Source organism: Micromonospora sp. WMMA1363 (assembly GCF_030345795.1).
In the GTDB taxonomy this organism is placed as follows: Bacteria; Actinomycetota; Actinomycetes; order Mycobacteriales; family Micromonosporaceae; genus Micromonospora.
The window spans coordinates 672,672-730,342 of record NZ_JAUALB010000001.1; the positions used below are offsets into that span (position 1 = coordinate 672,672).

Here is a 57,671-nt window from a genome sequence, read left to right on the forward strand (position 1 = left end):
GCGAAGCCGTCCTCGTCGACGGCGGTCACGTCGGTCAGGTCGAGCTCGACACGCTCGAGCCCTGATTCGACGTGGCCGAGCATGTAGTCCGCGACCAGGGTTACGTAGCCAGCGGTTCTTCGGGTACAGCTACCGCTGACCGAAATCGCGACGACGGTGCTGCTCACTCTCCGGGCCTTGACCATCGGCAACACAAATTCCCCCTCCTGTTGGTGCTACACCCTAGAGCGGACGAACGCGGTGTGGGAATATCCGATCGGACCAATCATTGAGCATCCATGTTCGATCCCGACCGACACATTGAAGTGATCTCGGAAGGAATGGTGGCCGATTCGGTATGACACGGGCGGAGTGGTTCGTACCCTGGCATTTCGATCGATGATCTATGGAGGTGGGCGGTCGGTGGTGACGTGCGACATCTCGGACACGGTGACAGTGTGTCGCCTGTAGAGTGATACCTGCTGGACGCCTGGTGCGATGCCGTCGCCGTGGCCTGGCCATGCTCCACGTCGAGCACGGTGAGCTACCCGAAGCGGCACTACGCACAGCTACATACCGCTAGTTGGAATGTTCACCTACGTGCGCTTCCAGCAGTTGGTCGCCGACTCGGGAACACGGGCACGGCAAAGTCGGCGGGTGGGGTGTTTAGGCTGGTAGAAGGTCCAGGAGTTTGAGGATCCGGCGGTTCGTGCGGGCGTTGTATCGCAGCGCGGCGGCGATGTTGGTGGTGTCGTGGATTCTGAGCAGGCTGACCACTACGTTTCGTAGGGTTGCCATGACGCGTGGCGTGTTACCGGTCCGGACCCGGGAGGCGTCCTCGCCGAGGGTCACATCCCTCACCCAGTGCAGAACCTCGATTCCCCAGTGTTGGCGCACGTACGCGAGCAGGTCAGCGGGGTCGGCCTGCTCGGCGGTGAGGCTGGTGACATACAGCATCGCCTGGTAGCTGGTCTTGCCTTTGACGGTGACGGTCCGTTCGATCAGGAACACCTGCGCGACGTGCGGGAAGTTCACCTCGGGCGGAGCGGGTATGACCTGGATGGTGCGTCGCTCGTGCCGGCCCCGGTCGTCGTCCACGCTCCACGCGGTGACCGGCACCCCGGCCCAGTCCAGAGCGTCGAGCCGGTCGAACAGGGTGGGCTGGTTGTCCAGCACCGGGAAGATGAAGTGCGCGTCCTTGACCTGGCGCAGCCATCGGGCATGCTTACGCTGCGTCTGCATCGCGTCGGCCGTCACCACCTGGCCGGCCAGCTCGAGGGGCGTCAACAGCGGTACGAACGCGGTGATCTCATTGCTTTTGCCGTCGACCTGGCGCTGGGCGAGTACCACCCCCACGCATGACAACGCGGCGAGCAGGTGCGGCGCCGGGTTGCCGGCGCTCTTCGCACCGCGGCTGGTCTTGCCGTCCACCGCGACCTGGATCAGCCGCGGCCGGTGCCGACCGCGTGTACTGGCCCGCCAGCGGCGCTGGCCAGCGGCCTTGGCCCGGCGACGGGCCTTACGACCTCGCGGGGGCCGTACCCCGGTCCGCGCCTTCGCCCGCTGCGCCGCCAGGGCACGCCGCTGCAGCCACCGACCCATCACCGCGTCCAGCACGTCACCGTCGAGCCGGGCGCACAACCCGCGCACCGTCTTCTCATCCGGACCGACATACCGGCCGGTCGCCGGAGCCACCCGGGCGCCGAACACCTTCAGGGTCTTCTGTGAACACCCGGCGATCCACTGCCCGATCGCGTACACCGACGTATTGCCGGCCAGCACCGCCGCCAGGGCCAACCCGACCACCGTCGGCAACCGATGCCGGATCCCTCGCGCGTCCCGCGGATCAGAAACCTCCGACAGCGCCGCGACCAGGCTTTCCTGCCTGTTACGGCCCAACAGGACCGGTCGTGTCTGCTCGTCCGGCTGGTCTTGGACAGCGTTGATCAGCAATGATGCAGGCGCGGGCACGGTACTCCACAGGGTGATCCGAAGGCGTAGACAACCTCAAGATCACCGGAGCCGTGCCCGCCCCGTCAAATCCACTCTGGACCACAACACAAAGTCCTCACACGAGCACTCTCCGACTTTGCCGTGCCCGTGGACTCGGGAACCGGTCTAGTACTGCAACGGCGGGTCGTGGCTTCGGGTGCTGATCATTCGTTGGTTGGTTGTGGTGGATGCGCGGGTGGTCGGGTCGTGGGATGCCGGGTTGGAGGAGTTGTTCTTCCGGTTCGCGCATCGGTTTGAGCGGGTGGAGCCGCGGCGGCGGGCATGGGCGTATGTGCGGGGGCTACTGGCACCGTTGGAGCGGCGTAACGGCTGGACCCTCGCGGAGCAGGCTGGGCATGTGTCGCCGGATGGGTTGCAGGGCATGCTGTGCAGCGCGGCGTGGGATCGGGACGCGGTCCGCGATGACGTGCGCGATTACGTGGTGGACCAGATCGGCGATGCGGCCGGGGTGCTCATCGCTGACGAGACGGGGTTCGTCAAGAAGGGCCGTGCGTCGGCGGGGGTCCAACGGCAGTATTCGGGTACGGCGGGCAAGACCGAGAACTGCCAGATCGGCACGTTCCTGTGCTACGCCACGCCGCGGGGTCGGGCGTTGATCGATCGGGAGTTGTACCTGCCGAAGTCGTGGACCGGTGATCGGGACCGGTGCCGGCGCTCGGCGATCCCGGACGCCGTCGGGTTCGCGACCAAGCCGCAGCAGGCGCAGGCCATGCTGGAGCGGGCGGTCACCGCGGGGGTGCCGTTTTCGTGGTTCACGGCCGATGAGGCCTACGGGCAGAACCCTGGCCTGCGGGGCTGGTTGGAGGATCGGGACATCGCGTACGTGATGGCCACCCGACGCGACGATCGGGTGCCCTCCGGGCTGCACACCACCACCGGTGTCGACGAGCTGATCGGCAGGGTGCGTGCGGGCGCGTGGCAACGACTGTCGTGTGGTGACGGCGCGCACGGGCCGCGCCGCTACGACTGGGCTCGGCTGCCGATCCGCCGCACCTTTGCCCACGGCCGCCGCGGCTGGGTCCTGGCCCGACGCTCGATCACGGATCCCGGCGACATCGCCTACTACGTCTGCTTCGGCCCCCGCGGCACCCGACTACGCGACCTGGTGCGGGTCGCCGGTAGCCGTTGGTCGGTGGAGGAATCGTTCCAGACCGCGAAGAACGAGGTCGGCCTGGACCAGTACCAGGTCCGCCGCTACGACGCCTGGTACGCCCACATCACCCTCGCGATGGCCGCCGCCGCGTTCCTCGTCGTCACCCGCGCCCTCGAAGCCGCAAAGGGGGCACCACCGCAAACGAGCGCAGCCAGATCCCGCTGAGCAGCAACGAAATCCGCCGCCTGTTCGCCCACCTCGTCCTGACCACCCGCCGTCGAGCCGACCACATCCTGCGCTGGTCCGACTTCCGCCGTCGCCGCCAGGAACAAGCCCGAGCCGCCCACTACCGCAAACGACTCAAACCGCCATAAGTCACGACCCGCCGTTGCAGTACTAGTCCGGATCGTCGCCGTGCTGCGCGTCGAAGGCGGCCACCAGACGTCGAGGCGCGCGTAGCCGCCACGCCTCGGTGAGCAATTCGCCGAGGTGGACCGGGTCGACCCGGTCCAGGCGCACGCTCGTCCAGCCCTGCCGCCCCCAGTGGTTGTCCGGCGCGGAGAAGGTCGCCGGATCCTCGGCCAGCAGCTCCGCCTGATCCTGCGGACTGAGCCGCAGCATGACGGCGCCGGCGCCGGCGGGGAAGGATGCGAAGATCTTGTTGCGTACCCTCAGGTCGGCGTTGTCGAAGTGAGCGCTCGCGTGCGCCTCCGGGAGGGTCAGGGCCCGCTGCCGTACGTCGTCTTCGCTGATCATGCTTCCTCGGCTCGCCGGCCTGACAGTTCGCTTCGGTTCACTGGTCGACTCAGGCCACCGGTACGCCGCGCAACTCGGCCAGGGTTGCGTCGGTGGTCGCGACGGCGGCCCGGACCAACGCGACATAGCCCCGTACGAAGGCGTCCGCCCATCCCGGGTCGAACTCCGCGCGGGAACAGAGCAGCAACACCGAGAGCACGTCGCCCTGCGGTACGACGACGAACTCCAGTGCGAAACGCCGCCGTTCCAACTGGGCCGCCATGTCGTCGAGCTCCTCGCCGGCCATGTCGGCCCGGGTCAGCAGACTCCCCAGCAACTGGAACAGCACGTCGTCGGTGCGGCCCGTCCCGCCGACGACGGTGTCCGGGGGAAGGAGCTGGTGCGGCAGATCCTGATGGCGCATGGCCTCCATCACGGTGGTGCGGGTCTGCGCGATCAGCCCACCAAGGGTGGTGTCCGCGCCGAACCGCTCTCGTAGCAGCACCATGCTGGCGAAGAAACCCACCGTCTCGCGGACCTCGGGCCGGCTCCGGTTCGCGAACAGCGAGGCGACGGTGAGGTCGGACGCTCCGGTCTCGTGGTAGAGCAGGGCGTAGAACACCGCCAGGGTGACCGGGAACAGCGTGGTGCGGTGCCGGCGTGCGAGCTGTCGGAGACCAGCCGTGGAGTCCGCGTCGATGTAGCGTTCGATGGAGATCCACGGGGGTTCGCCGTCGGGCACCGGTCGCCGCCGTCGGGCCGGCAACTCCACCAGCCGCGCGCCGGCGAGCTTACCCGTCCAGTATCCGGCGAGGCGGTCCAGGTTGTCTCCGGAAAGCTGCTCGTGTTGCCAGTTGGCCCACTGCGCGTACTGCCACCGTGGGTCGGGCAGGTCGATCTCCTCGCCGGTCTCGCGTGCGTACAGGGCCCGCAGATCCCGCGCGAGCAGAGCATTGGAGTAGTCGTCCGAGCAGTAGTGGTGCAGGGTCAGTAGCACCAGGTGATGCTCGGGTGCGATCCGCAGCACGAGCGGGCGCAGCGGCCACACCGACACCTCGACAGGGGTGGCGACCTCGGTGGCGATCACCCGCCGCGCGGCGGCCGCGGAGTCCGGCTCGCCGGAGACGTCGGTCAGCGGCACCACAAGTGGCCGTGGCTCGTGGACGAGCTGGCGCAGCCGGCGACCGGGCGGGTAGGTGGTCCGCAGCGGCTCGTGCCGCGCCGACAGAGCGACCACCGCCCGGGTCATGGCGTCGTGGTCGTAGGGGCCGCGTAGGCGCCACAGGACCTGTTCGTTGAGGGCGCTGTCCTGACCCCGGTAGTGGTCCATGAGAGCCAGTAGGCGTTGACCGACGGAAGCGGGTTCCTCGCGCACAGGACGAGCCTATAGCGGCGACCCGACGGGTGTCGACATCCTCCACCGCTCGTGTCGTCTGTCGACGTATGTTGGGTCTTGCCGATCGGGGTGGACTCGCGGATAGTCTTCTCATGCGAGCCGACACCGCGCGTCCCCATCTGTCCGCGGCGTTCCTGGCGACCAAGGACGACCCGTATCCGGCCTACGCCGACCTGCGTGCGCGGGGCCCCCTGACCCGGGCGGAGCTCGGCCAGTGGCTGGTCACCGGCCACGGCGCGGTGTCGGCCCTGCTGCGCGACGGTCGGCTGGAGAGCCGGATGCCGGCGGAATACACCCGGCTGACCCTGGGCGACAGCCCGGGGGTCGACTTCCTCAACCGGATCGTGCTCACCCGGACCCCGCCGGACCACACCCGGCTCCGCCGGTTCATCGGCCGGGCCCTGGGCACACCGGTGGTGCGTCGGCTGCACGACCGTATCGCCGCCGCAACGGACGCGCTGCTCGAGCCCGCCCTCGACCGGGGGCGGCTGGACGTGGTGACCGAGCTGGCCGTGCCGTTGCCGGTCGGCGTGGTGTGCGACCTGATCGGCATTCCGACCGGTGACCGCCCCGACGTGCTGACCAGGGTCGTCGCCCTGGCAAAGGTGTTCGACGCGGCCAACCTCAACCCGGCGGATCTGACCGACATCAACGCCGCGCTGCCCTGGCTGCACGACTACCTCGGGGACCTGCTCGCCATGCGCCGGGACAGCCCGGGCGGCCCCACCCTGGCCGGGATGTACTGGGAGGAGTCCGCGTCGGACCGGCTGGCGGTGGCCGACTTCGTGGACAACATGCTCTTTCTGTTCCACGCCGGCTTCGAGACCACGATGGGCCTGGTGTCCAACGGCTTCGCCGCCCTGCTCGACCACCCGGAGCAGCTGCGCCGGCTGCGGGCCGACCCCGCGCTGGTGCCCTCGGCCGTGGAGGAGTTTCTGCGCTACGACGCGCCGATCCAGAACGTCATCCGGGTGGCCCGGGAACCGGTCGAGGTGGCGGGGCAGAAGATCCGCGCCGGCCGGACGGTGCTGTTGCTGCTCGGGGCTGCCAACCGGGACGAGGAGGTCTTCACCGACGCGACGCGGCTGGACGTCGGTCGCGATCCCAACCCGCACCTCGGGTTCGGCGGCGGGCTGCACCACTGCGTCGGCACCGCCCTGGCCCGGTTGATGTCGGTGGTCGTCTTCGAGCGTCTGGTCGGCCGGGTCGCCGTGCTCGGGCCCGCCGCGCTGGCGGTTCGGCGCCGGCACGCCAGCCTCCGGTCGTACGACCACCTGCCCCTGGCCGTGGCGGCACGCTGATGCCGCGTCCACCGGGGCCGCGCGGCACGGCAGGTAGGGTGTGCTGTCGCGTGTTGCCAGTGCCCCGGGAGAACCGGCCCGGGACAGTGCGGGCGCCAGGGGCATCGGCCGACGGCCCCGAAGACCTGGCGGCGGTGATCTGTTCGTCGCGTCGTGTCGGAGAGGACACGACGGACGCATAGAGTAGTTTTGTCCTGCGTCAATCCGTAGCACCGAGTCCGAGGAGAGCCTCATGGCCGATGCCTCCGTCGCGCCCACCGTCGCCCCGTACATCGCCTACGAAAACCCGGCGAAGGCCATCGAGTGGCTGATCGACACGTTCGGTTTCACCAAACTGGCCGTCTTCGACGACGGGCAGGGCAACGTCTACCACGCCGAGCTCCAGGTCGGCGACCACGGTCTGATCATGATCAACGGCGCCAACTCGACCCTGCGCATCGGCGAGCCGCTGGCGCTCGGCGCCGCGTCGGCTGGCACCTTCGTCCGTCGGGAGACCGAGACGGAGGTGAACGAACTCCACCGTAAGGCGGTGGCCGCCGGTGCGGAGATCCTGCTCGAACCGGAGGCGAAGCCGCACGACTCCTACGAGTTCACCTGCCGTGACCCGCAGGGGCACGTGTGGACCTTCGCGACCTACCGGACCAGCCTCGGCTGATTCCCACCTGCGCCGCCTGCGGTCTCGGTCCCGCCCTCGGGCGGGACCGAGACCGCGTGGCGTTCGGGGGCGGAGTCAACGGCGGGGCAGCAGGAAGCTCCCCACCAAGGCCAGCACGAAGCTGATCACGCTGTACCAGAGCGTGCCCACCATGGCCCGCTGGAAGCCGATCTGGCTCGCCTCGAACGACCGCTGCTCGATCACCGCGGTGGTACCGCTGCCCGCGGCCAGCCCGGTGCTGTCGCAGCCCTCGGGCGGCAGGGTCGGGTCGGCCGCGCCGAGCTGGTTCTCGAGGCAGTCGCGGAACCGGTCACCGATCTGCGTTGCCTGCGCGTCGGCCACGCCCGCGGCCACCAGGTCCGCGCGGAGCTCGGGCACGACGGTGTCGGTGGCGTGGGGCGTCTGCGCGGCCAGCAGACTGAAGAACAGCGTGCCGCAGGCGGCGATGCCGAGGGTCACACCGATCTGGTAGTTGGCGTTGACCACCCCGGAGGCGGATCCGGCCTGGTTGCCCGGGACGTCGGCGAGCGAGTAGCCCATCAGTGGCGGGAACGTCATACCCATGCCGGCGCCACCGATGAACATCGGCGCCAGCAGCTGCCAGACGGTCACCTGCGAGGTGCTGTCGATCACCCACATGAACCAGAACATGCTCCCGATCAGCAGCACCAGGCCGACCTGGAGGCCAGTCCGGCCGAGTTTGGGCGTGATCGCCCGGGCGGACAGCCAGCCGAGCAACGGCACGGCGATGTCCCAGGGCAGACCGGACAGACCGGCCCGGAGGATGCTGTAGCCCACGCCGATCTGCAGGTAGATCGTGATGACCAGGAAGAACGACATCACCGCGCCCTGGAAGAGGAAGACCACCACCAGACCCGCGTTGAACGAACGGTGCCGGAACAGCGACATCGGTACCAGCGGTGAGTCGGTACGGGTTCGCTGGTGCTGCACGAACACCGCGAACACCAGCAGGCCGGCGACCATGCTGGCGTACGTCCACACCGGCCAGTCCTGCTCCCGGCCCTGCACCAGCGGGTAGACGAGCAGCAGCACCGCCAGTGTGATCAGAACGGCTCCGACCAGGTCGAGCCGCTCCCGGCGACTGGTTTCCGACTCCGGCAGCAGTGCCCGCGCGGCGATGAACGCGGCGATCCCGATCGGCACGTTGACCAGGAAGATCGCCCGCCAGCCAAGCCCCGCGATGTCGGCGGTGGTCAGCAACGCGCCGACCAGCGGGCCGCCCACCGTGCCGAAGGCGAGCGCCGCACTCATCGCGGCGAACGCCCGGCCGCGTTCCTTGGGCGCGTAGAGGAGCTGGATGAGGGTGTAGACCTGCGGCACCATCGTCGCGCCCATCGCTCCCTGCACGAACCGCAGGACGATCAGCTGCTCGGGGCTCTGGGCGAGGCCGGCCAGCAGCGAGGTCAGGGTGAAGCCGGCGACGCCGATGAGGAACATCCGACGGACCCCGACGATGTCGCCGAGCCGACCGGAAATGATCAGCGTCGAGGCGAACGCGAGGGCGTAGCCGGCCACCAACCACTGCATCGTGGCGGCCGTCGCGTCGATGCCGTCGCGGATCGACGGCAGCGCGATGTTGACGATGGTGATGTCGAGCAGGTCCAGCACGAATCCGGTGAGCACCACGACGAGCGCGAGGGTGCGCTTACGCCCGGTGATCGGGGGGACGAACTCGTCGGGCGGCGACGGCGCGGGCGCGGGCGCCTCCACCGTGCCGGTGTCGGCACTGGATGACGTACGGGTGTCGTCGGACATCAGATCCCTCTCTGGGCTCATCGGACAGTGCAGCGTGGAGCCAGTGTTCCGCCGGTGCGGTGGGGCTGCGCCCCGACGCGCCGACGGCAGGTGGACGGTTACGGAGGCACGGTGCCGGCGATGGGTGTCGTATCGGTGCCGGCCGAGCGCCGGAATCGGTCGACGAGCAGACCGCCGTCGCGGATCGACGCCGCGAGCGGTCGGCCCAGGCTTGCCAGCGCGGCCGCGTAGCCGGGGGGTGCCGCGAGGTCGGCGAGGTGGGGCGTGGCCGGGGGAGCGGGCTCGGCGGCCCAGCGCAGTAGACCGGCCGGCTGGTCGGGCCGGGTCACCATGATCGCCGCCGGGTCCACCATCAGGCCGTCGCCGGTCGCCTTGAGCAGTGCCTCCTTCCTGGTCCAGTACCGGACGAACACGGGTAACCGGTCGGCCTCGTCGTGGCTGACGAGTGCCTTCCGTTCCTCGGACGCCAACGCGCGCAACGGGATCGTGTCGCGGCGGAGACCGATTCGCTCGACGTCCACCCCGACCTCGGTGCCGCGGGCGACGGCGATCACACACCATCTCCCGGAGTGCGAGACGGAGAAGCGTGCCGGTGCCGCCGGTGACCACAGCGTTGGCTTGCCATGCGGCCCGCCACACCCCTTGCAGGTCGCACGGAACCGCAGGGCCTCCGGGGCGACACCGAGCAGGAGCCCGAGCGCCAGCCGGGTGACGGCCCTCGCGGTGAGGAATGCGTTGCGTCCCGCCGGGTCACCGAACCCCGCGTGCCGCTGACGCTCCCCCTCGTCGAGCAGCGAGAGCAGCTCGGCGTCGCCGGGGTCGGCGATCGGTGCCCACCAGAGCAGGCAGGTGCCCTCCGCCGGGAGTCCGGTCGCCATGGCGGCGCCACCTTTCCGTCGGCCGCGGCCGGCCGCCCCACGTCGCTGTCCACATCCGTGGCGTGTGTGGTGCTTATAGTAAGTAGATTGTTCTTTCTACTCTACGTGCCTGGACTCGGTTCTGTGCCACTGTTACTTTGGCGTCGGCACACTCGTGCGGGAGCAAAAGCAACAGCTCCGTCGGACATGGGAGACCCAGATTGGGCGTTGAGGCCGAACACCCCCGACCCTTCAGCCGTGACAGCATGCGCCAGGACATCGCGGCGGTCCTCGGTGAACCGCCCGACACCGTCGCCGACGATGCCGATCTGCTCCAACTCGGCCTCGACTCGATCGGCGTGATGAGACTGGTCGGGCAGTGGCACCAGCGCGGTGTGCCGGTGGGTTTCGCGGAACTGATCGAGGGTCGAACGCTCGACGACTGGTGGCAGATGGTCGCCGAGCGTGCTCCCGACCCCGGCGGACCCGAGGCGGAGAACGTCGCGGTCGTCGACGACGATGCTCCGTTCGACCTGGCGCCGATGCAGCACGCGTACTGGGTCGGCCGCGGCGACGGGCAGGCCCTCGGCGGCGTCGGCGCGCACTTCTACAACGAGTTCGACGGCCGTGACGTGGACCCGACCCGGCTGCAGGACGCCGTCCGCGCACTGATGCGCAGGCACGACATGCTGCGTGCCCGGTTCGACGACGACGGACAGCAACACATCCTCGTCGAGAGCCCCTGGACCGGCCTCACCGTGCACGACCTACGCGGGTACGATGCCGATTCCGCCGAGCGGTACCTGCTCGGTCTGCGGGACCGGATGTCCCACCGGCGGCTCGACGTCGCCCGTGGTGAGGTCTTCGACGTGCAGCTGTCCCTGCTGCCCGACGGCGGCACCCGCTGCCACGTGCACATCGAGATGCTGGTGGCCGACGCGCACAGCTTCCGTATCCTGATGTCCGACCTGGCCCGGCTCTACCGGGACCCCGAGGCGGCACTGCCCGCGATCGGAATCACCTACCCCAGTTACCTGGCGACCCTGCACCAACGCCGTCGCGCCGAACGGGAGCGCGACCAGGAACACTGGCGCTCCCGGCTCCCCGAGCTGCCAGGACCGCCCGAGCTGCCACTGGCCGTCGACCCGCGGCAGGTCAGCGGCCAGCGCGTCGTCCGACACCACCACTGGGTGGAGCCGGCGCAGGTCGAGCGGCTCAGCCAGCGGGCCCGTTCGTACGGGCTCACCCTGCCGGTGCTCTTCCTGGCCGCGTTCGGCCACGTACTGGGCCGGTGGAGCGTCACCGAGCGCTTCCTGCTCAACCTACCGCTCTACGACCGCCAGCCGGTGCATCCGGACGTCGCGCACCTGGTCGGCGACTTCACCAACCTGCTGCTGCTGGAGGTGGACACCGCGGCGGGTGACTCGTTCGTGGACTTCGCCCGCGCGGTGCAGGACCGGATGCGCACCGACGCGGCACACCCCGGCTACACCGGGGTGGACGTGCTGCGCGACCTGACCCGTCGGCGCGGCGAGGAACCGGTCGGCGCCCCGGTCGTCTTCACCAGCGCGCTCAGCCTCGGCGAACTCTTCGACGGCCCGGTCCGGCAGAGCTTCGGCACCCCCGGGTGGACGATGTCGCAGACCCCGCAGGTCTGGCTCGACGTGCAGGTCACCGAACGGGAACACGGCCTGTTCCTGAACTGGGACGTGGCGGATGAGCTCTTCCCGCCCGGCCTGGTCGGCCAGATGTTCCAGGCGTACCTGACGATGCTCGGCTGGCTGCTGGACGACGCGGACTGGACCGGTGATCCCCCGGACCTGCTGTCCGCGCGCACCCGCGAGGTACGCGCGACGGTCAACGACACCGCCCGCGCGGTACGCCCTCGGCGGCTGCACGAGGACGTCTTCTCCCGGGCCGCTGCCGAGCCCGACCGTGCCGCGTTGCTCTGGGACACCGACGGGCTGCTCAGCTACGGCGAACTCGCCGAATGGGCCGACCGGGTCGCCGCCGCCCTCGTCGGGCACGGTGTGCGCCGCGGCGACCCGGTGGCGGTCACCGTCGAGAGGGGCCCGCGACAGGTCGTCGCGGTGCTGGCGGTCCTGCGTGCCGGCGGGGTGTACGTGCCCGTCGGCGTCGACCAGCCCACCGCCCGGCGCAACCGGATCCACGCGGTTGCCGGAGTACGCCACGTGGTGGCCGCCGTGCCCCCGCCCGGGCTGCCGGCCGACATCTGCGTCGTCGACGTCGCCGACCTGTCGACCCCGCCGGTCGCCCCCGTGGCGGGCAGCGAGGACGACCTGGCCTACCTGCTGTTCACCTCCGGCTCGACCGGCGAGCCGAAGGGCGTGCAGGTGCCGCACCGGGCGGCCGTCAACACCATCGACGACATCAACCGGCGATTCCAGGTCGGCGCCGCGGACCGGGTACTCGCCGTCTCCTCTCTCGACTTCGACCTGTCGGTCTACGACATCTTCGCCCTGCTCTCCGTCGGCGGCGCGGTGGTCTGTGTCGGCGACGAGGACCGACGCGACGCGCAGCGCTGGCGGGAGCTGGTACTGCGGCACCGGGTCACCGTCTGGCAGTCCGTTCCCGCGTTGCTCGACATGCTGCTGTCCGCCGAGGCCCCGGCGGACCGGACCCGCCTCCCGCTGCGGCTGGCACTGCTCGGCGGTGACTGGGTCGGTCTCGACCTCGCCGGCCGGCTGACCGAGCAGGCCCCGGCGGCCACCCTGGTGGCGCTCGGCGGCACCACGGAGACCGCCATCCACTCCACCGTCCAGGTGGTGCCGGTACCGACACCACCGGCCTGGCGGTCGGTGCCGTACGGCCTGCCGCTCGCCAACCAACGCATGCGGGTGGTCGACCCGGCCGGCCGGGACCGGCCCGACTGGGTCACCGGCGAGCTGTGGATCGGCGGACGGTCGGTGGCCCACGGCTACCGGGGCGACCCGGAGCGCACGGCGCGCCAGTTCGTCGAACTCGACGGGGTGCGCTGGTACCGGACCGGCGACCTGGCCCGGTGCCACCCCGACGGCACGGTGGAGTTTCTCGGCCGCGCCGACGCCCAGGTGAAGATCCGCGGGCACCGGGTCGAACTCGGTGAGATCGAGGCGGCGCTGGAGCGGCACCCGGACGTGCGCCGGGCGGTCGTGGTGGCCCTCGGGACGCCACGGCGGCTGGCCGCCGCCGTCACCGTCACGGCCGACGTCGACCCGCCTGACCTGCGGGACTTCCTGGCAGGTCAGGTGCCCGGGTACATGGTGCCCGAACAGGTGGTGCCGACCGACCAACTGCCGCTGTCGGCCAACGCCAAGATCGACCGGCGGGCGGTGGCTCGGATCGTCGAGGCCGCCCGGGCTGAGCCGGAGGCGCTTGAGGAACCGGTCGGCGACATCGAGCGGGAGGTCGCCCGGATCTGGGCCGAGCTGCTCGGCGTGCCCGCGGTCGGCCGCCGGCAGACCTTCTTCGCCGCCGGCGGGGACAGCCTCGTCGCCATCCGGTCGATGTCGCTGCTCGCCACGGCAGGGCTGGTCGGGGCCGACCTCCGGCAGCTGTTCGCCACACCGGCGCTGTGCGACTTCGCGGCCACCCTGCGTCGAGGCCGGCCCGACCGCCCCGCCCCGGCGGCGCTGCGCCCGGATCCGGCGCGCCGGCACGACCCGTTCCCACCGACGGACGTGCAGCGGGCGTACTGGCTGGGGCGCAGCAGCGACTTCGCTCTCGGTGGGGTCGGCTCGCACTGGTACTGGGAGTTCGACGGCGCGGACGTCGACCTCGACCGGCTGGAGACGGCCGTCAACACCCTTGTGCGGCGGCACGACATGCTTCGCGCGATCTTCGACGAGGACGGCGACCAGCGGGTGCTGCCGGAGGTCGGCCGGTTCCGCATCGAGGTCCGCGACGGTGGCGACGAGGCGCTGAGTGGCCTCCGGGAGAAGTTGGCCCACCGGATCCCCGATCCGGGCCGTTGGCCGCTGCTGGAAATCGGCGGGGTGCGGTACGGCGACGGGCGGGTCCGCATCGGCTTCAGCTTCGACTACATCGTGCTCGACGCGCTCAGCATCGTGATCTTCTTCGACGAGTTGACGACGCTCTACCGCGACCCCACAGCCGAGCTGCGCCCGGTCGGGGTGGGTTTCCGCGACTACGTTCTGGCCGCCCCCGCCGAGGAGACCGTGGCCGCCGACCAGCGGTACTGGCTGGACCGTCTCGACGACCTGCCGCCGGCCCCACCGCTGCCGCTGGCCGTGGACCCGGCCACCGTGGTCGCCCCGCGTTTCCGCCGCCGGGAGGACCGCCTCGACCCGCAGCAGTGGCGGCGGCTGACCGAGCGGGCCCGCCGTTACGGGGTGACTCCCGCCAGCGTCCTCGCGGCGGCGTACGCGGAGGTGCTGTCGGCCTGGAGTGGTCGCACCGAGCTGACGGTCAACTTCACCCTGTTCAACCGGCGAGACGTGCACCCCGACATCGGCCACATCCTCGGCGACTTCACCTCGCTGCTACTGGTCGGATACCGCGCCGGGGCGGGGGAGCGCTGGCTCGACGTGGTCCGGCGGATGCAGGAGCAGGTCTGGGAGGGCATGGCCCACGACACCGTCTCCGCCCTGTGGGTGCTGCGGGAACTCGCCCGTCGCGAGCAGGGCGGCGCGGTGAGCATGCCGGTCGTGTTCACCAGCGCGCTCGGCGTGGCCGGTGGAATGAGCGAGATGTCGTTCCCCTTCGGCGAGCTGGTCTGGGGCATCTCCCAGACCCCGCAGGTGTGGCTAGACAACCAGGTGATGGAGCGCGACGGTGGCCTGACCTACAACTGGGACTCGGTCGAGGAACTGTTCCCCGCGGGGCTGCTCGACGCGATGTTCGACGCATACCGTGACCTGCTGCGCTGGCTGTCCACGGCGGAGTGGGACACGGCTGGGCCGCCGTTGTTGCCGGCGGCCCAGCGGCAGACCCGCGCCGAGGCCAACGACACGGCCGGGCCGATGCCGGACGGTCTGCTGCACACCGGCTTCTTCACCCGCGCCGCCGAGGCCCCCGAGGCCGTCGCGGTGGTTACCGCCGACGGCACGGAGATCTGCTACGGAGACCTCGCCGACCGGGCGCTACGCCTCGCCGGGGCGCTGCGGGACCACGGCGTGCGGCCCGGTGACGCGGTCGCGGTGACCCTGCCGCGCGGTGTCGACCAGCTCGCCGCGGTGCTCGGCGCGCTGGCTGCCGGCGCCTTGTACGTGCCGGTCGGCGTCGACCAGCCGGCCGACCGGCGGGGCCGGATCTACGCCCGGGCCGACGCCCGGGTGGTGATCGCCGAGGCCGACCCTGGCACCACCCGCCCGCTGCTCGCGCCGGACACGTCGGCCCCGCCGCTACCGGCGCCGGTCGCGGTGGATCCCGACCGCCTTGCGTACGCCATCTTCACCTCGGGTTCGACCGGTGAGCCGAAGGGCGTCGAGATCACCCACCGGGCCGCGCTGAACACGGTCGACGACATCAACCGGCGGTACGACGTTGGCCCTGCGGACCGGGTCCTGGCCGTCTCCTCGCTCGACTTCGACCTGTCGGTCTACGACATCTTCGGGTTGCTCACCGCCGGCGGGGCGGTGGTCCTGATCGCCGACGAGGACCGCCGGGAGGCCCGCAGCTGGGCCGTCCAGGCCCGCGAGGCCGGTGTCACCCTGTGGAACTCGGTGCCGGCTCTGCTGGACATGCTGCTGGTCGCGGCGGACGCCGACGGGCTTCCGCCCGGTCTGCGGCTGGTGTTGCTCTCCGGCGACTGGGTCGGGTTGGACCTGCCTGGCCGGCTGCGTCGGCACCAGCCCCAGGCGCGGTTCGTGGCCCTCGGTGGCGCGACCGAGGCGGCGATCTGGTCCAACGCCTGCGAGGTCGGCGAGGTGCCCGCGCACTGGCGTTCGGTGCCGTACGGCCGGCCGCTGCGTAACCAGCGCTACCGGGTGGTCGACCCGCGCGGTCGGGACTGCCCCGACTGGGTGGCCGGCGAGCTGTGGATCGGCGGCGCCGGCGTGGCTCACGGCTACCGGGGCGACCCGGAGACCACCGCGCGGCAGTTCGTCAACGCCGACGGTGGCCGCTGGTATCGCACCGGGGACCTGGGCTGCTACTGGCCCGACGGAACCCTCGAGTTCCTCGGCCGGGTCGACTTCCAGGTGAAGATCCGCGGCCATCGGATCGAGCTGGGCGAGATCGAGGCGGCGGCCGAGGCGAACCCCGCCGTGGCCCGCGCCGTCGCCCTGACCGTCGGCGAGGGCAGACACCGCCGTCTGGCGCTGGCCGTCGTCCCCGCCGCCGGTGCCGCGGTCGACACCACCGAGCTGGTCGGGCTTCTGGCCGAGCGGGTCCCGTCCTACATGGTCCCGGAACAGGTGCACGAGGTGTCCGCCCTGCCGCTCACGGCCAACGGCAAGGTGGACCGGCGGGCGTTGACCGCGCACCTCGGCCCCGACGTGGACGAGGAGCGGGAGGAACCCCCGCGTGGTGACAGCGAAAAGCTGATCGCCGAGATCTGGGCCGAGGTGCTCGACTGCGACCGGGTCGGCCGGCAGCAGAGCTTCTTCGCCCTCGGTGGTGACAGCCTGCTGGCCACCCGGCTGGTGGAGCTACTGCGGCGGCGGCACGGCGTGGAGCTGTCCCTACGGCAGCTGTTCCTGGCGCCGACGGTGGCGCAACTGGCCGACGTCTTCGACGCCCACCGCGCCGCGGTGGAATCCGGTGACTTCGAGGAGGGCATCCTATGAGTCAGTCGTCCGCCGGTGACCTGCTCGCGGAGCTGGAAAGCGCCGGGGTCCGGGTCTGGTCCGAGGCCGGCCAGCTGAGGTTTCGGGCCCCACAGGGCGTGATGACCGCGGAGCGCCGCGACGCGCTGCGCGCCCGGCGGGACGAGATCCTCGCGTATCTCGACACGGCTGCCGACCCGGTCACCCTGGTACCCGACCCGGAGCACCGCCACGACCCGTTCCCGGTCACCGACGTCCAGGCCGCGTACCTGCTCGGCCGGGGGAGACCTTCGCCTACGGCGGGGTGGCCTGCCACGGCTACGGCGAGCTGAGCTACCCGGCGCTCGACCCGGAGCGGATGACCACGGCCTGGCGTGCCCTGATCGACCGGCACGACATGCTCCGCGCGGTGGTCGAGGCCGACGGCGCGCAGCGGGTGCTGCCCGAGGTACCCCCGTTCGAGGTGCCGGTGATCGACCTGAGGGGTCGGCCCGCGGCGGTGGTGGAGTCGGCGCTGAATGCTGTCCGCGCCGAAATGGACCACCTCGTGCACACCCCGGACCGGTGGCCGTTGTTCGCCGCCCGGATCACCACGGCCGACGACCGGGCCGTCCTGCACGTGTCGATCGACTTTTTGATCGCCGACTTCATCAGCGTCCAGGTCGTTCTCGACGAGTTGCACCGGCTGTACCACCGTCCGAACGAGCCGCTGCCGCCGTTGGAGATCACCTTCCGGGACTACCAGCTGGCCGAACGGGCCACCCGCAGCGGCCCACGCCACGAACGGGACAAACAGTGGTGGCTGGCCCGGGTCGACGACCTGCCCGCCGCGCCGGAACTGCCCACGGTGGCCCGCCCTGCCGACAGCGACGGCCGGTTCCGCCGCTGGGAGACCCGGATCTCGCCGGACGCCTGGGCGCAGCTGCGCCAGCGTGCCGGGCGCCACGGGATCAGCCCGTCCGGGGCGGTGCTGGCCGCCTACGCCGACACGATCGCCGCGTGGAGTCGCCGGTCCCGCTTCACCCTGGACATCACCCTGCTCAACCGGATGCCGCTGCACCCCCAGGTCAACGCCCTGGTCGGCGACTTCACGTCGGTGGATCTGCTGGCGGTCGACGCCGAGCCGACCCGGCCCTTCCACGAGCGCGCCCGCGACCTGCAGGCACAACTGTGGGAGGACCTGGACCACCGCAGCTTCAGCGGCATCGAGTTGTTGCGGGAGATCGCTCGTCGGCAGGGCGCGGAAGCGGCGCTGTTCCCGGTCGTGTTCACCAGCGCCATCGGCATCGCCGACGCCGGGTCGGCCGCCGGTGGCGCCCCCCTGGGCGAGCTGGGCTACGGGATCAGCCAGACTCCGCAGGTCTGGATCGACTGCCAGAACATCGAGCGGGACGGCGGTCTGGTGTCCAACTGGGACGTCCGGGAGGAGGTCTTCCCGCCCGGGTTGGTCGAGGACATGTTCGCCGCGTACGACAGGCTGCTGCACCGTCTCGCCACCGATGACGCGGCGTGGACCGGCATCGGGCACCCCGAACCGCCCCGCGCGCAGCTCGACCGTCGCGCCGAGGTCAACCGCACCACCGCGCCGCTGTCCGCCGGGATGCTGCACGACCGGGTGGTCCGGCAGGCGTTGCGCACTCCCGACCGGCCGGCGGTCGTGACCGCCGACGATGCGCTGAGCTACGCCGAGCTGCTCAACCGGGCGGCCGGGGTGGCCGAGGCGTTGACCGCCGCCGGATGCCGCCGGCAGGAACTCGTCGGAATCGTCACCGACCGGGGCTGGGAGCAGGTCGTCGCGGTACTCGGCGCGCTGCTGGCCGGCTGTGTCTACGTCCCGGTGGACACCTCGCAGCCGGCCGCCCGGCGACGGACCATCCTCGAGGCCGCCGGGGTCCGCTGCGCCCTGACCCAGTCCTGGGTCGAGCCGAGCGGCTGGGCCGACGGGATCCGGCTGCTCGCGGTCGACACGCTGCCGGCGGGCGAACCCGGCCCGGTGGACGGCTCCGGGGATCCGGAGGAACTGGCCTACATCGTCCACACCTCCGGTTCCACCGGAACACCCAAGGGCGTCATGATCAACCACCGTGGCGCGCTCAACACCGTGCTCGACATCAACGCCCGCTTCGACGTCGGCCCGAACGACCGGGTGCTCGGTCTGTCCAACCTGGGCTTCGACCTGTCGGTGTACGACATCTTCGGCCCACTGTCGGTCGGCGGCGCGGTGGTGCTGCCGGACTCCCCGCGGCGCGGCGACCCGTCGCACTGGGCGGAGCTGGCGGCGGCGCACGCCGTGACCGTCTGGAACTCCGTCCCCGCCCAGCTCCAGATGCTGCACGACTATCTGGTAGCCGCGCCGGCGGCCACGGTTCCCGATCTGCGGCTGGCGATGCTCTCCGGCGACTGGATCCCGGTCACTCTGCCCGACCAGATCCGGCAGCGGGTGCCGGGCCTGCGGGTGGTCAGCCTCGGCGGGGCGACGGAGGCGTCGATCTGGTCGATCTGGTACCCGATCGAGCGGGTCGAGCCGGATTGGCGCAGCATCCCGTACGGCCGCCCGCTGACCAACCAGACCTTCCACGTGCTGGATTCCGCGCTGCGCCCCCGCCCCGAGCTGGTCACCGGTGAGCTGTACATCGGCGGGGTCGGGCTGGCACTGGGTTACCTCAACGACTCGGCCCGCTCCGCCGACCGGTTCGTCGCCCACCCCGAGACCGGTGAGACGCTGTACCGGACCGGGGATCTGGGCCGTTACCTGCCCGACGGGACCATCGAGTTCCTCGGTCGGGAGGACTTCCAGGTCAAGATCCGCGGCTATCGGATCGAGCTGGCCGAGATCGAGACCGCGCTCGGGGCACATCCTGGCGTCGCCGGCGCGGCGGTGGTGGTGGACGGGGACAGCCCGCTGGAGCGGCGCCTCGCCGCGTTCGTCGAACCGGCCAGCCGGTCGGTGAGTGCCGCCCGGGCCGCCTTCGAGGTCGCCGCCGCGCAGCAGCTCGGTGCGCAGGCGTGCGCCGACGCCGACGGCACGCTCGACGGCGTCGACCGCGCGCGGTACCTGGCGTACGCGCACCGGCTGGACGCGGTCGCCCTGCCCGCCATGCTCGACGCGTTCCACGCGGCGGGTCTGTTCGTCGCCGGTCAGCGGCACACTCGGGCCGAACTCCTCGACACCGCCGGCGTCGCGCCGCGCCACCACCGGCTGGTCCGCCGGTGGCTGCGGGCCCTCACCGGCGCGGGTCTGCTCGACGTCGACACCGACGACCGGTACGGGCTGACCGAGACCGGAGCGGCGGCGGACACCGGTGCCGCGTGGCGGGCCGTCGACGAGGTCGCCACCGTCGAGGACGCGGAGCTGTTGGAGTACTTCCGCGCCAGCACCGGCCAGCTGCCCGCGTTGTTGCGGGGCGAGGACGACCCACTGACGTTGCTGTTCCCGCAGGGCAAAGTGGACGTCTCCCAGGGACTGTACGAGCGGACCCGGTTCAACCGGTGGGCCAACGAGGCGGCCGCCGCGCTGGTTCGGCGGGTCGCCGAACAGCGAGTCGAGCCGGGTGCCCTGCGGGTGCTGGAGATCGGAGCGGGGGCGGGCGGCACCACCGCCGCGGTGCTCGCCGCGCTCGACGGCAACGAGGTCGACTACCTCGCCACCGACCTGTCCCCGTTCTTCGTCAACGAGCTGAGCGCCCGCTTCGGCGAGCGCCCCGGCCTGCGCCTGCAACCGCTCGACGTCGACCAGGACCTGGCGGCGCAGGGGCTGGCCCCGAACTCCTTCGACGTGGTCGTCGCCGGCGACGTGTTGCACGCCAGCGCCGACGTGGGCCGGGCGCTGGCGAGGCTGCGGGCGGTCCTCGCACCACAGGGGTGGCTGGTGGCCTGTGAGATGACCCGGGACCACCACCAGATCATGACGTCGCTGGAGTTGCTGGTCCGGGTGGACGAGACCACCGCGGACTTCACCGATCTGCGGCAGGGCACCGAGCAGGTGTTCCTCGGCCGGGAGACCTGGCTGGACGTGCTCGGCGCGGCCGGCGCCAGCCAGCCGCTGTGCCTGCCCGAGCCGGACGGGTTCATCGCCGAACTGGGTATGTGTGTGCTGGCGGCCCAGTTCAAGACCGACCGGGTCCGGATCGCACGCGACGACGTCGTCACGCACCTGGCCGAGCGGGTGCCGGAGTACATGGTCCCGGCGGTGGTGCAGATCGTCGACACATTCCCGCTCAACGCCAACGGCAAGGTCGACCGGGCCGCGCTGCGGCGACGCCTGCCCCGCCGGGAGCCGGTGCCGACCACCGGGTCCAGCGCACCCGGCAGCGACCTGGAGCGCGGGCTGGCGGCGGTGTGGGCCGAGGCGTTGCGGGTGCCGCGGGTCGGCCGCGAGGAGAACCTGTTCGAACTCGGGGGCGACTCCCTGGTCGCCGCGCAGATCACCGGCCGGGTCCTGAACGAGATCCCGCAGGCCGCCGACCTCTTCTTCGACCAGGTGCTGCGTCAGGTACTGGAACAGCCCACCGTCGCCGCCCTCGCCGGGCACATCGAGGCCGAGTCGGCGGCCACCACCGCGACCGACGGGTCGGGCACCGGGGCGACGACCCCGGGCGGTGGGCTGTCGATGCTGGACGACACCAACCCGGGTGTCCCGTGGGTGCTGGTGCCGGGCTGCGACGGCATCGTCGACGGGTACACCGCGTTGGTGCCGCACCTCGCGGCCACCGGCCCGGTGTTCGGGCTGACCGCGGGCCCACTCGACGACCTGCCCCGGGCCGCGGCCGAACAGGCCCGGTCGATCACCGGGGCCGGCTGCGCCGCGGTCCGGTTGGTCGGGCACGGCCTCGGCGCGACCCTCGCACTGGAGGTGGCCCGGTCGCTGACCGAGGCCGGCCAGCAGGTTGCGGAGCTGGTGCTGATCTCCCCGTGGCGTCCGTCGACGCTGCCCGACTCCACCGAGGCCCATCGGGCGGAGACCGGCGACGCACCGATCGGCGAGGGGTTCGCCGCACGGCTCGCCGCGACCGTCGGCTACGAGCCGACCCTCTACGCCGGTGACATCACCGTGCTGCGACCGACCGGTGACGTGCCCTACTCCGCTGACGAACTGGAGTTCTGGTCCGACCTGTGCCTCGGCGAGGTGCGGGAGCTCGACGTCGACGGCGACCACCGGGCGGTGCTGGGGGAGAAGGCCGTGGCGGCCATCGCGGCCGCCGATCCGGAGTCGACCCGGTGACCGCCGTCGCCGTCCTCGGTGCTTCCGGCGCGGTCGGCCGGGCCGCCCTGGACCTGCTGCGGTCCTGGGATGTCGGCCAGCTACGGGCCGGGGCCCGGCGGCCGGTGGCGGTCGCCGGAGTCGAGAGTGTGGCCGTCGACGCCCGGGACCCGGCCGCGCTGGCCCGGTTCTGCTCCGACGCCCGGGTGGTGCTCAACTGCGCCGGCCCCGCGATCGACCTGACCGACACCGTCGCCCGGGCCGCCGTCGATGCCGGGGCGGACTACGTCGATGCCGCCGGCGACGACGCGCTGTACGACACGGTGGCACACGTGCTCACCGCCGGTGACGGGACCCGGGCCGCGGTGGTGTCGGCGGGCATGATGCCCGGGCTGTCCGGGCTGCTGCCCCGGCTACTCGCCGCGCAACTGCCGCAGGGCGACCGGCTGGCCGGGTACGTCGGCGGCCGGGACCGGTTCACCCTCACCGCCGCCATCGACTACGTCGCGGCGGACGCGAGCTTCGGCTGGCCGTCCGCGGCGTGGCGGGACGGCCGGGTGGTGCGGGGCGCGCTGGCTCCGGTCGGCGACATCGCCGTGCCGTTCTTCCCCGAACTGGTCACCGGGCAGCCGTATCTCAGTGCGGAGGCGGCCCGCGCCGCCTCCGCACTGGGGCTGCGGCGGCTCGACTGGTACTCGGTCTTCGCCGGGGACCGGGTGCTGACCGCGCTGCGGACCGCGCCGCGTCCGGGGGCCGCCGGTCGCCGGGAAGCCGCCGAACTGCTCTGCCGGGCCGCCGAACTCGATGTGTTCGGGCACCGTCCCTACCAGAACGTGGTGGTCACGCTGGCCGGTCCCGACGGCGGTCGGACCGCCGCGGTGTGCGGCACCGGTGCCAGTGAACTCACCGGCACGATGGCCGCGCTGACGGCGCGGGCGGTACTCACCGGAGCGGTGCCCCCGGGGGTCCACCACGCCGCCGAGACGCTCGACCCGACCGACACCTTCGCCGCGCTGGCGACGGCGCCCGCGGTGCCGCTCGCGTCCGTGGTCGCCGACTCCGTCGACGCCGCCTACGAGGAGGACGTGATATGAACCGCCCCACCCGTGTGGTCGTCTGCGGCACGCGGTTCGGTCAGGTCTATCTGGAATCGTTCCGGCAGGCCGATCCGGGGTTCCAGCTCGCTGGTGTCCTCGCCGGCGGCAGCAACCGGTCTCGGGCCTGCGCCGAGCACTACGGAGTGCCGTTGTACACCGGCGTCGACCAGCTGCCGGACGACATCGACATCGCCTGCGTGGTGATCCGTGGAGGGCTGCTCGGCGGGCGGGGTTCCGAGCTGGCGACGGAGCTGATGGCGCGGGGCATCCACGTGCTGCAGGAGCACCCACTGCACCACGACGAGTTGGCCCGCTGCCTCCGGCAGGCCCGCAGGCACGCGGTGGTGTACCAACTCAACCCGTTCTACCGGCACATCACGCCGGTGCGCCGGTTCCTGGGCGCGGCCCGCGAACTGCTGCGCCGACAGCCGGCCCGCTACATCGACGCGGCCTGCGGCTTCCAGCTGGCGTACTCCCTGCTGGACCTGCTCGGCCAGGCCCTCGGTGGGGTGCGGCCCTGGCGGTTCACCGATCTGTCCCCGCTACCGGCGGCGGTGACCGGCGCGACCGGTCTGGACCTGCCGTTCCGCAGCCTCGACGGGGTGCTGGCCGGCGTGCCGATCACCCTCCGGGTGCAGAACCAGATGGATCCGGCCGACCCGGACAACTACGCGCACCTCATGCACCGGGTCACCATCGGCACCGAAGCCGGCAACCTTTCCCTGGTCGGTACCCACGGTCCGACGGTGTGGACGGCGCGTCCCGACTTTCCGCGGGAGGTCGCCGGGATCGGCGCCGACCCGCACTTCGCCGGGCTACGCGACACCAGCACCCCCAGCGCGATCGTATTCGGCCCGACCGAGGTGCCGCACTACGACACCGTCTTCGGCACCACCTGGCCGGAGGGCGTACGACGGGCGGTGCGGATGCTACGGGACACCGTCGAGCGCGGTGAGGACCCGCTGCGGCAGGGGCAGTACCACCTCACCCTCTGCCAGCTGTGGCAGGAGCTGACGGTGATCCTCGGCCCGCCCGAGCTGCTGACGGCGGACGCGCCCCGGATGCTCGGCGTCGACGACCTGAAGGCGCTCGCGGCCGCCGGCGACGCGGCGGTGAGCTGATGAGCGCGGTGGACGTGACCGCCCGGCGGTGGCTGCGCTGCCACCGGCCGCGTCCGACGGCGCGGATTCGGTTGGTCTGCTTCCCGCACGCCACCGGCAGCGCGCCGTTCTACCGTGCCTGGCCGGCTGAACTGCCGGACGACATCGAGCTGCTGGCGGTGCAGTACCCGGGTCGGCTGGACCGGATCGCCGAGCCCCCGCTGGTGTCCATGGGCGTACTGGCCGACCTGGTCGCCGCGGTGCTCGCCCCCCGCCGCGACCTGCCGCTTGCCCTGTTCGGTCACAGCATGGGCGCCGCCGTGGCCTACGAGGTCGCCCACCGGCTGGAGCGGCGACTGGAACTGCCCCTGGCGCACCTGTTCGTCTCCGGCCGTCCCGCACCGCGCTACCACCGGCCGGGCAGCAAGCACCTCGGCCCGGACGACGTTCTCTGGGCGGAGCTGCGTCGGCTCGGCGGCACCGATCAGGACGCCCTGGACAACCCGCAGCTGCGGTCGGCGCTGATGCCGACGCTACGGGCGGACTACCAGCTGATCGAGAGCTACCGTCCCTCCGAGGGGCTATTGTGGACGCCGATTTCCGCCCTGGTCGGCGACGCCGACCCGGAGGCTCCGGTCAACGAGGTGGCGGCCTGGGCGGAGTACACCCGTAGCGCCTTCGACCTCACCGTCTTCGACGGCAACCACTTCTATCTGGTGCCGCAGCGCGGCAAGGTGCTGGCCGGCATCAGCCGCACCCTCCGCCGGCCCTGACCGACCCTACCGGCGGGCCTGACCCCCCGGCGGACGGCGGCTCCTACCGGGGTGGCGCCGGTGCGTCGGATGTGTGGCGGTGCCACAGCAGGCGGCGCTTCGGCTTACCGCTGGTGGTACGGGGCACCCCGCCGGCGGGCACCGGCACCGTGACCACCGTCGCGTCGTCGACCAGCGGGCGCAGCAGCGCGGGGATCCGGGACAGCCACTCCTGCCGCGGATGTTCCAGATACACCACCGCGGTGGGCGTACCGGCTCGCAGCCCGAGCACGGTGGCCAACCGGCCGGGCGGCACCGCCAACTCTCCGCAGAGCACCGCGTCCAGGTCCTCGGCGAAGACGGCGCGACCGCGGATCTTCAGGCTGTCACCCATCCGGCCCAGGACGAACAGTTCCCCGCCCCGGACGAAGCCGGCGTCGCCGGTGCGAAGCGTGCCGCCGGCGAAGGCCGTCGTCCGGATCCCGTCGGCCCCCACGTAGCCGTCGGCGACCCCCGTTCCGCCGACCACGATCTCACCCGGTAGGCCGTCGTCGGTGCGCTGCCCGTCGTCGCCGACGATCGTCACCCGGGAACCGGCCAGCGGCACACCACACCCGACCACCGGCACTCCGTCCGGGCCCGTGGACTGCCGCCAGCCGGTGCGCAGCGGCACCCCGGTCACCGCCAGCGTCGCCTCGGCCAGGCCGTACGCCGGCAGCAGCGACTCCCGCCGCAGGCCGTGCGGGGCGAGCAACGCGGCGAAGCGGTCCAGGGTGGCGGGCAGGACCCGCTCGGCGCCGACGATCACCGCCCGCCACTGGCGGAAATCCATCCCCGCCAGCTGCTCCGGGCGCACCCGGCGGACCACGTGGGCCAGCCCGAAGCCCGGCATCGCGGACAACCGGGCACCGAGCCGGCCGAAGCATGCCAGGTACCGGGTGGGCTGCCGGACGAAGTCCGCCGGCGACAGCAGCCACAGGTCGGCGCCGGTGACGATCGGTGCCAGCAGACAGCCGACCAGCCCCATGTCGTGGTGCACCGGAAGCCAGGAGGCGGTGGCGTCGTCCGGGGTCATCTCCAACCATCGCCGGATCGCCGTGACGTTGGCCTCCAACGCCGGGTACGGAACCTGCACACCGCGGACGCTGCCGGTGGTCCCCGAGGTGAACTGCACCAGCGCCAACCGTGCCGGGGCGGGCCGGTGCGCTCCCAGCGGCCCGCCGCGAACATCGTCCTGGTCGACTGTGGGCACCCCCGTCCGGCTGGCCACCGGCGTCACCGCCGCGCCGGCCGCGGCGTCGACCACGACCAACCGGGGACGTGCCGCGGCCAGCGCGGACGTGACGTGCTCGGCGTACCGGTCCGGATCGCCGAACGTGGCGGCCGGCGCCAGCGGTGACGCCGTCGCTCCGGCCAGCAGCGTCCCGAACAGCGCGCCGACGAACGCCGGGCCGCTCGGCAGCACCACCGTCACCACGTCGCCCGGGCGGACCCCGTGGGCGACGAGGCCGGCGGCGTACTCGTGGGTGAGCCCGGCCAACTCGTCGTACGACCACCGGTCCCAGCCGCCGTCCGGGCGGGCGAACCGGATACCCCGGTCGGACCTCGGCTCCGCCAGCCAGGACAGCAGGCGGGTCATACCGGTCGGGCCTCGATGACCGGGAACATCACCGTGGACGTGGCGCTGACCAGCTCCAGACCGGCCTCGGCCAGCAGGGCCCGCTGCTCGTCGAGGCTGCGCGCGCCGCCGGCGCTCAGGGTCAACATCAGCATGTCCATCCGGCGGGCCAACGGGCTGGTCTCCTCCTCGGACTGCCGGCCGGCTTCGAGGATGAACACCCGGCCGTCGTCGGACATGGCGTCGCGGATGCGCCTGAGCACGTCGGTGGCGACCTCGTCGCTCCAGCTGTAGAGGATCCGCTTGAGCACGTACGCGTCGCCGCCCGGTGGGATCTCGTCGCTGAGGAAACTGCCGGGCACGATCCGGACCCGGTCGGCCACCCCGGCCCCGGCGAGCGTCGCGGGCGCGTTCACGACCACCGTGGGCAGGTCGAACAGCACCCCGCGCATCGTCGGGTAGCGGGCCAACAGGTCGCCGAGGAACCGGCCGTTCCCACCGCCGACGTCCACCACCGTGCCGAACCGCGACCAGTTCGAGGCGCGCAGGATGGCCTGCAGCTCCATCCCGGTGACCCCACTCATCACCTTGTCGAAGGCCTCGCCGTCGGTGGGGTTGCCGCGGAAGTGCTCCCACATCCCGATGCCGTGCACGGCGTCGAACGCGCCCTCGCCGGTGCGCAGCGTGTGGTCGAGACCCTCCATCGCCCGGGTGCACACCACGGGGGAGAGGAAGATGTCCCGGGCGGAGTACGGGTGGTCGGCCCGCAGCAGGTCGGCCATCGGGGTCAACCCGAACTCCCCCGGAGCCACCTCGGCGAACAGGTCGCGGGTGGCCAGGTAGCGCAGCGCCTTGGTCAGCGCCGGCTCGTCCGCCCCGACCGCCCGGGCCAGCTCGGCGACCGGGCGTGGCCCGTGCGTCAGCTGGTCGGCCACCCCCAGCAGGCAGACCGCCCGGATCGTGTACGGCAGCAGATAGTCACCGACCTCCATCAGCCGCAGGATGGCCGGCACGTCGATCCTGGGGCGTCGTTTCGTCAGCATCACGGCTCCTTGTCGGTCGGTCACGCGGGTGCGGCCAGCACGTGACTGGCGAGCGTGGCGAGGTGCGCGGCGGTGGGAAGGTCGAAGCAGTCCAGCCAGAGCGCGCGGCGGTACCACCAGTGCAGCGGATACTCCCAGGTCGCGCCGAGCCCTCCGGTGACCTGGAGGGCGGCCTCGCAGGCGCCTACCGCCGCCCGGCGGGCCGCGACCACGGCCTCGGCGTACGCCTGGGACACCTCCGTCTCGTCGGCGTCGCCGCGGTCGGCGGCACCGACCAGCCACGCGGCCCGCAGCGACAGCGACGTGGCCAGCTCGACCGCCACGTAACTGTCGGCGAGCCGGTGCGCCACCGCCTGGTACGCACCGATCGGGCGACCGAACTGCACCCGCTCCTCGGCGTGCCGTCGGGCCAGGTCCAGGGCCCGCCGGGCCACCCCGACCGCCTCGCAGGCCAGCAGGGTGCCGCCGTGCCGGCGGGCGGCGGCCAGCACCTGGCGCCCGGTGTCCGCGGCCACCATCGGCTCGGCCGGTGTATCGGCGAATCGCAGCCGAGCGGTCCGACGCAGCCGGTCGAGGGTGGGCTGCGGCGCGACGGTCATGCCGTCGGCGGGCGACGTCACCGCGAACAGGGCGAGGCCGTCGGGGGTGTCCGCGGCGACCAGCACACCGGACGCCTCGGTCACGTCGGTGACCAGACACCGGATGCCGGACAGTCGCCAACCGCCGCCGTAGGGGACCGCCCGGCACCCGCCGTCTGTCCCGGCCTCGTCCTGCCAGGCCAGAGTGAGCGGTCCGGGTGGCATGGCGGCGCGGGCCGCGCGGTGCACAGGTTGGGCCAGCCCCACCGTGCTCCACCACGCGGTCGGGTGTAGGGCGTAGCCGCTCTCCTGGGCCAGCAGCCCCTTCTCCACCATGCCCAACTCGAGGTCGCACCAGCCCTGCCGGCGCAGCTCCGGCCAGGCGTCGGGATCCCCGGCGGTGGCGTCGGCGAGCGCCGCGATCCGGTCCAGCGGGTACCGGTCGGCGAGGTAGCGTGCGGCAGCGACCTGCAGGTCACGCTGCTCGTCGGTGAGGGCGAAGTCCATCCGAGAATCCTTTCCGCCGCAGGGTCACCGGGTTCGGGGCAGGCCGAGGACGCGCTCGGCGATGATGCCGCGCAGGATCTCCGAGGTGCCGCCCTCGATCGAGTTGGCCCGACTGCGCAGCCGCAGGTGCTGCCAGTGGCCGGCGGCGTGGCTGTCCGGGCCGTCCAGCATGCCGGCCGGGCCCAGCAGCCGCAGCGCGAACGCCGCCAGCCGCTGGTTGGTCACCGACCAGTGCAGTTTGAGAATCGAACTCTCCGGCCCGGGCCTCCCGGTGCGGTTCAGCGCGGTCATCGCCCGGTAGCCGGTCCAGCGCAGTCCCTGAAGGTGCACGTGCAGGTCGGCGATCTCGGCCCGGACCGCCGGATCGGCGGTGAGCCCGAGTTCGCGCACGGTCCGCACCAGCCGGCCGAACTCGACGCTGAGCCGGGCGGTCAGCGTGATGCCGAACGTGCCCCGTTCGTGTGCGAGCGTGGTCATCGCGATCCGCCAGCCCTCGCCGACCGGGCCTAGGACGCAGTCGGCCGGCACGAACGCGTCGGTGAGTACGATCTGGTTGAAGTCGCTGTCGCCGGTGTTCTGCCGCAGCGGTAGCACCTGGACGCCCGGCGAGCGCATGTCGACCAGCAGGCAGGTCAGCCCCCGGTGCCGATCGGAGCCTGGTTGGGTACGGACCAGCAGCAGACACCAGTCGGCCTGGTGGGCGTACGACGACCAGACCTTCTCGCCGGTGACCCGCCAGCCACCGGCGGTCGCCACCGCCCGGGTGCGGACGGCGGCCAGGTCGGAGCCGGCGTCGGGCTCGGAGAACCCTTGGCAGAACACCATCTCGCCGGAGAGGATCGGTTCCAGGAAACGGTTCTGCTGTTCCGGCGTGCCGTGCTCGACGATGGTCGGCCCGACCATGCCGAGGCCGATGACGTTGATGTGGTCCGGCGCCCCGGCGAGAGCACTCTCCTCGGCGTAGATGCCCTGGTAGGTGGGGGACAGGCCGCGTCCGCCGTAGCGCGCCGGCCAGGTCAGCCCGGTGTAGCCGGCGGTGTGCAACGCCTTCGTCCAGCCGTGGGGCGTCCCGGAGGCGTCCACGGCGAATCGGGGCACCTGGACGGCGAGCCAGGCGCGTAGCCCGGTGCGGAAGGCGGCCTGCTCCTCGGTGTCACGCAGGTCCATCTGCTCAGCCTTCCCGGGTGGCCATGGTGCGGGCCCGGTCGGAGTAGGTGCGTTTGCCGGCGCCGAAGTATCGTTCCCGCAGGGTGCTCTCCGCCGGGTCGTACGCGGTGCGGAACAGGCCCCGTCGTTGCAGCTCGGGGATCAGCAGGTCGCAGATGTCGTCCACACCGCCCGACGGCGGGCACGGGATGAGGTTGAAACCGTCCACGTCGGCGACCTCGAGCCACTGCTCCATCCGGTCGGCGACCTGCTCGGGAGTGCCGAACAGGGTCACCGGGGCCTCGACCCGGGGCCGGCGAGGTCGGGAGACGAGGTACTTCACGTCGCCCACCGTCCAGGTCCGGTCCGGGGTCAGCTTGCGAAGGAAGCCGAGGAAGGAGTGGCTGGCCTGGCTGCGGATCTCGTCGACCGGGGTGTCGTCGGGGAAGGCGGAGAGGTCGATGTCCATCCAGCCACACCACTTGGCCAGCTGCCCCTCGCTGCTCCAGAGCGTGTTGTACGCCTCGGCCCTGGCCTTCGCCTCCGCGCGGTCCCGGCCGACCATGACCATGGTTCCCTGCAGCGCCTTCACCGCGTGTGGGTCCCGGCCGTGCCGGACGGCTGCGGCGCGCAGGTTGGCCACCGGCTCGGCGCCGGCGGTGGGGTCGGCCAGGGTCAGGAAGACCACCTCGGCGTGCCGGGCGGCGAACTCGATCCCCCGCGGCGACGAGCCGGCCTGGTAGAGCACCGGGGTGCGTTGGGGCGACGGTTCGCACTGGTGCGGACCGCGCACCGAGAACCACCGGCCGTGATGGTCGATCTCGTGGACCCGGGTCGGGTCGGTGAAGATGTCGCGCCCGGCGTCCCGCACCACCGCGTCGGCGTCCCAGCTCTCCTCCCACAGGGCCCGGGTCACCTGGACGTACTCGTCGGCGCGGTCGTAGCGCTCGTCGTGGTCCAGGTAGTCGCCGAGGCCGTTGGCGGTGGCCGAGCGCAGGTAGGAGGTGACGATGTTCCAACCGACCCGGCCGCCGGTCAGGTGGTCCAGCGAGGAGAAGAGCCGGGCGCACTCGTACGGGGCGTGGTAGGTGGTGGAGTAGGTGACTGCGAAGCCGAGGTGCCGCGTGGTGGCCGCAAGCGCGGACAGCAGCAGCGCCGGGTCGATCGAGGGAATCTGCACGGCGTGCCGCACCGCGGGGGCCCACGACCCCCGGTAGACGTCGTAGACGCCGTGGATGTCCGCGAAGAAGAGCGCGTCCACGCAGGCCGCCTCCAACTGCCGGGCCCGCGACATCCAGTACTCCAGCGAACGGTATCCGGTCGCCGTCCGGTCGCCCGAGACCCTCCACATGCCCTTGAACTGGGGTGACGGAGAGCACTGGGTGAACACGTTCAGATGCATGCCCGGTTCCTCACATCCGTTCGGGCCGGTACCGGCGGCCAGCTGCCAGGTGAGGACACGTTACCGGGTACCAATGACAACACGCCACACCCAAGATACGAGCCAACCGCCTATGATGCGTCCTGTGCCCAAACTCAACGGCAGCACCCACGTCAACCTGACCGTGCGCGACCTGGACCGCAGCACCGAGTGGTACTGGCGGGTCATGGACTTCACCGTCGTCCGAGACGCCACACCAGCCGAGTCCGGATTCACCTTCCGGACGCTGGTGCACCGGCAGTCGCTGGCCGCCATCGTTCTCGGACAGGCCGCCGAGGCCGATCCGGAGCCCTTCGACGAGCGGCGGGTCGGCCTGCACCACCTCGGCTACCACGTGCCCGAGCGGATCGACCTCGACCGGTGGGCGGAGCACCTCGATGCCGTCGGAGCCATGCACTCCGGCGTCCGTGAGCTGTTCCTGGAGGCGGGCTACGGCATCTGGTTGCGCGATCCGGACAACATCTGGCTGGAGTTCTACTGGCTGAACGCGGACTACTTCATGGACCGTCTGCGCCAGCAGCGTCGGGCCGAGCGGGCCGCCGCCGGTCAGGCGACACCGGCCAGCGGCAAGCGTTGACTGTCGGGTCCAGCTAAAAACAACATACGCTGCTGATGGTGGACGCGGTCCGCCGCCGCGGACCCATGGCGTGGGTCAGCGTCCACCGACCGCCGTGCCGTGCGGCACGGACGCCGGTACCGACGACATGGAGACTGACGTGGAAGAGACCCAGAACAGCGTCTACTGGCACGACACCGAGCCGGTCGAGGTGGGCGAGCCCCTCGACGGCGACGCGAGCTGCGACATCTGTATCGTCGGCGGAGGCTACACCGGCCTCTGGGCGGCGCACTTCCTCGCCGAGGCCGAACCCGCGGCGCGTATCCGGGTGCTGGAGAGCCACACGGTGGGCAGCGGCGCGTCCAGCGCCAACGGCGGCTTCGTCGGGCTCACCGCCGGCAAGGTGCTGCGGCGGCTGCTGTGGTACTACGGCCGGCAGAAGGCCGCCGGGGTCTACCGCACCGGTGCCCGCTCGATCATCGACATCGGCCGGTTCTGCCGGCAGTACGACATCGACGCGGACTTCGCGATGAACGGCATGCTCCAGGTGGTGACCGACCGCAAGCAGTTGGCCCGGCTCGAACTCCAGGTCAAGCGCAGCGAACGCACCGGCCTGCGGGGCTCGTTCAAGCTGATGGGGCGCGACGAGGCGCAGGAGCGGATCGGTTCCCCGCAGGTGCTCGGTGCGTTGCGCACCACCGGTGCCCTGGTCAATCCGCACCGCCTGGTGCAGGGACTGGCGCGGGTGGTGCGTGGCCAGGGCGTCGACATCCACGAGCGGACCCCGGCCGTCGACGTGCGGCGGGTGGGCAACGGATACAAGGTGAGCACTCCGACCGGCACTGTCACCGCGAACGAGGTGGTGCTGGCCACCAATGCCTGGCAGCACAGCTTCGGCCAGACGCACACCAAGGTGATGCCGGTGTGGAACTACCTGATGGTGACCGAGCCGTTGACCGATGCTCAGTTGGAGCGGGTGAACTGGCCGGGCCGGGAGGGCGTCAGCAACTCGCTGTCCTTCGCCCACGCGGCCCGGCTGACCTCCGACAACCGGGTGGTCTGGTCCGGCGGGCGGTGGTACTACTTCGACGGCCGGGACACCGGCCGGGGGCACATCCGGAACGCTGTCGCCTACCGTGATCTGCGGGAGTCCTTCGCCCGGTTCTTCCCGGCCTGGGGTGACGTTCGGTTCAGCCACGCCTTCGGCGGGCCGATCGGTTGGAGCCGGACCTTCATCCCGCAGTTCGGCCGCGCCGCCGGGGGCGTGGTCTACGGGCACGGATACACCGGCAACGGGATCGCCCCGAGCCACACCGGCGGCAAGATCCTGCGCGACCTGGTGTTGCGCCGCGAGACCGAGTACACCGAGCTGGCCTTCGTCACGGTCAACCAGCCGAAGTTCGCCAAGGGGGCGATGGGCGACACGGGTGCGCACCTGTTCATCTGGCGGCAGGAGACCGGTGACCGGCTGCCGCTGATGCTGCCGCACCAGGCGGCGCTGGCACCGCGGGCGTTCTTCGCGGGCCGGGCGTCGCGCAAGGCCCGAGTGGCGGACACCGGTCGCTGACCGCCGCACGATCAATGGCGCGGTGCCGCGCAGCTGGTTTCGCGGCACCGGCCACCGCGGTCGGCGGGCGGTGCTGTCGTGGTGACGAGGTCCGCGTCCTTTTGCAGACATGTTCCTCGTGTCCATGTCTGCCTGAGGTTAGATGCCGCTCATGGTGCGGAGTATCTGCTACCGCCTGCCTGGTAGCCGAGGAGTGACCGCTCTCCCGCGCGAGGTAGGCCCCCAACGAGGCGGCGCCGGGTGCGCCGGTGACGAGCCGGGGGTTCGCGGGTGGGTCAGTGCGGTGTGGTCGTCGCGGCCAGCACCCGACTCTCGCCGATAGCAAGGTCCCACAACGTGGCGGTGGGACGCCCTGCGCCGGCCCAGGCCTTGCGGGCCAACTCGACCGGCGCCAGCACCGGCTCCGCGGACAGCGCGAAGGTGCCCCAGTGGATGGTCACCATCCGCTCCGCGCCCAGGTCGCCGCAGGCCCGCACCGCCTCGGCCGGGTCCATGTGCAAGGGCTTCATGAACCATCGGGGACGAAACGCGCCGACCGGCAGCAGCGCGACGTCGATGCCCGGGAACCGTGCCCCGATCTCGGCGAACGCCGACCCGTAGGCGGAGTCCCCGGCGAAGAACACCCGGCGGTCGGACTCGCCGGACGCGGTCATCAGCCAACCGCCCCACAGGCTCTGGCAGGTGTCGAAGACTCCCCGCCGGCTCCAGTGGTGCGCCGGGGTGAAGTCGAAACGCAGGCCGCCTACGGTCGCCGACTCCCACCAGTCCAGCTCGGTCACGGCGCGGAACCGTCGGGCCTGGAACCACCAGCCGAGCCCCGCGGGCACGAGGACCGGTGTGTCCCGGGGCAGCCGGCGGATGGTCGGCTCGTCCAGATGGTCGAAGTGGTTGTGGCTGATCACCACCGTGTCGACGCGCGGCAGGGCCCCCCACGGTAGCCCGGGCGGGGTGAACCGGCGGGGAGTGCCGGGGATCCTGTCCGACCACACCGGGTCGGTCAGCACCGTCCGGCCGCCGAGCTGCACCAGACAGGTGGCGTGGCCGATCCAGGTCACTGCGGTCTCTGCCGACGCCACCTCCGGCACCTCGGCGCCGTCGCGTACCGGCACCCGCCCGGTGCCGCCGGTGGGCCGGTTGCCCCGCTCACGCATCAGCCGCAGCACCGCGGCGGGCCCGGGAACCGGGTGGGTGAGCCGGTCGGCGAAGGTCCGGGGCCAGGTTCGCCCGGCCGGCGCGCCGGACAACCGGGCGACGGCGCGATGGATGGCGCGGGGTCGGTACACGCTTCCTCCTCGAGTCGGAGTAAACCGGCGACCCGTCCGGCACGACGAGCCGCCGGGTCGGCCGGGACGGCTACCCGGGCCGGCGCGCGGTGAGTACCAGATAGCCCAGGCAGTCCTCGGCGACCGCTTGCAGGTCGAGTACCGCGTTGCTGACCTGGCGTAGCACCCGCGGTCCGTACGTCCCGGCCAGCCGCTCGCGTTCGCGCGCCACCGCTTCCCGGGTGACCTGGAACGACCGGCGGATGTGCGGGGTGGCGTCGAGGGCCTCGTCGACTGCGAAACCGGCGGCACGCACCTGGTCGAGGTACTCACCGGCGGCCGGTGGGGTGGACATCGGCATCGCCGACCAGATGCGTTCCTGCTCGGCTGACATCGACCGGGCGAGGATCAGCTCGGCCAGGACCAGCCGGCCTCCCGGTCGCAGCACCCGGTGGGCCGCGGCGAGGGCGGCGGCCTTGTCGGGCACGTGCACCAGCACCTCCAGGGCCAGCGCCGCGTCGAAGTGGGCGTCGGGGAAGGGCAGGGCGGTGACGTCCGCCTGGGCGAACCGTGTCCGCTCGTGAATCCCCTCCTTGGCCGCCAGCTCCATGGCGCGTGTGACCTGACCCCCGCTCAACGTCACCCCGGTGACCGTGGCGCCGGTGACCTGGGCGACCCGGCGTGCCGGGCCGCCGGTGCCGCAGCCGATGTCGAGGACGTGGTGACCGGCGCGGACGACCAGCCGGCGGGCGAGTTCGTCGTTGAGCCGCTCCTGCGCCTGCGGCATCGGGCTCTCGTCGTGCTCGTCGACCCAGAACCCGTAGTGCAGGTTGTCGCCGTAGACGGCCTCCAGGAAGGTGCCCATCAGGTCGTAGAACGTGCCGACCGCCCGTGCTCTCGCCGCCGGGTCTTCGCTCACCGTTCGGGCTCCTCGCTGCCGTCGCCTGTCTACCCACAGCCTAACGGCAACACAACAAACACAACACCGTTCAGCGGTGACGTATCTAGGTTGTCGGTGAGCTGTTCGTTAGGCTGTCAGCCAAACCCCACACCGACCTCCACGACAGAACGGACGGTGTACCGACCATGAGCAACTCTGCCAAGGTGCTGGATCGAGCGGATCGTATCGCCGAGGAGGTGCTGTTTCCGGCGGCGGAGACGGTCGACGCCTCCGACACGGTCCCGATCGCCCACCTCGACCTGCTCGCCGAGGAGGGCTTCTACGGCCTTGCCGGGCCGCCTGCGTTCAGCGACATGTCCGCCGAGGACACCACCACTGCCGCCCGGGCCCTCGAACTCATCGCCAGCGGCTGCCTCACCACCGCTTTCGTCTGGGCCCAGCACCACAGCGCGGTGATGGCGGCGACAAGAAGCCAGCGTCCCGGTATCCCGCAGGAGTGGCTGGAGCCGCTGTGCCGCGGCGTGCGCCGGGCCGGACTGGCCATCGCCGCCACCCGGCCCGGCCCAGCGGCGGTCCGCGCCGAGGCGGTCGACGGGGGTTACGTGCTGCACGGCGTCGCCCCCTGGGTGACCGGCTGGGGCCTGGTCGACACCCTGTTCACCGCCGCGCGGGACGCATCGGACACGCTGGTCTGGTCCCTGCTCGACGCCAAGGAGAGCGACACCCTGACGGTCGCCCCGATCGACATGGTGGCGGTGGCCGCGAGCCGCACGGTGCAGGTGACCTTCACCGGGCACTTCGTCCCCGAACAGCGCGTCACCGGCACCGTCCCGCACGAGGTCTACCTGCGGAACGACCCGGCGACGCTGCGCTTCAACGGGTCGCTGCCACTGGGCGTGGCGACCCGCTGCGCCCGGCTGATCGGCGCCAGCCCGCTCGACGAGGCCGTCGACGCGTGCCGGGCGACGCTCGACGCGGCCGGGCCGGAGCGGCTGCCGTCGGCGCGGGCCGCGGCGTCGGCGCTCGCGCTGCGGGCCGCCGGACTCTGCGCCACCACCACCGGTAGCGCGGCCGTGCTGCGGAACCGGCCCGCCGAGCGGCTCATGCGGGAGGCGCTGTTCCTGCTGGTCTTCGGCAGCCGGCCGGCCATCCGCGCGGACCTGCTCGACCGCCTGCACCGGTCCTGACCGGTCACCCGCTGCCCACCACGCGACACCTCCACCGCCGGGATTGCGAACTCGCAGCCGGGTCGCGATCCCGGAAGGGAGGCGCCGTGCGGTGGGCCGCGGCCGGAGCGGCCGTCGGTCAGTGGCCGGCCAGCGCCCCGGCGACGGCGGCGGCGACCGCCGCCACACCGGCGGGATCGGCCACCGCGAAGTGGTCTCCCGGTACGGTACGACGGCTGGCCCACCCGCCCTCGGGCAGCCGGTCCCGCAGCGGCACCAGATAGCCGCCGGCCGCGCCGGCCAACCCCCCGGTGGCCTCCAGCAGGTGCACGGTGAGCCCGGGGGCGTCGGGCACGTCGTAGCGCACCAGGGCCCGGGTGTGCGCGGCGAAGACGCCGAACAGCCGGACGGCCGTGTCGAAATCGAGCGAGGCCAGCTCTGCCCGAGGGGCCACCGTGGGCCAGACCCGGCGCAGTGCCTCCTCGGCGCTCACCCGCGGATCGACCGACACGTCCCGGGTGACGTCGCCACGGGTGACGTCGGTGAGGAACGCCCGGACCAGCTCGTCGGCGGTGGGTTCGCCGGCCGCGGCCGGCCCCACCCACGGATCGACGAGAACCGCCACGCAGTCTCGACCGTCCGCGGTGAGCAGCCGCCCCATCTCGTACGCGAGTACGGCACCGAGGGACCAGCCGACCAACCGCACCGGGCCCTCCGCCGGCAGCGCCGGCAGCAGGTCCGCGAGGTGCTGCCGGGCCAGCCCGGTCAGGGTCGGCGGCGCCAGGGAACCGCTGATCAGAGCCGGTGCGGCGACGCCGAGCAGTGACCAGTCGGCCCGCAACAGATCCACCAACCCCCGGTAGCAGAGCAGGTCACCGCCAACCGGGTGGATCAGCACCACCGGCGGACCGTCGCCCGGCGCGAGTTCCTGCACCGCACCCGCCGCGGGGCGTCCGGCGTCGAGCAGCCGGCCGAGCCCGGCCACCGTGCTGTGCTGGTAGAGGGCGGCCAGCGGCAGTCGGGCGCCGAACTCCCGTTCCACCCGGTTCATCAGCTGCGCGGCCTGCAGAGAACTACCGCCCAGGGCGAAGAATCCGTCGTCGACGCCGATCCTGGGCTGGTCGAGCAGGCTGGACCAGAGGGCGACCAGCAGGTGCTCGGTGGGTGTGCGGGCGGCCTGGAACTCTCCGGCGGCCGGGGCGAGACCCGCGGCGGCGGCGGTCAGCGCGGCCCGGTCGACCTTGCCGTTGGTGGTCAGTGGGAGCGTCTCGCGGATCTCGATGACCGGCGGAACCAGGTAGCCGGGCAGCGTCGTCCCGAGCCCGTCGCGCAGCGTGTCGGCGAAGCCGGGGACGGCATCGGCACAGGTGACGAAGGCCACCAGTGACGCGCCGCGCTCGTCCCGGCGGGCGACCACCACCGCGTCGTCGACTCCGGGCTGGTCGACCAGGGCGGCCTCGATCTCACCCAGTTCCACCCGGAAGCCGTTGATCTTTACCTGCGGGTCGTCCCGGCCGAGGAACTCGATCACCCCGTCCGGCCAGTACCGGCCGAGGTCGCCGGTGCGGTAGAGCCGTTCGCCGGTAACCGGATGGTCGACGAACGACGCGGCGGTCAGCTCCGGGGCGCCGAGGTAGCCGTCGGCCAGGCCCCGGCCGGCGATGTACAGCTCGCCGGGAACCCAGTCGGGGCGGTCGGCCAGCCGCCGATCCAGGACGTGGAAGCGCTGATTGCGCATCGGCCAGCCGTACGGCACGCTGGTCCAGTCCGCCGGCGGCCGGGCCGGCACGTCGTACCAGTTGGACCAGATCGACGCCTCGGTGGCGCCGCCCAACGCGACGCAACGCGCGGCGGGGGCGATCTCGGCGAGGTCCCGGCCCAACGGCAGCGGCACCCAGTCCCCGCTGACCATCGCCAGCCGCAGGTCTCCGGGCCGTGCGCGGCCCGGCACCGACCGGACGAAGTCGACGAACATCGCCAGGTAGGCGGGCACGGAGTTCCACACGGTCACCTGTGCCCGGCTGGCCAGCTCGTGCAGGTGGACGACCTCCCGGGCCTGGTCGGCGTCCGGCACGACCACTGCCCCGCCGACGGCGAGCAGACCGAACACGTCGTAGACCGACAGGTCGAAGGTGAACTCGGAAACGGCCAGGACACGGTCGGCGGCGGTGACGCCGAACCGGTCGTTGACGTCCAGGATGGTGTTGGCGGCACTCTGATGTCGGATCATCACGCCCTTGGGGCGGCCGGTGGTGCCGGAGGTGAAGATGACGTACGCCAACGCCTCCGGGTCGTCCGCCGCCTCGGCGTCCGGCAGGTCACCGGCCGGCAGCTCGTCCAGGCGCAGCCGCGTCGCGTCGTCGGGGGCGCCGGCCGCGCCGTCGTCGGTCGCCGACAGCACCGCGCGGACCGCCGCGCCGGCCAGGATCTGCGCCCGTCGCCGTGCCGGCCAACCAGGAGAGACCGGCACGTACGCCGCGCCGGCCATCAGCACGCCGAGCTGGGCGGCGATCTGGTCGACACCCCGCTCGGCGACCACCGCGACCCGGTCGCCCCCGCCCCGCCCGGCGGCACGAAGCGCGGCGGCGACCACACCGGCTCGGGCCCGCAACCGACCGTACGTGGTGTGGCCGCTCGAGGTTATGACGGCGGTGGCGTCCGGCTCGCGCCGTGCCCGGGTCAGGAACATCCCGTGCAGGGTCCGCGGGGCGACCTCGGCGGCGGTGTCGTTGACCCGAGCTCGCACCGCGAGCTGCCCGCCCGGGGTCAGCCCGTCACCGCGGGTCGCGCCCCACGCGGAGTCGTCGGTGGCCAGCGCGACCAGCAGCCGTTGGTACGCGGCGAACATGTCGTCGACCAGTCCCGGCGGGTAGAGGCCGTCGGCGGTGTCCCAGCTGAACACCATCTCGCCGGCCCGCATGTAGACCTGGTGGTCGAAGGCGACCTGCGGGGTGCGTACCAGCGACTCCAGCCGCCGCCAGCCGAGCAGCTCCAAGAAGACCGGGTCGGTGTCCGAGCCGATGCCGAGCATGCTGGTGAACACCACCGGCATCCGCGCGCCGTTGACCGTGCCGGAACGGCGGTTCAACTCGCGGATCACCGCCACTCCGCCGAACGCGCCGTGGGTGAAGTCCCGCATCATCCGGCCGCGCAGCGCCGTCGCGTCCGCCGCGAAGTCCGCCTGGTCGGGGGCCGGGGAGCACTCCAGCAGCAGGGTGCTGGCGAAGCTGCCGATCAGGTGGGACACGTCCGGGTGCAGCTCCTGCCGCTCGCCGTACATCACGTTGACGGTGAAGCGCTCGTGCCGGCTCCAGTGCCGCAGCACCCGGGCGAAGGCGGCGGCCACCGCCATCGTCGGGGTCAGCCGGCGTCGCCGCAGCGCCGTGTTGAACGCCGCGGTCTGCTCGGTCGTCAGGGCGAAGGTGCGTCGCACCAGTGCGCCCTCGTGCCGCCCGCCGCGGCGCAGCGGCAGCTCGGGTGCGCCGGGCAGGTCGTCGATCCGGTCCAGCCAGTAGCTCCGGGCCCGCGCGTACTCCGGGCTGTCGCGGCGCTCGTCGAGCTGCCGGCGGTACTCGGCGTAGGTGAACTCCAGCGGCGGCAGGGTGCCGCCGGCCAGCAGGGTCCGCAGCTCCTGGGCGAAAACCTCCCCGGACTGGCCGTCGAAGACCATCAGCCGGCCGGCCATCTGCACCCGAAACTCACCGTCGAGCCGCCAGAGCACCATGGTGAAGGCGGCCGGGCCGGACAGCGGCGGGCCGGCGGACCACAGCTCGTGCCGGCTCTCGGCCAGCAGCTGCGCGCACCGCGCCGGCGCCGCACCGCGCAGCGAACGCACCGTCAGCGGCGCCGGCGGGTCGTCCAGGAGCCGCACCAGGCCCGTCTCGTCGACCGCGCACCGCAGCATCGGATGCCGGCGGACCAGGGTCCGCACGGCCGCCGTGAACGCGGCGATATCGAACGGCGGGCAGGCGTACTCCTCGTAGAACAGCGCCGGGCCGCCGAGCTGGAAGTCGCCCAGCTCGCCGATCAGGTACGCCTGTTGCAGGTCGCTGAGGCCGAAGCCGTCGCGGACTTCGGTGAGCTGGTCCATCGTGCTCCTCGGTCGGGCGGGCGTGGGGGTCACCGGGCACGGGCCGCGCGGCGCCTCAGCCGACGGCGAGCTGGTCCCGCACCGCGGCGAGCAACTCCGCGGGCGTGGGGCGCTCGAAGACCTCGAACAGCGGCAGCGAGACGCCGAACTCCTCCGCGACGTGGTGCACGAGGGCGGCGGCGGCCATCGAGTCGCCGTCGAGGTCGGTGAAGAAGTCGGAGTCGTCGGTGACCGTCTGCTGGAAGATGTACTCCCAGACCTTGCACATCCGCTGCCGGTCGTCCACGCCAGCCTCCTCGTCGCGTAGGGGTTGGATCACACGATGGCGCGCAGGGCCAGTCGGGCCAGGGGAGCGGCCCGGTCGGTGCGGTGCTCGTAGCGGTCGGCTCCGGTCGCCGCGGCGCTGACGCCCCGCACCCCGATGAACCGCAGCGGCTCCGGCTCCCACCGGCGTGACGCGTTGTCCACCCAGCACAGCCGGGTCTCCGGTCGGTTGATCCCGACGACCAGCGCGGCGAGGGAGCGGGCGGCGAGGTTACTCAGGGCGATGCCCTCGCCGCCGTAGCCGCCGGCGTGGCCCAACCCGCTGCCCCGGTCGTAGACCACCTCCGGCTCCGTGTGCCGGTGCAGACCGTAGACGCCGCTCCAGTGGTGCGACACCGGTACGTCGGCTATCTCCGGGAGCAGCTCGGCCAGGGTACGGCGGAGCCGGTCGTGGGCCTTCCGCCGGGCCGCGTCGCCGCGGGTGATGCCGGACCCGAACCGGTAGTAGGCGCCTCGCCCGCCGAGCACCAGCCGGTCGTCCTGGGTGCGTTGCAGATAGCCGAACTGGTAGCGGGACTCGGCGACGGTTTGGTAGTCGGTCCAGCCCAGCTGCTGCCAGGTCGCGGCGTCCAGCGGTTCGGTCGCCAGCACGTACGAGTGCAGCGGCAGGACACGGCGTCCGTGCCCGGCCAGCCGTCCGGTGTAGCCCTCGGTGGCGCAGAGCACGGACCGGGCCCGGATGGTGCCGGAGTCGGTCGTCACCTGGCCGGGGCCGATCGCCAGCGCGCGGGTGTGCTCGGCGACCCGCACCCCCCGGCGCTCGACCGCGGCGAGCAGCCCGCGTGCGATCCGGGCCGGCTGCACGGTGACGCAGTGCGGGGTGAAGGCGGTCGCCCGGACGCCGGTCAGCCCCGTCCGCTCGGCGGCCTCCGGTCCCTCGGTGAGGGTGAGCCCGCCGATGCCCAGCTTCTGCCGCACCTCGTGCCAGCCGCGCAGCCGGTCGACCTGCGGGGCGCTGCGGGCCACGTACAGCGAGCCGTCGTGCCGCCAGTGCGCGTCGATCCCCTCGGCGGTGAGCACCCGGTGGATCTCGTCGAGGGCGCGCTGGCCGGCCCGGTACAGCCGCATCGCGGCCATCGGCCCGTGCCGGCGGACCAGGCTCATCAGCAGTGCCGGCATCTCCGCGGTGCACCAGCCGCCGTTGCGGCCGGAGGCGCCGAAGCCGGCCTGTCCGGCGTCGATCACCACCACGGACAGCTCAGGGCGGAAGGTGGTCAGGTAGTACGCGGTCCACAGACCGGTGTAGCCGGCGCCGACGACGGCGACGTCGGCGGTGGTGTCACCGTCCAGCGGTGGGCGGGGGATGCGCTGCTCGGCGGGAAGCCCCTCGAGCCAGAGCACCTGCTGCTCGTCGGTGGCCGCAGTGGCCGACGGCGGGCGGGTCATGCCGCACCGGCGCGGTCGCGGGCCAACGCCCGGCGGTCGATCTTGCCGACCGGCGTGTACGGCAACGCCGCCGTCACGTGCAACCAGTCCGGCAGTTTGAACTCGGCCAGCCCTCTCTCGCGCAGGAAGGCGCGTACCTCGGCGAGGCTGGGCGGCGCGTCCCGGGCGACGACCACGGCGCACGTCTTTTCGCCGAGGCGGGAATCCGGCACCGGCACGACGGCCGCCGTCCGGACTGCCGGATGGGCCAGCAGGTGCGCCTCGACCTCGTCGACGGAGACCTTCTCCCCACCTCGGTTGATCACGTCCTTGATTCGGCCGACCACCACCAGCCGTCCCTCGGTGTCGCGGCGTACCAGGTCGCCGGTACGCAGGAAACCGTCGGCGGTGAACACCGTTCGGTTGTGTTCGGGCACGGCGTAGTAACCGCGCAGCGTGCACGGGCCGCGGGCCAGTAGCTCGCCGACCTCGCCGGCGGCGACGTCCCGGTCGGTGTCGTCGACGACCCGCAGCTCGTCGGCGGGGCTGAGCGGGGTGCCCTGGGTGGTCGCGGCGACCTCGTCGCCGTCGTCCGGTCGGGTGAAGCAGAGGACGCCTTCGGCCATGCCGAACCAGTGGGTCAGGGTCGCGCCGGTGGCGGGGCGGACCCGGCGGGCCACCTCGGGGCTGAGTGTGGCGCCGCCGACCTCGATGACCAGCCGCGACAGGTCGGCGCCGAAGATCCCGGCGGTTTCCACCCAGACCGGCAGCAGCGCCGGCATCAGCGTGGTCAGGGTGACGGATTCGGTCGAGACGAGCGGGAAAACCTCGTCCGGGGCCGGGCTGGCGGCGAGTACGGCGCGCCCGCCCGCGCGTAGCGCTCCCAGCACCCCGGGGCAGCCCAGCGCCGCGTTGTGCGCCACCGGCAGGGCAGCCAGGTAGGCGCCCTGCTCGTCGAACCTCATCGCCTCGGCGGTGGCTCGTAGCTGGAAGGCATAGTCGTCGTGGGTCCGCGGGATCAACTTGGGTAGGCCGGTGGTGCCGCCGGAGAGCAGGAAGAACGCCACCTCGGACGGGTCGGGGGCGGGCAGGTCCACCGGGCCGGCGTCAACGTCGGCCAGCGGGGTCAGCTCCTGCGCCTCGCCGGCGACGAGGAGGTGTTTGACGCCGGGCACCGCCGACCGCACGGCGCGGGCCAAATCCCGGTGGTCGGTGCCGGCCAGCAGGTCCGGCACCACCAGGGCGACCGCGCCGGAATACTCCGCGAGGTAGACCAGCTCGGACCGGCGGTGGGCGGGCAACGCGAGCACCGGCAGGGCACCGATCCGGAAAAGCGCCACACACGTCACGACGAAGTCCGGCGTGTTCGGTAGCTGGACGACGACCCGGTCGCCGGCCCGGATACCCAGTCCGACCAGTCCGGCCGCCAGCCGGTCGGCGCGCCGGTCCAGTTCGGCGTAGCTGTGCCGGCCGGTGCGGGTGACCACGGCGGTCCGGTCGGGGTCGCGGGCCGCCCAGGGACGTAGCAGGTCCCCCAGCACCTCGCCGCGCCAGATGCCGTCGCGCCGGTAGCGCTGCGCGAACTCGTCGGGCCAGGGGACGCATCCGGTCAGCATGGTCGGCCTCCAGAGTGCCGGGCGGGGAAGCGCCCGCCGGGGCGGACCTGGCCGACGCTATGCGACGTGTCTTGGTCCGCACAAGTGTCTGTTGCTTCTAGCGTCGGAAAATCCACATACTTCATCTATCGTGGTCGTGCCCCAGGCCAACCCAACACAAGCGGTGGGAGACACATGATGCGGATAGTCGTGGACTACGACCGGTGCGACAGTCACGGGGTCTGCGCCGACCAGGCCCCCGAGGTGTTCGAGATCCGGGACGACGACCTGATGTACGTGCTGGTCGAGCGGCCCTCCGAGGAGCAGCTGCCGCTGGTGGAAACGGCGGTACGGGGTTGTCCCAAGCTCGCCCTGTCGCTGCGGGAGAAGTGACCCATGCCAGAAGCTGTCATCGTCGCCGCGGCGCGAACCCCGATCGGTCGACGCAACGGTTGGCTCAGCGGTCTCAAGGCGGTGGAACTGCTCCGTACCGTGCAGCGCGAGGTGCTCGACCGGGCGGGGCTGCCGCCGTCCGAGGTGGATCAGATCATCGGCGGCTGTGTCACCCAGGTTGGCGAGCAGAGCCTGAACGTCACCCGTAACGCCTGGTTGAGCACCGGCCTGGACCCTGAGGTGGCCTGCTCCACGGTCGACGCCTCCTGCGGGTCGGCGCAACAGGCCAACCACCTGGTTGCCGCGTTGATCACCGCCGGCGCCATCGACGTGGGGATCGCCTGCGGGGTGGAGTCGATGTCCCGGGTGCCGGTGGGCACCAACCTCTACCAGGGGCCCGGGCACTACAAGACCGAGGACTACCCGTGGGACGACCCGCCGAAGGCGCAGTTCGGCGGGGCGGAGCGGATAGCCGCGAAGTACGGCGTGGACCGCGCCGCCGCCGACGCGTACGGCGTGCTGTCCCAGCACCGCGCGGCCCTGGCCTGGGAGCGGGGGTACTTCGACCGGGAGGTCGTCGCGGTCCACGCCCCCGACGACGAGGGCGGCGTCCGGGAGGTGACCCGGGACCAGGGGCTGCGGGACACGACGCCGGAGGGCCTGGCCGGGCTGCGGCCGACGGTGGACGGCGGGGTACACACCGCCGGTACGACGTCGCAGATCTCCGACGGCGCGGCGGCGATCCTGTGGATGTCGGCCGAGCGCGCCGCGGCGCTCGGGCTGCGCCCCCGGGCCCGGCTGCGGCACCAGGTGGTCACCGGCAGCGATCCGTACCTGCTGCTGGAGGGGCCGGTCGTGGCGACGCGCAAGATCCTCGACCGGTCCGGGCTGGGCCTCGACGCCCTCGACGTCGTCGAGATCAACGAGGCCTTCGCCGCCGTCGTGCTCGGCTGGCTGGCCGCGAACGGCGCCGACGCCGAGCGGGTCAACGTCAACGGCGGCGCGATCGCCCTCGGCCACCCGCTGGGCGCCTCCGGGACCCGACTGCTGGTCAGCGCCCTGCACGAACTCGAACGCACCGACCGGGAACTGGCCCTGGTGACGATGTGCTGCGGCGGCGCGCTCGGCACCGCCTCGATCCTGCAGCGGATGTGACCCGCATGGCCACCGAACTTCACCGGGACGCCGGGGACTTCTACCGGGACGCCCGCGACGACCTGGCCGGGCCGCTGGACGGCGTCCGGGTGCTCGACGTGACCAAGGTGTGGTCGGGCCCGCTGGCCTCCGCCGTCCTGGCCGACCTCGGGGCCGACGTCGTGCGGGTGGAGCTGCCGCACGGTCGCGACGGCGAGGTGCCGCCCCGGATCCCGGGCACCGGCCTGTCCTGGTTCCGGCAGACCGTCAACCGCAACAAGCGCAGCGTCGGGCTCGACCTGCGCCGGCCCGAGGGGCGGGAGAGCTTCCTGCGGCTGGTCGCCACCGCCGACGTGGTGGTGGAGAACTACAGGCCCGGGACGCTGGACGGCTGGGGGGTGGGCTGGGCGCAGTGCCGGGCGGTCCGGCCCGACCTGGTGTTCGTCTCGATCTCCGGATGGGGCCAGTTCGGTTCCCGCCGGGCGGAGGCCGCGTACGACCCGGTCATCCAGGCGGCCTCCGGCTGGATGGCGCTCAACGGTGCCCCACAGGGAGGCCCGGTGCGGGCGCCGACGTTCCTCGCCGACGAACTGGCCGGTCTGCACGGTGCGCTCGGCGCGCTCGCGGCGCTGTGGCACCGGCAGCGGACTGGTGAGGGACAACACGTCGACGTGGCGATGTTCGACACCATGGTCGCCGGGAGCGCGGGCCTGCACACCCTCGCCGCGGCGGGCCGGCCGCCGCGGCGCTGGGGCAACCAGACCGACTTCGTGGTGCCGGCGAACGTCTACCCCTGCGTTGACGGGCAGGTCTACCTGGCCGTCGCGTTGGACCGGCACTGGCGGGAACTGGCCGAGGCGATGAGTCGGCCGGAGCTGGCCCGGGCGGAGGGCTTCGCCCGTGCCGCCGACCGGTTGGCCAACCGTGTCGAGGTGGACGCGGTCATCGCGCAATGGTGCGCCGCCCGGCCCGCCGACGAGGTGGTCGCCGCCTTGGTGCGGCGGGGTCTGACGGTGTCGAGGGTACGCACCGTCGCTGAGGTGGCCGCCGACCCGTACCTGGCCGAGCGGGCGATGTTGCAGCCCACCCCGCTGTGTGACGGCAGCACCGCCCCGATCGTGGGGCCGGCGGCGAAGTTCTCCCGGACCCCGACCCGGGTCCGGCGCGGGGCGCCCGCGCCCGGCGCGGACACCGCGCAGGTGTTCGCCGAACTCCCCACGGCGAGCACCGAATGCCCAAAGCAAACATACGACACCGCTTGCTGACGGGTGTGCCGATGGTTCAGTATGTTGACCCGGGGGGCAATACAACACACCCGTCATGCGGCACGTCGTGTCGTGTGCGTCCGGCAGGAGAGGTTGGGCATGTCCACTCAGCTCCGAGCTCTGGTGACCGGCGTCTCGCGTGGCATCGGCCGGGCGATCGCCCTGCGCCTCGCCGCGCAGGGCTACGCGGTCGCCGGCTGCTACAGCACCGGCGGCGAGGCAGCAGCCAAGACCCAGGCGGAGGTGGCGGCGTTCGGGGTGCCGGTGCACTTCGCCGCGTGTGACGTGTCCGACCTGGCCGCGGTCGACGAGTTCGTCGGCACCGCCGAGGAGCAGCTCGGCCCGATCGACTGCCTGGTGAACAACGCCGGGATCACCCGGGACAGCCCGTTGGTGCTGGCCACGGAGCAGGACTGGCAGGCGGTGCTGTCGACCAACCTGACCGGCACCTGGAACCTCTGCCGGGCGATGACGTTCCGCTTCATGAAGCGCCGCGCCGGAGCGGTGGTCAACATGTCCTCGGTGGCCGGCGTCTACGGCAACGCCGGACAGACCGCGTACGCGGCCAGCAAGGCTGGCATCATCGGGCTGAGTCGATCGCTGGCCAAGGAGGTCGCCAGACACGGCGTCCGGGTCAACGTGGTGGCCCCCGGCTTCATCGAGACGGACATGACCGACGCCCTGGCGGGGAAGCTGCGTGACCAGGCGCTCAGCCAGATACCGCTGGGTCGCTTCGGCCGTCCGGAGGACGTCGCGGAGCTGGTTGCCTTCCTCTGCTCGGACAGCGCCGGCTACATCACCGGGCAGGTCTTCCAGGTCGACGGGGGGATCACGCTGTGAGTGCCCCGACCACGACCCGGCCCTGCCCACCGGGGGCCGCACCGTTGGCCGCTTTCGACGACATCGAGGTCGGCGCCGACGGACCGCAGGTCGACGTGGTGGTGGGTGTGCCGATCCGCGCCGACGACCCGAACCTGTGTGGGCACTTCCCCGGCTTCCCGGTGTTCCCCGGGGTGTTCATCATCGAGGCGCTGGCGCAGGCCGTGGACGTGGCGCTGCGGACCCCCGGGCAGCCCCGCCTGCGGTTGGTCTCGGTCGACGCGGTGCGTTTCCTCGCCCCGCTGCTGCCGCCGGACCGGTTGACCCTGCGCGTCGTCGCAACCGCCGACGGGCCGGACGGCTGGTCGGTCACCGCGTCGGGATGCCGCGCCGACGAGACCACGGCGGTGACCATCCGAGCCCGCTTCGGAGACGGCGATGCTTGACCACCACCAGATCCGCGCGCTGCTACCGCAGCGCTATCCGCTGTTGCTGGTCGACCGGGTGCTCAGCATGACCCCGGGTACCCGCATCGAGGCGGTCAAGGCGGTCACCGGGACCGAGTCCTGCTACCGCGATCTGACCGACGCCGCCCCGCCCGGTGACTACGCCTATCCGGCCTCGCTCGTGGTGGAGTCGCTCGGGCAGACGGCGGCCCTGCTCTGGCTCGCCGGCGCCGACCCGCCGGTCGGTGACGACCAGGTGCTGATGTTCGTCGGCGCGCGGGACGTCCGCTTCGACGGCGCCGCCTTCCCGGGCGACGTGCTCCGGCACACCGTCCACCTCGAACGGGTGATCGCCGACACCGCCTTCGCCACCGGCGAGACGTACGTCGGTGACCGACGCGTCGCGTACGTCGGCACCCTCATGGCCGCCCGACGTCCGCGAACGGCGCTCGCCGCGCCGGCCCTGGCCGGCGCCACGACCGCCACCCCGGGGCCACCGGTGTCCCCACAGCTCGGGAGCCATCCCGGTGCGGGGCGTTCCGGGCTCCGTCATCCCTCCGTTGGAAAGGCTGACCTGTCATGACGCAGACCGACCCCCGTATGGCCGAACTTCGCGACATCGTGGCGGAGGTGCTGGAGCTCGAGCCCGAGGAACTCACCGAAACCGGCGACTTCGTCGAGGACTACGAGGCCGACTCGCTGCGCGCCATCGAGATCCTTGCCCGGATCGACAAGAAGTTCAAGATCGAGATTCCGCAGTCGGAGCTGCCGCAGCTGAACACCCTCAAGGCGGTCTACGACGCGGTGGTGCGGCATTCAGCTGGCGGGGCCTGAGCCCGTGAACCGGGTCGTGGTGACCGGGCTCGGCCCGGTGTCCAGCATCGGAATCGGAGTGTCCGCGTTCACCGACGGCCTGCGCACGGGCCGGTCGGGCATCTCCCCGATCAGCAGTTTCGACGCCAGTGGCTTCCCACACCGCAACGCCGGAGAGGTACCCGACTTCCAGCCGGAACGGTCGCTGCGCCGGGTCGACCCGGCACGGTGGGGCCGGTCCAGCCAGTTCGCGGCCGCGGCCGCGCGACTGGCCCTGGCCGACTCCGGCCTCGACCCGGCCTCGGTCGAGGCCGATCGGGCCGGGGCGGTCGTGGGGACCACCAGCGGGGAGTCGGTCGTGGTCGAGGCAGTCACCGCCCAGCAGGTGGAGGGCGGCTTCGGCCACATGGACCCCGACCTGCTCGGCCAGGTCACGGCCGGTCGGCTCGCCCACGCGGTGAACACCGAGCTGGAGCTGACCGGGGAGTCCCTCACCCTGGCCACCGCCTGCTCGGCGAGCAACTACGCGATCGGTTACGCCTACGACATGCTGGCCACCGGTGAGGCCGATGTGATGTTCGCCGGCGGTGCGGACTCGGTGTGCCGCTGGGCGCATGCCGGCTTCTACCGGCTGGGCGCGCTCACCGCGGACGCCTGCTCACCGTTCGACCGGGACCGTTCCGGCATCCTCACCGGCGAGGGCGGAGCGATCCTGATGCTGGAGAACCTGGACCACGCCCGGGACCGGGGCGCGCGGATCTACGCAGAGGTGCTCGGGTACGGGCTCAATTGCGACGCCAACCACCCGGTCGCGCCGGACCGGACCAGCATCGCCGAGTGCATGCGGGTGGCGCACCGCAACGCCTCGATCAAACCCGAGGACGTGGACTACATCTGCGCCCACGGCACCGGGACTCCGGCCAACGACTCGGTGGAGGCGCAGGCCATCTTCGACGTGTTCGGCGACCGGGTGCCTCCGGTCAGCTCGATCAAGTCGATGATCGGCCACACCATGGGGGCGGCCAGCGGGTTCGGTGCGATCGCCGGGACCCTCGCCATCGCACACGGGTTCCTGCCACCGACCATCAACTGGTCGACCCCCGACCCGGCGTTGGACCGGCTGGATCCGGTGCCGAACACCGCCCGGCAGGCCGCCGTCCGGGTGGTGCAGAACAACGGTTTCGCCTTCGGCGGCAACAACGCCATCGTCCTGATCGGAGCCGTGGAATGACGGGCGTCGTGATCACCGGGTGGGGCACGGTAAGCCCGGCCGGTGTGGGGCGTGCCGCGCTGGCGGACCGGCTGGCCGGAGCGCAGGTCGTGGTGACCGCGACCAACGGCCGCACGGTGCTGGCGGAGCCGGCTCCGGCCGCCCCGGTGGAGGTGACCACGCTGGTCGACGAGCCGCTGCCCACCCCGACCGGGCAGGCCCGGGTCGACTTCGACGTCCGCGCCCATCTCGGGCGCAAGGGCACCAGCTTCTACGACCGGGCCACCGCTCTGGCGGTGGTGGCCTGCGGCGACGCCCTACGGGACGCGCAGGCCGACGTGAACGACACCAACCGGGCCCGGCTGGGGGTGGTGCTCGGCACCTCGCTGGGCAGCTTCCAGTCCACCAGCAGCTACACCCGGGACACCCTGGTCCAGGAAAAGCCGTACCAGGTCAATCCGGTGCTGTTCCCGAACACGGTGATGAACTGTGCCGCGGGCCAGGCCGCCATCCGGTACGGGTTGCGGGGGGTGAACGCCACGGTGGCCACCGGCCCGCTGGCCTTCCTCGATGCCCTGCGCTACGGCAGCAACGCCATCGCCTGCGGATACGTCGACGCGATGCTGGTGGGAGCGGTCGAGGAGTTCAGCCCGCACCGCGCCTGGATGACCTCGTTGACCGGGCGCCCCGGGCAGCACGTGCCGACCGGTGAGGCGGCCACGGTGTTCCTGCTGACCCGGACCGTCCGGCCAGACTGGACCGGCCCGCGTCCGGAGGCCGAGATCCTCGCTCTCACCACGGCGTACGGGCCGGGCGGCGGTGCGGCTGCGGACCGGGCGCTGGCCGGCTGCGTCCGGCGCGCGGTGCGGCGGGCCAGGGTAGACCCGGCCGAGGTCACCGCCGTGCTGACCGGCGAGACGGGGCCGGACGACACCGACGAGTACGCCCCGGCCTGCGCGGCTCTCGGCCGCGAGCCGACCCGGCTGCGGGTCAGCCGCCTCTTCGGCCGGTGCGACGCCGCCGCCGGAGGCCTGGCCCTGGCCACCTTCCTCGCCGCCGCACCGGCCGAGGCCGCCCCGAATCTGACTCTGCTGACCGCCCGCAGCCCGGACGGCGGCACCGCCGCCGCCATCGTCAGGGGGTGGTCCGGTGCCGGCGCGTCTGGTCGCTAGCGAGGTGCGGACCTGCCTCGGTGACGGGGCGGAAACCTTCGCCGCGCTGCTGGCCGGACGCAGCGGGCTCGGGCCGCTGCGACACGGCGACCCGGCGGCGCTGAACGTCGCTCACGGCTACCACATCGACGACGGCGGCGCGCGGGCGTGGGCCGCGAGCCGGTGGCTCGCGGACTGCGCCCGCCGAGCCGTCGCCGCCAGCGGCATCGACCCGGCCGCGCGTCGGATGGTCGCGTTGGTCGGTACGGGTCTGCGGGAACTGGCCGCGGTGGAAACCCTCGCCATCGGCGGCCCACGGTTCCCGCTCCACCGGCTGCACTTCGGCGATGTCCTCCGGGAGGCGGTGCCGGGGCTGCGGACGGTGCTGACGCTGAGCAACGCCTGTAGTGCCGGCGGGCACGCCCTGGCCCTCGCCGAGGACCAACTGACGCTCGGGGAAGCCGACGCGGTGCTGGTCTGCGGAACCGACGCCACCACCGAGTCGATGTTGGCGATGATCGGCCGGGTCGCCGACCAACCCACCGACGCGGTGCGTCCGTTCGACGCCGATCGGCAGGGGGTGCTGCTCGGCGACGGGGCCGCCGCCGCGGTTCTGGTACCCGACGACGACGCCCGGCCGGCCGTGGCCAGGATCGTCGCGACCGGCCTGTCCTGCGACGCCCACCACGAGACCGCGCCCTCGGTGACGGGGATCGGTCGCGCCATGCGGGACGCGCTGATTCGCGCCGGCCGCGTCGCGGGCGAGGTGGACCTGGTGGTGGCGCATGGTACCGGCACCGCTCTCAACGACCCCGCCGAGTGCGCGGCCCTGCGGCAGGTACTCGTCGAGGCCGGCGGTGATCCGGTCGTCACCGCCGTGAAGGGGGCCGTCGGGCACACCTCCGGCGCCGCCGCCATGGTCAACCTCGACGTGGCCGGGCGCTGCCTGGCCAGCGGTCAGGTGCCGCCGGTGGTCGGGCTGCGTCGGCCGCTGGCCGACGGGTGCGGGCTGCGCTTCGCCACCGGGCCGACGGCGCTGACCCCCAGGCTGGTGCAGTCCGAGGCCTTCGGCTTCGGTGGCGTCAACGCGGTCACTCTGGTGGAGTCCGCGTGAGTTACCCGGCCTCAGACCACCGTCGTCAAGCGGCCGGCACCGCCCCGACCGGCGACGCGGTTCCCGCGCCCGGTGCCGGGCCCGCCGGCGTTCGGCTGGCCGGATGGGCGGTCCACCTGCCCGACTCGGACGGACTCGCCGTCGACCTGGCCGACTGGTCGGGGGTCGCCGCGCAGCCACTGGTCGAGGCGCTCAGCGGCGCGGTACCAGCCGACCGGGCGCGCGAGGTGCTGGGCCCCAAGGGGCTGCTGGCCAAGGAGCCGGCCACCCGGCTGGCGCTCTGTGCCGTCCACCGGGCCCTCGGTCTGCCGCGGGGACGTCCCGCGCCGGTGGAGGTCGATCCCGATGTGGCCGTGGTGGTCGCGGGTAACCTCGGCAATGTCGCCACGGTCGCCGACCTGATCCGGACGGTGCGCACCGACGGCGGTCGCGCGGTCAGCCCGCTGACCGCGCCGAACGCCTCCAGCAACGTGGTCGCCAGCACCATCGCCCTCTGGTACGGCTTCGGCGGCCCGAACCTGATGATCTGCTCCGGGGCCACCGCCGGTCTGGACGCCGTCCACGCCGCCGCCCTGCTGCTGCGCGCCCGCCGGGCCACGCGGGTGATCGTGGTGGGTGTCGAGCCGGCCGACGAGGTTGCCACCGACCTGCACCGGGCGGGCCGCCCTGCTGTTCCGCTGCGCGCCGGGGCGGCCTGCCTGGTGCTCACGGCTGAGCCGGCGGTTGCGGAGCCGGCCGTGTGGCCGGAGACGGGTTCCCCCGCGCCGCGCCGTCTCGGGCCGGAGGGCTTCGACCCGGTCGCCGGTTGGGGCGACTGCTACGGCGCGGCCGGGGTGGTCAACGTCGCGCTGGCGGCGACCCTGCTGGCCGCCGGTATGCCCGGTCCGGTGACCGTCGGGTGCGGTGACGACGTCGACGGCCGAAGGGCCGTCCGGCTCGACGAGGGGCGGAGGGTGGATCGGTGACCAGTGGAGCGCCGCCGGTGCACGAGTTGAGCCCGGGGTCACCCGGAGGGGACCTGGTGGTGCTGGCCCACGGGCTGGAGGACTCGTGGGAGTCGTGGCGGCCACTCGCCCGTGCCTTCGACCCCCGTTGGCGGGTGCTGGTCTTGGACCTGCCCTGGCGGCCCGGGAACGACTACCGGTGGCGCCGGCAGGAGTCCGCGGCCGGCTGGCTGGCGGCCGGGCTACAGCGGTTGCCCCGGCCACCGGACACCATCGTGGCGCATTCCTTCGGGGCCAACGCGACACTGGAGCTGATGGCCGCCGGTCGCTCGTCGGCCCGGGCGGCGGTGCTGATCTGCCCGCTGTACTGCCCGCCGGAACAGCCGATCACCTGGCAGGTCTTCGACCGGGCCCGGCGTACCTTCGACCGGCACATCCGGGACGGCCTGCGGCTGCGGCTGGGCCGGCGGCTCCGGACGTTGGACGAGGCCGTGCTGGACGGCATGATCGCCAAAGCGATCGACCGGATCGGACCGGCCGGCTTCCTCACCGTCTTCGACCAGTTCGTCGGCAGCGGCACCCTGGCCCTGACCACGGTCACCACTCCCACGCTGATCCTGGCCGGCGGCGCCGACCCGACCCTGTCCCCGGCGGCGGCGGCGACGCTGGGCCGGGACATGCCCCGGGCGACCCTGCTGGTGCACGAGCACTACGACCACTTCTGCCACGTTCGCCACGCCGCCGAGGTCGCCGAGCAGGCCACCCGGTTCATCGGTGCGGCGGGCCGGGTGGCGGTACGTCCCTGACGGAGGAACAGACGAATGACCAGTGCGCCCACCGCCCCGCTGACCGTCCTGGTCGGCCGGCCCCGCTACGAAGGGGCGAACATCCGAACCTGGATCGGCTTCAAGCACTTCATCTACCTGGTCGAGGAGGCGGTTCTGCAGTGGCTGCGTGACCGTGGCACGGGAGCACGGGACCTCTTCCACGAGCACGGCCTCGGGGTGGAGGTCGTCGACTGCTCGGTGCAGCTGCCCGCGACGCTGGAGGTCGACGACGAGGCCCGGGTCGAGGTGACCGGCGACTCGGGCGCCAGGCTGGCGGTGCGCATGACGGTCCACCGCGGCGGGCAGGACCAGGTCGTGCTGCGGGGCAAGGTCCGCATCGCCCTCGTTCGGGAACCCACGGCGACGGTTTCCACTCCGGCGCCCGAACACCTGGCGGACCTGGTGGTGCCGACCGTCGCCGCGGCCGGGGTGGTCGCCCGCCCGGACCACCGGACCATCGACGCCGGCCAGAGCGTCGCCGACGTGCTCACCCCGGTCGGCTCGAACGCCTTCCTGTGGAGCTGGCGGGCCCCGTACTTCTACTGCCACTTCTCCGACCGGGTGCAGCACTCCGGCTACGTCCGGGCGCTGGAAGAGGTGGTGGACCGGTTCCTCGCCGACCGGGGCATCTCGGTGGGGCGGCTGGTCCGCGAGCGGGCCTGGATTCCGGTGGTCTCCCGGGCCCGGGTGCAGCTGGTGGACGCGGCCGGGATGGAGGAGGAGGTGCACACCGTGCTGAACGTCGTTGACGTCCTGCGCGGCGTCATGTTCGACGCCCGCATGGACTGCTACGTCCGCCGGGGCGACCGCCTGGTGCACACCGCAACCGCCCGGATCCTGCACGGCTACGCCATCAGCGGCGGCCCCCGCGCGGGTGAACTGGCCGAGTTCGACGACGAGGTGCTCCGCGCCCTGTCCGGGGGTGTGGAGTGAAGCGTCGACCCCGCCTCTACTTCTCGTTCCGCAGCCCGTACAGCTGGCTGACGGTGCACCGGCTACGGCAGGCGGTGCCGGACGTGTTCGACCGGCTCGACTGCTACCCGTACTGGGATCCGGACACGAAGACCTCGGCCGCGCTGGCGGAGCGGGGGGCGGAGTTCCACTACGTGCAGATGAGCCGGGCCAAGCACAGGTACATCCTGCTGGACACCAAGCGGTTGGCGGAGCAGATGGGCCTGGCGATGGCCTGGCCGATCGATGTCGACCCCTGGTGGGAACTGCCGCATCTGGCCTGGCTGTGGGCCCGCCGGCAGGGGCGGGCGGTGCAGTTCTACGACGCCCTGGTGACGGAGCGCTGGGAGCGCGGCGAGGACATCTGCACCCCCGAGGTACTGGGCCGGGCGGCCGCGGCGGCCGGCCTCGACCTGGCCGGCGCGCAGGCCGCGCCGGACGACGAGCAGATCCGTGACGAGGCTGCCGGGTGCCTGGTCACCGCGTACGAGGACGACGTGTTCGGCATTCCGTACCTCCGGTGGGGCCGGCACCGGTTCTGGGGCCTGGACCGGGTCGACCACTTCCTGCACGCCTGGCAGCCCGCCCCCGGGGCGAACGGCACCGCATTGGCCACCGACCCGGTGGCCGGCATCCCGGCGGCCGTCACCGCTGGCGCGTCGTTCGACACCGACACCGCGGGAGGCTGTGGATGACCGGGCGGACCCCCGCCGAGGAGCGGCTGCGGCGGCAGCGGCAGCTCGCCGCGACCTGCCGGCTCTTCGCCCGCCTCGGCTTCGACGAGGGCGCCGGTGGCCATGTGACCGCCCGCGATCCGGAGCACCCCGACCGGTTCTGGATCAACCCGTTCGGGATGCACTTCGGGCACGTACGCGTCAGCGACCTGCTGCTGGTGGACCCGGCCGGCGCGGTGCTGGAGGGCGAAGGCCGGATCAACCCAGCCGGATACGTCATCCACTCCCACGTGCACGCCGCCCGTCCGGACACGGTGGCCGCCGCGCACACCCACTCGACCTACGGTCGAGCATGGTGCACCCTCGGTCGTCCGCTGGACCCGATCACCCAGGACGCCTGCGCCTTCTACGACGATCACGCGGTTTTCGACGACTACACCGGCGTGGTGTTGGCCGACGACGAGGGCAAGCGGATCGCCGAGGCGCTCGGGCGGACCAAGGCGGTGATCCTGCGTAACCACGGGCTGCTCACCGTGGGCGGGTCGGTCGCCGAGGCGGCCTGGTGGTTCATCACGATGGACCGTAGCTGTCAGGTGCAGTTGCTGGCCGAGGCGGCCGGCAACCCGGTGCCTATCGACCCCGAGGCCGCCACCGTGACACGGGGCACGATCGGCACGCCGGAGGTCGCCCGGCTGAACTTCCGCCCGCTGTACGCCGACATCGTCCACGAACAGCCGGACCTCCTGAACTGAGCCGAGAACCCGAAGGAGCGCCAAGGTGGTACTGTTGACGGATTTGCTGGCCGGCGGCGCTGGCGGGCCGGCCCTTCGCGACTCGACCGGTGAGCTGGACTGGCCGGCCCTGGACGCCCGGGTCAACCGCTGGATCCACCTGCTGCGCGCCGAGGGCCTCCGGGTCGGTGACACCATGGCCGTGGTCTGCGGTAACCGGCGTGAGACGTTCGAGGTGCTGCTCGCCGCCATCCACACCGGAGTGATCGTGGTGCCGGTCAACTGGCACCTGACCGCACCTGAGATCGGCTACCTGTTGGCGGACTCGGCGAGCCGGTTGGTGCTGACCGAGCCCCGGTACGCGGCCGTGGTCGCCGAGGCGGTGCACTCCTGCCCCGCCCCGGTGCGTGCGCTGGTGACCGGCGAGCGGGACCACGCCGGCTGCACCCCGGTCGAGCCGCTGCTGGCCGGACTCCCCGCCGACGAGCCCGCCGACCAGGTCTGCGGCTCCATCATGCTGTACACCTCGGGCACCACGGGCGCGCCGAAGGGGGTGCGCAACGGCCTGTTCCGCGTCGGGGCGCCATTCGACCGGGTGGAACGACTGCTCGCCTACGCCGGGCGCGTCCTCGGGGTGCCGGCACGCGGCGCGGTGCTGCTGGTGGGGCCGTGGTACCACTCGGCGCAGGTGTTCTTCGCGTTGCTCCCACTGCTGCGGGGTAGCCGCCTGGTGATGCACGACCGGTTCGACCCGGAATCCTTCCTGGCCGCGGTGGCGGAGCACCGGATCACCGCCTGCCACCTGGTACCCACCCAGTTCGTCCGGTTGCTGCGGCTCGACGCGACCGCACGGGCGGCGGCCGACGTCGGCGGCCTGCGGACGGTCTGGCACGGCGGGGGGCCGTGTCCGGTCGAGGTGAAGCGGCAGATGATCGAGTGGTGGGGTCCGGTGGTGGTCGAGTACTACGCGGCCACCGAGGCCGGCGTGGTGACCCTCGTCGACGCCGAAAGTTGGCTACGGCATCCGGGTAGCGTCGGCCGTGCCGTACCCCCCAACGAGATCGTCATCGTCGACGGTGACGGCAACCCCGTGCCGGCCGGCCAGCCGGGGCGGGTGTTCGTCCACCGCGTCGGGCAGACCTTCGAATACCACAACGCCCCGCAGAAGACCCGCGACGCGCACCTCCGCGCGGGGGTCTTCACCTACGGCGAGACCGGTTACCTGGATTCGGACGGCTACCTCTACCTGACCGGCCGGGCGGGGGACGTCGTGATTTCGGGCGGGGTGAACATCTACCCCGCGGAGGTGCAGACGGTGCTGCTGTCGCACCCGGCGGTCCGGGACGCGGCGGTGACCG

At 72.3% G+C, this 57,671-nt stretch carries 43 protein-coding genes and 1 pseudogene (2 of these 44 cut by a window edge); 27 read left to right on the forward strand and 17 right to left on the reverse strand.

Going from position 1 to position 57,671, the window contains the following annotated elements; translation table 11 throughout:
* Together QTQ03_RS03165 and QTQ03_RS03170 are read right to left on the reverse strand one after the other, a co-directional pair.
* A protein-coding gene (locus tag QTQ03_RS03165; RefSeq protein WP_289276633.1) for a hypothetical protein crosses the window boundary here: on the reverse strand, positions 1-167 show its 5' end (the start). Its footprint begins 247 nt before the window's first position; the window shows 167 of its 414 coding nt (coding positions 1-167); its start codon is at positions 165-167; the stop codon falls past the left edge of the window.
* A gap of 478 nt (positions 168-645) precedes the next feature.
* The gene (locus QTQ03_RS03170; protein ID WP_289276634.1) at positions 646-1,932 is read right to left on the reverse strand and encodes an ISAs1 family transposase; all 1,287 of its coding nucleotides are present in this window, start codon (positions 1,930-1,932) and stop codon (positions 646-648) included.
* A 235-nt stretch (positions 1,933-2,167) separates the two neighbouring features.
* On the opposite strand from QTQ03_RS03170, the gene QTQ03_RS03175 reads away from it, so the two are divergent.
* Complete coding sequence (locus tag QTQ03_RS03175; protein WP_289279559.1) at positions 2,168-3,310, forward strand: IS701 family transposase; 1,143 nt, start codon at positions 2,168-2,170, stop codon at positions 3,308-3,310.
* Positions 3,311-3,481: 171 nt separating this feature from the next.
* On the opposite strand, the gene QTQ03_RS03180 is transcribed toward QTQ03_RS03175, so the two are convergent.
* Positions 3,482-3,841: an MmcQ/YjbR family DNA-binding protein gene (locus tag QTQ03_RS03180; RefSeq protein WP_289276635.1), complete on the reverse strand. Its 360-nt coding sequence runs from the start codon at positions 3,839-3,841 to the stop codon at positions 3,482-3,484.
* A gap of 49 nt (positions 3,842-3,890) precedes the next feature.
* A complete protein-coding gene (locus QTQ03_RS03185; RefSeq protein WP_353890623.1) occupies positions 3,891-5,150 on the reverse strand; it encodes a condensation domain-containing protein in 1,260 nt (419 codons plus the stop codon).
* Between the two features lie 158 nt (positions 5,151-5,308).
* Between QTQ03_RS03185 and QTQ03_RS03190 the strand changes: the two genes are divergently transcribed.
* Both QTQ03_RS03190 and QTQ03_RS03195 read left to right on the forward strand, forming a co-directional pair.
* A complete protein-coding gene (locus QTQ03_RS03190; protein WP_289276637.1) occupies positions 5,309-6,517 on the forward strand; it encodes a cytochrome P450 in 1,209 nt (402 codons plus the stop codon).
* 232 nt (positions 6,518-6,749) lie between these two features.
* Positions 6,750-7,172: a VOC family protein gene (locus QTQ03_RS03195; protein ID WP_289276638.1), complete on the forward strand. Its 423-nt coding sequence runs from the start codon at positions 6,750-6,752 to the stop codon at positions 7,170-7,172.
* A gap of 75 nt (positions 7,173-7,247) precedes the next feature.
* Here QTQ03_RS03195 and QTQ03_RS03200 read toward each other — a convergent pair whose 3' ends face one another.
* Positions 7,248-8,948, reverse strand: coding sequence for an MFS transporter (locus QTQ03_RS03200; protein WP_289276639.1), 1,701 nt, complete (start codon positions 8,946-8,948; stop codon positions 7,248-7,250).
* A gap of 98 nt (positions 8,949-9,046) precedes the next feature.
* The gene (locus QTQ03_RS03205) at positions 9,047-9,826 is read right to left on the reverse strand and encodes a 4'-phosphopantetheinyl transferase family protein (RefSeq protein ID WP_289276640.1); all 780 of its coding nucleotides are present in this window, start codon (positions 9,824-9,826) and stop codon (positions 9,047-9,049) included.
* Between the two features lie 245 nt (positions 9,827-10,071).
* Here QTQ03_RS03205 and QTQ03_RS03210 point away from each other — a divergent pair, with 245 nt between their 5' ends.
* The 5 genes and pseudogenes from QTQ03_RS03210 to QTQ03_RS03235 all read left to right on the forward strand — a co-directional run bounded on the left by QTQ03_RS03210 (position 10,072) and on the right by QTQ03_RS03235 (position 24,703).
* Positions 10,072-16,554 (forward strand): non-ribosomal peptide synthetase, encoded by a 6,483-nt coding sequence (locus QTQ03_RS03210; protein WP_289276641.1) that lies wholly within the window; start codon positions 10,072-10,074, stop codon positions 16,552-16,554.
* Positions 16,551-21,754: pseudogene (locus QTQ03_RS03220) on the forward strand (non-ribosomal peptide synthetase). The gene QTQ03_RS03210 and the pseudogene QTQ03_RS03220 overlap by 4 nt, the downstream one beginning before the upstream one ends.
* A complete protein-coding gene (locus QTQ03_RS03225) occupies positions 21,751-22,827 on the forward strand; it encodes a saccharopine dehydrogenase NADP-binding domain-containing protein (RefSeq protein ID WP_289276644.1) in 1,077 nt (358 codons plus the stop codon). The pseudogene QTQ03_RS03220 and the gene QTQ03_RS03225 overlap by 4 nt, the downstream one beginning before the upstream one ends.
* Entirely contained in the window at positions 22,824-23,951 is a 1,128-nt protein-coding gene (locus tag QTQ03_RS03230) for a Gfo/Idh/MocA family oxidoreductase (RefSeq protein ID WP_289276645.1), read from the forward strand. Before QTQ03_RS03225 ends, QTQ03_RS03230 begins: the two co-directional genes overlap by 4 nt.
* Complete coding sequence (locus QTQ03_RS03235; RefSeq protein ID WP_289276646.1) at positions 23,951-24,703, forward strand: thioesterase II family protein; 753 nt, start codon at positions 23,951-23,953, stop codon at positions 24,701-24,703. The genes QTQ03_RS03230 and QTQ03_RS03235 overlap by 1 nt, the downstream gene beginning before the upstream one ends.
* Before the next feature lie 43 nt (positions 24,704-24,746).
* Here the strand turns inward: QTQ03_RS03235 and QTQ03_RS03240 are convergent, their stop codons facing one another.
* Genes QTQ03_RS03240 through QTQ03_RS03260 form a run of 5 tightly spaced genes read right to left on the reverse strand, consistent with a single transcriptional unit; the run spans position 24,747 to position 30,976 of the window.
* Complete coding sequence (locus QTQ03_RS03240; RefSeq protein WP_289276647.1) at positions 24,747-26,321, reverse strand: AMP-binding protein; 1,575 nt, start codon at positions 26,319-26,321, stop codon at positions 24,747-24,749.
* Positions 26,318-27,343, reverse strand: coding sequence for a methyltransferase (locus QTQ03_RS03245; protein ID WP_289276648.1), 1,026 nt, complete (start codon positions 27,341-27,343; stop codon positions 26,318-26,320). Before QTQ03_RS03245 ends, QTQ03_RS03240 begins: the two co-directional genes overlap by 4 nt.
* A 20-nt stretch (positions 27,344-27,363) precedes the next feature.
* Complete coding sequence (locus tag QTQ03_RS03250) at positions 27,364-28,428, reverse strand: acyl-CoA dehydrogenase family protein (RefSeq protein WP_289276649.1); 1,065 nt, start codon at positions 28,426-28,428, stop codon at positions 27,364-27,366.
* A 24-nt stretch (positions 28,429-28,452) separates the two neighbouring features.
* The gene (locus tag QTQ03_RS03255) at positions 28,453-29,595 is read right to left on the reverse strand and encodes an acyl-CoA dehydrogenase family protein (RefSeq protein ID WP_289276650.1); all 1,143 of its coding nucleotides are present in this window, start codon (positions 29,593-29,595) and stop codon (positions 28,453-28,455) included.
* A 4-nt stretch (positions 29,596-29,599) separates the two neighbouring features.
* The gene (locus QTQ03_RS03260) at positions 29,600-30,976 is read right to left on the reverse strand and encodes an LLM class flavin-dependent oxidoreductase (RefSeq protein WP_289276651.1); all 1,377 of its coding nucleotides are present in this window, start codon (positions 30,974-30,976) and stop codon (positions 29,600-29,602) included.
* A gap of 115 nt (positions 30,977-31,091) precedes the next feature.
* Here QTQ03_RS03260 and QTQ03_RS03265 point away from each other — a divergent pair, with 115 nt between their 5' ends.
* Complete coding sequence (locus QTQ03_RS03265) at positions 31,092-31,592, forward strand: VOC family protein (protein WP_289276652.1); 501 nt, start codon at positions 31,092-31,094, stop codon at positions 31,590-31,592.
* A 139-nt stretch (positions 31,593-31,731) separates the two neighbouring features.
* Positions 31,732-33,138: an NAD(P)/FAD-dependent oxidoreductase gene (locus tag QTQ03_RS03270; protein WP_289276653.1), complete on the forward strand. Its 1,407-nt coding sequence runs from the start codon at positions 31,732-31,734 to the stop codon at positions 33,136-33,138.
* A 275-nt stretch (positions 33,139-33,413) separates the two neighbouring features.
* Here the strand turns inward: QTQ03_RS03270 and QTQ03_RS03275 are convergent, their stop codons facing one another.
* Positions 33,414-34,421 carry an MBL fold metallo-hydrolase gene (locus tag QTQ03_RS03275; protein WP_289276654.1) on the reverse strand — a complete coding sequence of 336 codons (1,008 nt, stop codon included), beginning with the start codon at positions 34,419-34,421 and terminating at the stop codon, positions 33,414-33,416.
* A 70-nt stretch (positions 34,422-34,491) separates the two neighbouring features.
* Positions 34,492-35,319, reverse strand: a complete 828-nt coding sequence (locus QTQ03_RS03280; protein ID WP_289276655.1) for an SAM-dependent methyltransferase — start codon at positions 35,317-35,319, stop codon at positions 34,492-34,494.
* Positions 35,320-35,486: 167 nt separating this feature from the next.
* Between QTQ03_RS03280 and QTQ03_RS03285 the strand changes: the two genes are divergently transcribed.
* Entirely contained in the window at positions 35,487-36,488 is a 1,002-nt protein-coding gene (locus tag QTQ03_RS03285; protein WP_289276656.1) for an acyl-CoA dehydrogenase family protein, read from the forward strand.
* 118 nt (positions 36,489-36,606) lie between these two features.
* Here QTQ03_RS03285 and QTQ03_RS03290 read toward each other — a convergent pair whose 3' ends face one another.
* Genes QTQ03_RS03290 through QTQ03_RS03305 form a run of 4 tightly spaced genes read right to left on the reverse strand, consistent with a single transcriptional unit; the run spans position 36,607 to position 43,862 of the window.
* Positions 36,607-40,557, reverse strand: a complete 3,951-nt coding sequence (locus QTQ03_RS03290) for a non-ribosomal peptide synthetase (protein WP_289276657.1) — start codon at positions 40,555-40,557, stop codon at positions 36,607-36,609.
* Between the two features lie 55 nt (positions 40,558-40,612).
* Positions 40,613-40,843, reverse strand: coding sequence for an acyl carrier protein (locus QTQ03_RS03295; protein WP_289276658.1), 231 nt, complete (start codon positions 40,841-40,843; stop codon positions 40,613-40,615).
* A gap of 29 nt (positions 40,844-40,872) precedes the next feature.
* Positions 40,873-42,267, reverse strand: a complete 1,395-nt coding sequence (locus QTQ03_RS03300) for an NAD(P)/FAD-dependent oxidoreductase (protein WP_289276659.1) — start codon at positions 42,265-42,267, stop codon at positions 40,873-40,875.
* Positions 42,264-43,862: a (2,3-dihydroxybenzoyl)adenylate synthase gene (locus tag QTQ03_RS03305; protein ID WP_289276660.1), complete on the reverse strand. Its 1,599-nt coding sequence runs from the start codon at positions 43,860-43,862 to the stop codon at positions 42,264-42,266. Before QTQ03_RS03305 ends, QTQ03_RS03300 begins: the two co-directional genes overlap by 4 nt.
* 174 nt (positions 43,863-44,036) lie before the next feature.
* On the opposite strand from QTQ03_RS03305, the gene QTQ03_RS03310 reads away from it, so the two are divergent.
* The 16 genes from QTQ03_RS03310 to QTQ03_RS03385 form a co-directional block, all read left to right on the forward strand.
* On the forward strand, positions 44,037-44,234 hold the full coding sequence (locus QTQ03_RS03310; protein WP_289276661.1) for a ferredoxin: 198 nt from the start codon (positions 44,037-44,039) through the stop codon (positions 44,232-44,234).
* Between the two features lie 3 nt (positions 44,235-44,237).
* On the forward strand, positions 44,238-45,389 hold the full coding sequence (locus QTQ03_RS03315) for a steroid 3-ketoacyl-CoA thiolase (RefSeq protein WP_289276662.1): 1,152 nt from the start codon (positions 44,238-44,240) through the stop codon (positions 45,387-45,389).
* Positions 45,390-45,394: 5 nt separating this feature from the next.
* Complete coding sequence (locus tag QTQ03_RS03320; protein WP_289276663.1) at positions 45,395-46,633, forward strand: CaiB/BaiF CoA transferase family protein; 1,239 nt, start codon at positions 45,395-45,397, stop codon at positions 46,631-46,633.
* Positions 46,634-46,732: 99 nt separating this feature from the next.
* Positions 46,733-47,473, forward strand: a complete 741-nt coding sequence (gene fabG, locus QTQ03_RS03325) for a 3-oxoacyl-[acyl-carrier-protein] reductase (RefSeq protein ID WP_289276664.1) — start codon at positions 46,733-46,735, stop codon at positions 47,471-47,473.
* Entirely contained in the window at positions 47,470-47,898 is a 429-nt protein-coding gene (locus QTQ03_RS03330) for a 3-hydroxyacyl-ACP dehydratase FabZ family protein (protein WP_289276665.1), read from the forward strand. The genes fabG and QTQ03_RS03330 overlap by 4 nt, the downstream gene beginning before the upstream one ends.
* Positions 47,891-48,481, forward strand: coding sequence for a 3-hydroxyacyl-ACP dehydratase FabZ family protein (locus QTQ03_RS03335; protein WP_289276666.1), 591 nt, complete (start codon positions 47,891-47,893; stop codon positions 48,479-48,481). Before QTQ03_RS03330 ends, QTQ03_RS03335 begins: the two co-directional genes overlap by 8 nt.
* Positions 48,478-48,732: an acyl carrier protein gene (locus QTQ03_RS03340; protein ID WP_289276667.1), complete on the forward strand. Its 255-nt coding sequence runs from the start codon at positions 48,478-48,480 to the stop codon at positions 48,730-48,732. The genes QTQ03_RS03335 and QTQ03_RS03340 overlap by 4 nt, the downstream gene beginning before the upstream one ends.
* Positions 48,733-48,736: 4 nt before the next feature.
* Positions 48,737-49,942, forward strand: coding sequence for a beta-ketoacyl-[acyl-carrier-protein] synthase family protein (locus QTQ03_RS03345; RefSeq protein WP_289276668.1), 1,206 nt, complete (start codon positions 48,737-48,739; stop codon positions 49,940-49,942).
* Positions 49,939-51,093: a beta-ketoacyl synthase N-terminal-like domain-containing protein gene (locus QTQ03_RS03350; RefSeq protein WP_289276669.1), complete on the forward strand. Its 1,155-nt coding sequence runs from the start codon at positions 49,939-49,941 to the stop codon at positions 51,091-51,093. The genes QTQ03_RS03345 and QTQ03_RS03350 overlap by 4 nt, the downstream gene beginning before the upstream one ends.
* Positions 51,071-52,186 carry a beta-ketoacyl synthase N-terminal-like domain-containing protein gene (locus QTQ03_RS03355; RefSeq protein ID WP_289276670.1) on the forward strand — a complete coding sequence of 372 codons (1,116 nt, stop codon included), beginning with the start codon at positions 51,071-51,073 and terminating at the stop codon, positions 52,184-52,186. Before QTQ03_RS03350 ends, QTQ03_RS03355 begins: the two co-directional genes overlap by 23 nt.
* Positions 52,183-53,151, forward strand: a complete 969-nt coding sequence (locus QTQ03_RS03360) for a beta-ketoacyl synthase N-terminal-like domain-containing protein (protein WP_289276671.1) — start codon at positions 52,183-52,185, stop codon at positions 53,149-53,151. The genes QTQ03_RS03355 and QTQ03_RS03360 overlap by 4 nt, the downstream gene beginning before the upstream one ends.
* Complete coding sequence (locus tag QTQ03_RS03365) at positions 53,148-53,936, forward strand: alpha/beta fold hydrolase (RefSeq protein ID WP_289276672.1); 789 nt, start codon at positions 53,148-53,150, stop codon at positions 53,934-53,936. Before QTQ03_RS03360 ends, QTQ03_RS03365 begins: the two co-directional genes overlap by 4 nt.
* Positions 53,937-53,951: 15 nt before the next feature.
* Entirely contained in the window at positions 53,952-54,890 is a 939-nt protein-coding gene (locus QTQ03_RS03370; protein ID WP_289276673.1) for a thioesterase family protein, read from the forward strand.
* Positions 54,887-55,603, forward strand: a complete 717-nt coding sequence (locus tag QTQ03_RS03375; RefSeq protein WP_289276674.1) for a DsbA family protein — start codon at positions 54,887-54,889, stop codon at positions 55,601-55,603. The genes QTQ03_RS03370 and QTQ03_RS03375 overlap by 4 nt, the downstream gene beginning before the upstream one ends.
* A complete protein-coding gene (locus QTQ03_RS03380) occupies positions 55,600-56,334 on the forward strand; it encodes a class II aldolase/adducin family protein (RefSeq protein WP_289276675.1) in 735 nt (244 codons plus the stop codon). The genes QTQ03_RS03375 and QTQ03_RS03380 overlap by 4 nt, the downstream gene beginning before the upstream one ends.
* Positions 56,335-56,359: 25 nt before the next feature.
* On the forward strand, positions 56,360-57,671 hold the 5' portion of the coding sequence (locus QTQ03_RS03385; RefSeq protein ID WP_289276676.1) for an AMP-binding protein. Its footprint extends 242 nt past the window's final position; only the first 1,312 of its 1,554 coding nucleotides appear in the window; the start codon lies at positions 56,360-56,362; its stop codon lies off the right edge, out of view.

Coding starts and splice junctions, on each gene's coding strand:
- QTQ03_RS03180 (WP_289276635.1), bottom strand. CDS start 3,841: ATGATCAGCGAAGACGACGTACGGCAGCGGGCCCTGACCCTCCCGGAG.
- QTQ03_RS03210 (WP_289276641.1), top strand. CDS start 10,072: ATGCGCCAGGACATCGCGGCGGTCCTCGGTGAACCGCCCGACACCGTC.
- QTQ03_RS03320 (WP_289276663.1), top strand. CDS start 45,395: ATGGCCACCGAACTTCACCGGGACGCCGGGGACTTCTACCGGGACGCC.
- QTQ03_RS03340 (WP_289276667.1), top strand. CDS start 48,478: ATGACGCAGACCGACCCCCGTATGGCCGAACTTCGCGACATCGTGGCG.
- QTQ03_RS03195 (WP_289276638.1), top strand. CDS start 6,750: ATGGCCGATGCCTCCGTCGCGCCCACCGTCGCCCCGTACATCGCCTAC.
- QTQ03_RS03305 (WP_289276660.1), bottom strand. CDS start 43,862: ATGCTGACCGGATGCGTCCCCTGGCCCGACGAGTTCGCGCAGCGCTAC.
- QTQ03_RS03285 (WP_289276656.1), top strand. CDS start 35,487: ATGAGCAACTCTGCCAAGGTGCTGGATCGAGCGGATCGTATCGCCGAG.
- QTQ03_RS03260 (WP_289276651.1), bottom strand. CDS start 30,976: ATGCATCTGAACGTGTTCACCCAGTGCTCTCCGTCACCCCAGTTCAAG.
- QTQ03_RS03290 (WP_289276657.1), bottom strand. CDS start 40,557: ATGGACCAGCTCACCGAAGTCCGCGACGGCTTCGGCCTCAGCGACCTG.
- QTQ03_RS03380 (WP_289276675.1), top strand. CDS start 55,600: ATGACCGGGCGGACCCCCGCCGAGGAGCGGCTGCGGCGGCAGCGGCAG.
- QTQ03_RS03300 (WP_289276659.1), bottom strand. CDS start 42,267: ATGACCCGCCCGCCGTCGGCCACTGCGGCCACCGACGAGCAGCAGGTG.
- QTQ03_RS03335 (WP_289276666.1), top strand. CDS start 47,891: ATGCTTGACCACCACCAGATCCGCGCGCTGCTACCGCAGCGCTATCCG.
- QTQ03_RS03255 (WP_289276650.1), bottom strand. CDS start 29,595: ATGGACCTGCGTGACACCGAGGAGCAGGCCGCCTTCCGCACCGGGCTA.
- QTQ03_RS03240 (WP_289276647.1), bottom strand. CDS start 26,321: ATGACCCGCCTGCTGTCCTGGCTGGCGGAGCCGAGGTCCGACCGGGGT.
- QTQ03_RS03350 (WP_289276669.1), top strand. CDS start 49,939: ATGACGGGCGTCGTGATCACCGGGTGGGGCACGGTAAGCCCGGCCGGT.
- QTQ03_RS03230 (WP_289276645.1), top strand. CDS start 22,824: ATGAACCGCCCCACCCGTGTGGTCGTCTGCGGCACGCGGTTCGGTCAG.
- QTQ03_RS03185 (WP_353890623.1), bottom strand. CDS start 5,150: ATGGACCACTACCGGGGTCAGGACAGCGCCCTCAACGAACAGGTCCTG.
- QTQ03_RS03190 (WP_289276637.1), top strand. CDS start 5,309: ATGCGAGCCGACACCGCGCGTCCCCATCTGTCCGCGGCGTTCCTGGCG.
- QTQ03_RS03265 (WP_289276652.1), top strand. CDS start 31,092: ATGCGTCCTGTGCCCAAACTCAACGGCAGCACCCACGTCAACCTGACC.
- QTQ03_RS03310 (WP_289276661.1), top strand. CDS start 44,037: ATGATGCGGATAGTCGTGGACTACGACCGGTGCGACAGTCACGGGGTC.
- QTQ03_RS03200 (WP_289276639.1), bottom strand. CDS start 8,948: ATGTCCGACGACACCCGTACGTCATCCAGTGCCGACACCGGCACGGTG.
- fabG (WP_289276664.1), top strand. CDS start 46,733: ATGTCCACTCAGCTCCGAGCTCTGGTGACCGGCGTCTCGCGTGGCATC.
- QTQ03_RS03245 (WP_289276648.1), bottom strand. CDS start 27,343: ATGCTGACGAAACGACGCCCCAGGATCGACGTGCCGGCCATCCTGCGG.
- QTQ03_RS03205 (WP_289276640.1), bottom strand. CDS start 9,826: ATGGCGACCGGACTCCCGGCGGAGGGCACCTGCCTGCTCTGGTGGGCA.
- QTQ03_RS03370 (WP_289276673.1), top strand. CDS start 53,952: ATGACCAGTGCGCCCACCGCCCCGCTGACCGTCCTGGTCGGCCGGCCC.
- QTQ03_RS03235 (WP_289276646.1), top strand. CDS start 23,951: ATGAGCGCGGTGGACGTGACCGCCCGGCGGTGGCTGCGCTGCCACCGG.
- QTQ03_RS03315 (WP_289276662.1), top strand. CDS start 44,238: ATGCCAGAAGCTGTCATCGTCGCCGCGGCGCGAACCCCGATCGGTCGA.
- QTQ03_RS03250 (WP_289276649.1), bottom strand. CDS start 28,428: ATGGACTTCGCCCTCACCGACGAGCAGCGTGACCTGCAGGTCGCTGCC.